Origin of the sequence: Rubritepida flocculans DSM 14296, from assembly GCF_000425365.1 — a bacterium.
GTDB classification, from domain to species: Bacteria; Pseudomonadota; Alphaproteobacteria; order Acetobacterales; family Acetobacteraceae; genus Roseococcus; species Roseococcus flocculans.
In genome coordinates, this window is the sequence record NZ_AUDH01000021.1 from 1 (window position 1) to 53,623 (window position 53,623).

Annotated in this window: 48 protein-coding genes and 1 tRNA gene; 26 read left to right on the top strand and 23 right to left on the bottom strand. The window is 74.7% G+C overall.

Going from position 1 to position 53,623, the window contains the following annotated elements; genetic code table 11:
• Positions 1-441 precede the first annotated feature (441 nt).
• Positions 442-2,226, bottom strand: coding sequence for a gamma-glutamyltransferase family protein (locus tag H596_RS0114190; protein WP_027285444.1), 1,785 nt, complete (start codon positions 2,224-2,226; stop codon positions 442-444).
• Positions 2,227-2,513: 287 nt separating this feature from the next.
• Here H596_RS0114190 and rpsB point away from each other — a divergent pair, with 287 nt between their 5' ends.
• From rpsB to gloA, 15 genes are all read left to right on the top strand, one after another.
• On the top strand, positions 2,514-3,293 hold the full coding sequence (rpsB, locus tag H596_RS0114195) for a 30S ribosomal protein S2 (RefSeq protein ID WP_037301557.1): 780 nt from the start codon (positions 2,514-2,516) through the stop codon (positions 3,291-3,293).
• 41 nt (positions 3,294-3,334) lie between these two features.
• Positions 3,335-4,243: a translation elongation factor Ts gene (gene tsf, locus H596_RS0114200; RefSeq protein ID WP_027285446.1), complete on the top strand. Its 909-nt coding sequence runs from the start codon at positions 3,335-3,337 to the stop codon at positions 4,241-4,243.
• Between the two features lie 109 nt (positions 4,244-4,352).
• Complete coding sequence (pyrH, locus tag H596_RS0114205) at positions 4,353-5,078, top strand: UMP kinase (RefSeq protein ID WP_027285447.1); 726 nt, start codon at positions 4,353-4,355, stop codon at positions 5,076-5,078.
• Between the two features lie 18 nt (positions 5,079-5,096).
• Entirely contained in the window at positions 5,097-5,672 is a 576-nt protein-coding gene (gene frr / locus H596_RS0114210; RefSeq protein ID WP_027285448.1) for a ribosome recycling factor, read from the top strand.
• On the top strand, positions 5,672-6,412 hold the full coding sequence (gene uppS / locus H596_RS0114215) for a polyprenyl diphosphate synthase (RefSeq protein ID WP_027285449.1): 741 nt from the start codon (positions 5,672-5,674) through the stop codon (positions 6,410-6,412). The genes frr and uppS overlap by 1 nt, the downstream gene beginning before the upstream one ends.
• Positions 6,413-6,430: 18 nt before the next feature.
• Positions 6,431-7,264, top strand: coding sequence for a phosphatidate cytidylyltransferase (locus H596_RS0114220; RefSeq protein WP_027285450.1), 834 nt, complete (start codon positions 6,431-6,433; stop codon positions 7,262-7,264).
• 2 nt (positions 7,265-7,266) lie between these two features.
• On the top strand, positions 7,267-8,454 hold the full coding sequence (gene dxr, locus H596_RS0114225) for a 1-deoxy-D-xylulose-5-phosphate reductoisomerase (protein WP_245584017.1): 1,188 nt from the start codon (positions 7,267-7,269) through the stop codon (positions 8,452-8,454).
• A gap of 10 nt (positions 8,455-8,464) precedes the next feature.
• Positions 8,465-9,580, top strand: a complete 1,116-nt coding sequence (gene rseP, locus H596_RS0114230; protein WP_027285452.1) for an RIP metalloprotease RseP — start codon at positions 8,465-8,467, stop codon at positions 9,578-9,580.
• 109 nt (positions 9,581-9,689) lie between these two features.
• Positions 9,690-12,017, top strand: coding sequence for an outer membrane protein assembly factor BamA (gene bamA, locus H596_RS0114235; protein ID WP_027285453.1), 2,328 nt, complete (start codon positions 9,690-9,692; stop codon positions 12,015-12,017).
• A gap of 23 nt (positions 12,018-12,040) precedes the next feature.
• A complete protein-coding gene (locus tag H596_RS0114240; protein WP_027285454.1) occupies positions 12,041-12,787 on the top strand; it encodes an OmpH family outer membrane protein in 747 nt (248 codons plus the stop codon).
• A 20-nt stretch (positions 12,788-12,807) separates the two neighbouring features.
• Positions 12,808-13,857, top strand: a complete 1,050-nt coding sequence (gene lpxD / locus H596_RS0114245) for a UDP-3-O-(3-hydroxymyristoyl)glucosamine N-acyltransferase (protein WP_027285455.1) — start codon at positions 12,808-12,810, stop codon at positions 13,855-13,857.
• Positions 13,858-13,861: 4 nt separating this feature from the next.
• Positions 13,862-14,332 (top strand): 3-hydroxyacyl-ACP dehydratase FabZ, encoded by a 471-nt coding sequence (gene fabZ, locus H596_RS0114250; RefSeq protein WP_027285456.1) that lies wholly within the window; start codon positions 13,862-13,864, stop codon positions 14,330-14,332.
• Positions 14,329-15,183, top strand: coding sequence for an acyl-ACP--UDP-N-acetylglucosamine O-acyltransferase (gene lpxA / locus H596_RS21715; RefSeq protein ID WP_156910134.1), 855 nt, complete (start codon positions 14,329-14,331; stop codon positions 15,181-15,183). Before fabZ ends, lpxA begins: the two co-directional genes overlap by 4 nt.
• Before the next feature lie 22 nt (positions 15,184-15,205).
• Positions 15,206-16,039, top strand: a complete 834-nt coding sequence (locus H596_RS0114260; RefSeq protein WP_027285457.1) for an LpxI family protein — start codon at positions 15,206-15,208, stop codon at positions 16,037-16,039.
• Entirely contained in the window at positions 16,036-16,431 is a 396-nt protein-coding gene (gene gloA, locus H596_RS0114265) for a lactoylglutathione lyase (protein WP_027285458.1), read from the top strand. The genes H596_RS0114260 and gloA overlap by 4 nt, the downstream gene beginning before the upstream one ends.
• A gap of 55 nt (positions 16,432-16,486) precedes the next feature.
• Here gloA and H596_RS21720 read toward each other — a convergent pair whose 3' ends face one another.
• The 5 genes from H596_RS21720 to H596_RS0114290 form a co-directional block, all read right to left on the bottom strand.
• A complete protein-coding gene (locus H596_RS21720; protein ID WP_051213083.1) occupies positions 16,487-18,772 on the bottom strand; it encodes a cache domain-containing protein in 2,286 nt (761 codons plus the stop codon).
• A 245-nt stretch (positions 18,773-19,017) separates the two neighbouring features.
• On the bottom strand, positions 19,018-22,365 hold the full coding sequence (locus H596_RS0114275; protein WP_027285459.1) for an autotransporter outer membrane beta-barrel domain-containing protein: 3,348 nt from the start codon (positions 22,363-22,365) through the stop codon (positions 19,018-19,020).
• A gap of 205 nt (positions 22,366-22,570) precedes the next feature.
• On the bottom strand, positions 22,571-23,326 hold the full coding sequence (locus H596_RS0114280; RefSeq protein WP_027285460.1) for a WecB/TagA/CpsF family glycosyltransferase: 756 nt from the start codon (positions 23,324-23,326) through the stop codon (positions 22,571-22,573).
• 10 nt (positions 23,327-23,336) lie between these two features.
• Positions 23,337-24,059, bottom strand: coding sequence for a polysaccharide biosynthesis/export family protein (locus tag H596_RS0114285; RefSeq protein ID WP_051213086.1), 723 nt, complete (start codon positions 24,057-24,059; stop codon positions 23,337-23,339).
• Positions 24,056-25,963, bottom strand: a complete 1,908-nt coding sequence (locus H596_RS0114290) for a hypothetical protein (RefSeq protein ID WP_027285462.1) — start codon at positions 25,961-25,963, stop codon at positions 24,056-24,058. Before H596_RS0114290 ends, H596_RS0114285 begins: the two co-directional genes overlap by 4 nt.
• Positions 25,964-26,170: 207 nt before the next feature.
• On the opposite strand from H596_RS0114290, the gene H596_RS21725 reads away from it, so the two are divergent.
• Complete coding sequence (locus tag H596_RS21725) at positions 26,171-27,673, top strand: exopolysaccharide biosynthesis polyprenyl glycosylphosphotransferase (RefSeq protein ID WP_051213089.1); 1,503 nt, start codon at positions 26,171-26,173, stop codon at positions 27,671-27,673.
• Positions 27,674-27,701: 28 nt separating this feature from the next.
• Here H596_RS21725 and H596_RS0114300 read toward each other — a convergent pair.
• Positions 27,702-27,778: transfer RNA gene (locus H596_RS0114300), tRNA-Pro, on the bottom strand.
• 94 nt (positions 27,779-27,872) lie between these two features.
• Here H596_RS0114300 and H596_RS23020 point away from each other — a divergent pair.
• Positions 27,873-28,319, top strand: coding sequence for a cytochrome c (locus H596_RS23020; RefSeq protein WP_051213092.1), 447 nt, complete (start codon positions 27,873-27,875; stop codon positions 28,317-28,319).
• 12 nt (positions 28,320-28,331) lie between these two features.
• On the opposite strand, the gene H596_RS23025 is transcribed toward H596_RS23020, so the two are convergent.
• Genes H596_RS23025 through H596_RS0114335 form a run of 5 tightly spaced genes read right to left on the bottom strand, consistent with a single transcriptional unit; the run spans position 28,332 to position 32,238 of the window.
• A complete protein-coding gene (locus H596_RS23025; protein WP_051213094.1) occupies positions 28,332-29,063 on the bottom strand; it encodes an FkbM family methyltransferase in 732 nt (243 codons plus the stop codon).
• Positions 29,063-29,932, bottom strand: coding sequence for a PhzF family phenazine biosynthesis protein (locus tag H596_RS0114320; RefSeq protein WP_027285463.1), 870 nt, complete (start codon positions 29,930-29,932; stop codon positions 29,063-29,065). The genes H596_RS23025 and H596_RS0114320 overlap by 1 nt, the downstream gene beginning before the upstream one ends.
• On the bottom strand, positions 29,922-30,581 hold the full coding sequence (thiE, locus tag H596_RS0114325) for a thiamine phosphate synthase (RefSeq protein ID WP_027285464.1): 660 nt from the start codon (positions 30,579-30,581) through the stop codon (positions 29,922-29,924). The genes H596_RS0114320 and thiE overlap by 11 nt, the downstream gene beginning before the upstream one ends.
• A gap of 33 nt (positions 30,582-30,614) precedes the next feature.
• Positions 30,615-30,737: a hypothetical protein gene (locus H596_RS24880; RefSeq protein ID WP_281168386.1), complete on the bottom strand. Its 123-nt coding sequence runs from the start codon at positions 30,735-30,737 to the stop codon at positions 30,615-30,617.
• Between the two features lie 4 nt (positions 30,738-30,741).
• The gene (locus H596_RS0114335) at positions 30,742-32,238 is read right to left on the bottom strand and encodes a metal-dependent hydrolase family protein (protein ID WP_084602811.1); all 1,497 of its coding nucleotides are present in this window, start codon (positions 32,236-32,238) and stop codon (positions 30,742-30,744) included.
• A gap of 218 nt (positions 32,239-32,456) precedes the next feature.
• On the opposite strand from H596_RS0114335, the gene H596_RS0114340 reads away from it, so the two are divergent.
• Positions 32,457-33,476, top strand: a complete 1,020-nt coding sequence (locus H596_RS0114340) for a tripartite tricarboxylate transporter substrate binding protein (protein WP_051213097.1) — start codon at positions 32,457-32,459, stop codon at positions 33,474-33,476.
• 35 nt (positions 33,477-33,511) lie between these two features.
• Here H596_RS0114340 and H596_RS0114345 read toward each other — a convergent pair whose 3' ends face one another.
• The 3 genes from H596_RS0114345 to H596_RS0114355 form a co-directional block, all read right to left on the bottom strand.
• Positions 33,512-35,137 carry an acyl-CoA synthetase gene (locus H596_RS0114345; RefSeq protein ID WP_027285467.1) on the bottom strand — a complete coding sequence of 542 codons (1,626 nt, stop codon included), beginning with the start codon at positions 35,135-35,137 and terminating at the stop codon, positions 33,512-33,514.
• 121 nt (positions 35,138-35,258) lie between these two features.
• Positions 35,259-36,029, bottom strand: a complete 771-nt coding sequence (locus H596_RS0114350; RefSeq protein ID WP_027285468.1) for an enoyl-CoA hydratase — start codon at positions 36,027-36,029, stop codon at positions 35,259-35,261.
• Positions 36,026-37,912 (bottom strand): AMP-binding protein, encoded by a 1,887-nt coding sequence (locus tag H596_RS0114355; protein ID WP_027285469.1) that lies wholly within the window; start codon positions 37,910-37,912, stop codon positions 36,026-36,028. Before H596_RS0114355 ends, H596_RS0114350 begins: the two co-directional genes overlap by 4 nt.
• Positions 37,913-37,997: 85 nt before the next feature.
• Here H596_RS0114355 and H596_RS0114360 point away from each other — a divergent pair, with 85 nt between their 5' ends.
• From H596_RS0114360 to H596_RS0114370, 3 genes are read left to right on the top strand one after another with little or no spacing between them, the layout of a single operon-like run.
• Complete coding sequence (locus tag H596_RS0114360) at positions 37,998-38,873, top strand: DMT family transporter (RefSeq protein ID WP_245584018.1); 876 nt, start codon at positions 37,998-38,000, stop codon at positions 38,871-38,873.
• Entirely contained in the window at positions 38,870-40,261 is a 1,392-nt protein-coding gene (locus H596_RS21745; protein ID WP_037301561.1) for an L-lactate permease, read from the top strand. The genes H596_RS0114360 and H596_RS21745 overlap by 4 nt, the downstream gene beginning before the upstream one ends.
• Positions 40,262-40,265: 4 nt before the next feature.
• A complete protein-coding gene (locus H596_RS0114370) occupies positions 40,266-40,901 on the top strand; it encodes a DNA-3-methyladenine glycosylase family protein (protein ID WP_027285471.1) in 636 nt (211 codons plus the stop codon).
• A gap of 11 nt (positions 40,902-40,912) precedes the next feature.
• Here H596_RS0114370 and H596_RS0114375 read toward each other — a convergent pair whose 3' ends face one another.
• From H596_RS0114375 to H596_RS0114390, 4 genes are all read right to left on the bottom strand, one after another.
• Positions 40,913-41,593 (bottom strand): 3-oxoacid CoA-transferase subunit A, encoded by a 681-nt coding sequence (locus tag H596_RS0114375; RefSeq protein ID WP_027285472.1) that lies wholly within the window; start codon positions 41,591-41,593, stop codon positions 40,913-40,915.
• A gap of 75 nt (positions 41,594-41,668) precedes the next feature.
• The gene (gene der / locus H596_RS0114380) at positions 41,669-43,051 is read right to left on the bottom strand and encodes a ribosome biogenesis GTPase Der (RefSeq protein ID WP_027285473.1); all 1,383 of its coding nucleotides are present in this window, start codon (positions 43,049-43,051) and stop codon (positions 41,669-41,671) included.
• A gap of 6 nt (positions 43,052-43,057) precedes the next feature.
• A complete protein-coding gene (locus H596_RS0114385) occupies positions 43,058-44,413 on the bottom strand; it encodes an outer membrane protein assembly factor BamB family protein (protein WP_037301564.1) in 1,356 nt (451 codons plus the stop codon).
• Positions 44,413-45,063, bottom strand: coding sequence for a tetratricopeptide repeat protein (locus tag H596_RS0114390; protein WP_027285475.1), 651 nt, complete (start codon positions 45,061-45,063; stop codon positions 44,413-44,415). The genes H596_RS0114385 and H596_RS0114390 overlap by 1 nt, the downstream gene beginning before the upstream one ends.
• A 79-nt stretch (positions 45,064-45,142) precedes the next feature.
• On the opposite strand from H596_RS0114390, the gene H596_RS21750 reads away from it, so the two are divergent.
• Complete coding sequence (locus H596_RS21750; protein ID WP_051213101.1) at positions 45,143-45,514, top strand: hypothetical protein; 372 nt, start codon at positions 45,143-45,145, stop codon at positions 45,512-45,514.
• Positions 45,515-45,521: 7 nt separating this feature from the next.
• Here H596_RS21750 and H596_RS0114400 read toward each other — a convergent pair whose 3' ends face one another.
• Positions 45,522-46,838, bottom strand: a complete 1,317-nt coding sequence (locus H596_RS0114400) for a dihydroorotase (protein WP_027285476.1) — start codon at positions 46,836-46,838, stop codon at positions 45,522-45,524.
• Between the two features lie 346 nt (positions 46,839-47,184).
• On the opposite strand from H596_RS0114400, the gene H596_RS24885 reads away from it, so the two are divergent.
• Positions 47,185-48,411 carry an O-antigen ligase family protein gene (locus H596_RS24885; protein ID WP_027285477.1) on the top strand — a complete coding sequence of 409 codons (1,227 nt, stop codon included), beginning with the start codon at positions 47,185-47,187 and terminating at the stop codon, positions 48,409-48,411.
• On the opposite strand, the gene H596_RS0114410 is transcribed toward H596_RS24885, so the two are convergent.
• Genes H596_RS0114410 through H596_RS0114420 form a run of 3 tightly spaced genes read right to left on the bottom strand, consistent with a single transcriptional unit; the run spans position 48,392 to position 51,119 of the window.
• Complete coding sequence (locus H596_RS0114410) at positions 48,392-49,048, bottom strand: 2OG-Fe(II) oxygenase (protein WP_211225284.1); 657 nt, start codon at positions 49,046-49,048, stop codon at positions 48,392-48,394. The two genes, H596_RS24885 and H596_RS0114410, sit on opposite strands and share 20 nt — an antisense overlap.
• A gap of 29 nt (positions 49,049-49,077) precedes the next feature.
• Positions 49,078-50,190, bottom strand: coding sequence for a glycosyltransferase family 4 protein (locus H596_RS21755; RefSeq protein WP_051213104.1), 1,113 nt, complete (start codon positions 50,188-50,190; stop codon positions 49,078-49,080).
• Positions 50,187-51,119 (bottom strand): glycosyltransferase family 9 protein, encoded by a 933-nt coding sequence (locus H596_RS0114420; RefSeq protein ID WP_027285479.1) that lies wholly within the window; start codon positions 51,117-51,119, stop codon positions 50,187-50,189. Before H596_RS0114420 ends, H596_RS21755 begins: the two co-directional genes overlap by 4 nt.
• Positions 51,120-51,178: 59 nt before the next feature.
• On the opposite strand from H596_RS0114420, the gene ygfZ reads away from it, so the two are divergent.
• The 3 genes from ygfZ to H596_RS0114435 all read left to right on the top strand — a co-directional run bounded on the left by ygfZ (position 51,179) and on the right by H596_RS0114435 (position 53,265).
• A complete protein-coding gene (gene ygfZ, locus H596_RS0114425) occupies positions 51,179-51,991 on the top strand; it encodes a CAF17-like 4Fe-4S cluster assembly/insertion protein YgfZ (protein ID WP_027285480.1) in 813 nt (270 codons plus the stop codon).
• Positions 51,992-52,067: 76 nt separating this feature from the next.
• Positions 52,068-52,820 carry a hypothetical protein gene (locus tag H596_RS0114430; RefSeq protein WP_027285481.1) on the top strand — a complete coding sequence of 251 codons (753 nt, stop codon included), beginning with the start codon at positions 52,068-52,070 and terminating at the stop codon, positions 52,818-52,820.
• A 154-nt stretch (positions 52,821-52,974) separates the two neighbouring features.
• Positions 52,975-53,265, top strand: a complete 291-nt coding sequence (locus H596_RS0114435; RefSeq protein WP_027285482.1) for a hypothetical protein — start codon at positions 52,975-52,977, stop codon at positions 53,263-53,265.
• Positions 53,266-53,623: the final 358 nt, after the last annotated feature.

The window sequence follows — 53,623 nt, forward strand, 5'->3', positions numbered from 1 at the left end:
GCCTGCCGCCAAGCGGGCTGGCTGAGACCACGAAGGGCTCGAAAAAGGACCACTCCTCGTCCGTCAGCAGTCCGCGGATCAACGCTGATCTCCATCCCAGAGATCAGCTTCGAATCACACTCCACCGCGTCGAGGGAATCCCCCCTCAGGTCAGTTTGTCCACGTGGCCTAGACAGCGCGCTCCCAGGCGTCGCCGCCCTTGGCGCAAGCGAGGGTGCTCGGGGCCTTCCGGGTCCAACTGATACGCGGGCTCTGGCGCACCATGACCATGCCGACCTCGCCACCAGCCAAATCACAGTGCCACAGTTTCATCCACGGCGGGTCGGGATCGCCGGTGGGTAACTGATACGCCCGGCGTCACCGACGGCCGTATCATGCGGCGCTCGGTCCGACCGCCGCCCCAATCCGCAGAAGCACCCGCCGGCACGAGGCCTGCCGGCCTCAGCGCCCCACCGCGTAGCCCTGCATGCCGCGCGGGTTGGCGCCGGCGAAGATCTGCCCGTCCGGCTCGCGGCGCGCGCCGGTCAGCCGGCCCTCGCTCCACTCGCCGCCCATCTCCGCGCGGTGGCCGCGCGCCATGAGATCGGCCAGCACGGCCGGCGCGTAGCGGCCCTCCAGCACCAGCTTCCCCGGCTGCGCCCCGCGCGGCCAGAAGGAGGAGATCCAGTGCTCGGAGTGGAAGGCGGGCAGGTCGATGGCCTGCTGGATGTTGAAGCCGTGCGCCAGCATCCGCGCGAGCATGATGGCCTGCCACTGGTCCTGCTGCTCGCCGCCCGGGGTGCCATAGGCCATCCAGGCCTCGCCGCCGCGCAGCACGAGCGAGGGCGAGAGGGTGGTGCGCGGCCGCTTGCCGGGCTTGAGCCCGTTGGGCAGCGTCTCGTCCAGCCAGAACATCTGGCAGCGCGTGCCGAGGCAGAAGCCGAGCTCGGGGATGGCGGGCGAGGATTGCAGCCAGCCCGCGCTGGGCGTGGCGCTGACCATGTTCCCCCATCGGTCGATCACGTCCACATGGCAGGTGTCGCCCCCCGAGGCGCCGAGGCGCGAGACGGTGGGCTCGCCCGTGCCGGCGGCGGCCGCCATCTCCTGCGCGCGGCGGATGGCGGCCGCGTAGTCCACCCCGCGCACGGGCCGGCCCTCTGGGGCGCCGGGGCGGAACTCCAGGGAAGCCTCCGCGCCGATCAGCCCCCGGCGTTCGGCGAGATAGGCGTCGGAGAGAAGGGTCGCCAGCGGCACATCCGTGAAGTCCGGGTCGCCCAGCCAGGCCTCGCGGTCGGCGTAGCTGAGCTTCATCGCCTCGGTGACGACATGGACGAACTCCGCGCCCAACGGGTCCATGGCGGCGAGGTCGAAGCCCTCGATGAGGCCGAGCGTCATCAGCAGCGTCGGGCCCTGGCTCCAGGCCCCGCATTTGAGGACGGTGCAGCCCATGAAGTCCCGCGCCACGGGCGCCTCCACGCCCGCGCGCCAGCCGGCCATGTCATGGGCGGTGAGCACGGCGGCGTGGCGGCGGCCGGAGGTGTCCATCTGCGGGGTGCGGCCGAAGCGCTCGATGGCCTCGGCGACGAAGCCGCCATACCAGGCGGCGCGGGCGGCCTCGATCTCCTGCTCGCGCGACCGGCCAGGCGCCTCGGCCTCGCGGATCAGCCGGGCATAGGTCTCGGCCAGCACCGGGTTGCGCCAGAGCCGGCCGGGCTGCGGCCCGCCGTCGCGCAGCCAGAGCGCGGCGGAACTCGTCCATTCCTGCTCGAAGAGGGGGCGGACGGTGGCCAGCGTCTGCACCACGCGCGGCACCATGTGCGCGCCGCGCGCGGCGTAGCCGATGGCGTAGTCCAGCACGTCGCGCAGCCGCCAGGTGCCGTGCTCGAGCAGCATGCGCGCCCAGGCGTCGAAGGCGCCGGGGATGGGGGCGGCGAGGAAGCCCGTGCCCGGCATCATGTCGAGGCCGAGGCCCTTCACATGCGCGACCGTCAGCCCCGCGGGCGCCGGCCCCTGGCCGCAGATCACCTGCTGCGTGTTCGTCGCGGCGCTGTGCAGCAGGATGGGGCAGTCGCCGCCCGGCCCGTTGAGGTGGGGCTCGACGATCTGCAGGGTGAAGCCGGCGGCGGCGGCGGCGTCGAAGGCGTTGCCGCCGCGCTCCAGCACGCTCATGCCCACCTGCGAGGCGATCCAGTGGGTGGAGGCGACGGCGCCGAAGGTGGCGGCGATCTCGGGGCGGGTGGTGAACATGGGCGCGTCCTCGTTTCGCCTCCGTTCAAGGCCGGGGGCGGCGGCGCGTCAACCATGCCGCCCCGGCGCATGCAGGGCGGGCATGACCTCCTGGCGCGGCGCGGAGGGCGGCGAGGCTTGCGCGGCGCGGGGTTTTGCGCCACACCGCGCCCGCCCGCGGGGAGCATCCGCGCGGGCAATCCACACGCGGCGCGCCCTTCCCCCATGTGGCGAGGGTCCGGTCCCGGAGCGATCCGGGGTTCGCGCCGCGGAGGCCCAACCGGACGGAACAGGAAGGACGATCGCAGATGGCGATGCCTGAAGTCTCTCTGCGCCAGCTTCTCGAGGCGGGCGTGCATTTCGGCCACCACACGCGGCGCTGGAACCCGCGCATGGCCCCCTACATCTTCGGCGTGCGCAACCAGGTCCACATCCTGGACCTGCAGCAGACGGTGCCGATGCTCGAGCGCGCCCTGCGCGCGGTGCGCGAAACGGTGGCCGCCGGCGGGCGCGTGCTGTTCGTCGGCACGAAGAAGAGCGCGGCCGACTACGTGGCCGAGGCCGCGACGCGCTGCGGCCAGTATTACGTCAACCACCGCTGGCTGGGCGGCATGCTCACCAACTGGAAGACGATCACGGGCTCCATCAAGCGCCTGAAGGAGATGGACGCGCGCCTCTCCGGCGACGTGCAGGGCCTGACCAAGAAGGAAATCCTCATGCTGACGCGCGAGAAGGAGAAGCTCGAACGCGCGCTCGGCGGCATCCGCGAGATGGGCGGCCTGCCCGACATGCTCTTCGTCATCGACGTGGTGAAGGAGAAGCTCGCCATCCAGGAGGCGAACACGCTGGGCATCCCGGTGGTGGCCGTGGTGGACAGCAACGCCGACCCCTCGGGCGTCACCTACCCGATCCCCGGCAACGACGACGCGATCCGCGCGATCAACCTCTACTGCGACCTGGTGGCGGCCGCCGTCTTCGACGGCATCTCGGCCGAGCTGCAGGCCTCGGGCGCGGACATCGGCGAGCTCGCCGCGCCGCCGGCCGAGGAGGCGCTGCCCGTCGAGGATCTCCCGGCCGCCCAGGCCTGAACGAAACCTCTCCGAACTCTGGCACGCTGAGGAGCACGGCCATGGCCGAGATCACCGCCGCGATGGTGCGCGAGCTGCGCGACAGGACGGGCGCGGGCATGATGGACTGCAAGAAGGCGCTGACCGAGAGCGGCGGCGACATGGAGGCGGCCGTGGACTGGCTGCGGAAGAAGGGGCTTTCCGCCGCCGCCAAGAAGTCCGGCCGCGTGGCCGCCGAGGGGCTGATCGGCGTCGCCTCCGGCCCCGGGGTGGCCGCCATGGTCGAGGTGAACGCCGAGACGGACTTCGTGGCGCGCAACGAGGCCTTCCAGAGCTTCGTCTCGGAGGTGGCGGGGCTGGCTCTCTCGGTGGGCGAGGACATCGAGGCGCTCAAGGCCGCGACCTTCCCGGGCACTATGCACTCCACCCAGGAGGAGCTGACGCGCCTGATCGCCACCATCGGCGAGAACATGACGATCCGCCGCGCCAAGGTGTTCCGCGTCGAGAACGGCACCGTCGCCACCTATGTCCACAACGCGGTGAAGCCGGGCCTCGGCAAGATCGGCGTGCTAGTGGCGCTGGAGGGCGAGGGCGAGGCGCAGGTGGTCGAGACGCTCGGCCGGCAGATCGGCATGCATGTGGCCGCCACCAACCCGCAGGCGCTCGACATCGCCTCCGTCGAGCCCTCGGCGCTGGAGCGCGAGCGCGCGGTGCTGACCGAGCAGGCCCAGGCCTCGGGCAAGCCCCCCGCGGTGATCGAGAAGATGGTCGAGGGCCGCATCCGGAAGTTCTACGAGGAGGTGGTGCTGCTCGAGCAGGTCTGGGTGCATGACGGCGAGAGCCGGGTGAAGGCGGTGGTGGAGAAGGCGGGGCTGAAGTGCACCGGCTTCGCCCGCTTCCAGCTCGGCGAGGGCATCGAGAAGCAGGTGACGGACTTCGCCGCCGAGGTCGCCGCCCAGGCCGGCGTCTGAGCCCCGGACCGGAACCGCATGGCGGGGCGGTGCGCTGGACGCGCGCCGCCCCGCTGTTACAGTCGCCCCCGGCAGCACCAGCCCCCCACGCCAGCCCCCGGAACGCCCGATGACGGATACGCCCCGCTACAAGCGCGTGCTGCTGAAGCTCTCGGGCGAGGCGCTGATGGGCGAGCGCAGCTACGGCCTCGACACCGCCACGCTCAAGGCCATCGCGCAGGACATCAAGGCGGTGGTGGAGCTGGGCGTGCAGGTGGCGCTCGTCATCGGCGGCGGCAACATCTTCCGGGGCATGGCGGGGGCGGCGGCGGGGATGGACCGCGCCCAGGCCGACTACATGGGCATGCTGGCCACGGTGATGAACGCGCTCGGCGTGCAGTCGGCGCTGGAGCAGATCGGCGTGCACACGCGGGTGCAGAGCGCCATCCCCATGGCCTCGATCTGCGAGCCCTACATCCGCCGCCGCGCCATCCGCCACATGGAGAAGGGCCGGGTGGTGATCTTCGCCGCCGGCACGGGCAACCCCTTCTTCACCACCGACACGGCCGCCGCGCTGCGCGCGGCCGAGATGGGGTGCGACGCGCTGCTCAAGGGCACCCAGGTGGACGGGGTCTATGACAGCGACCCGCGCAAGAACCCCGATGCGCAGCGCTACACCACCCTGTCCTACCTCGAGATGCTCTCGCGCGACCTCGCGGTGATGGACGCCGCCGCGATCTCGGTGGCGCGGGAGAACCGCCTGCCCATCATCGTCTTCAACATCCACGAACCCGGTGCCTTCACCGAGGTGATGCAGGGCCACGGCCGCTTCACCACGGTGACCGACACCCCCTGACCGCCGAGGGAGCACGCCATGGCCGCCGCGCCGCCCGACCTCAAGACGCTGAAGGCCGATCTGACGCGCCGCATGGACGGCGCGCTGGAGACGCTGAAAAAGGAGTTCTCCGGCCTGCGCACGGGGCGCGCCGCGCCCTCGCTGCTGGAGCCGATCCGGGTGGAGGCCTATGGCGGCCACCAGCCCCTCTCGCAGCTCGGCACCGTCTCGGTGGTGGGGCCCGCCATGCTCTCCGTCCAGGTCTGGGACCGCTCGGTGGTGAAGGCGGTGGAGGTGGCGATCCGCGATTCGGGCCTCGGCCTGAACCCGCAGGCCGAGGGCCAGGTGATCCGCGTCAGCCTGCCGCCGCTGACCGAGCAGCGCCGCAACGAGCTGGCCAAGCAGGCCGCCAGGTATGCCGAGGCCGCGAAGGTGGCGGTGCGCGGGGTGCGCCGCGACGGCATGGAGCAGATCGCCGCCTGGAAGAAGAAGTCCGAGATCAGCGAGGACGACGCCAAGCGCTGGTCCGACGAGGTGCAGAAGCTGACCGACGAGCACGTGAAAAAGGTGGACCAGGCGCTGGCCGAGAAGGAAAAGGACATCAAGACCGTCTGATGCCCGCCGCCCCCGCCCTTGCCGCCGCCGCACCGCCCGCGGCCCCGCGCCATGTCGCCATCATCATGGACGGCAACCGGCGCTGGGCCGAGGCGCGCGGCCTGCCCGTGGCGCTCGGCCACCGCGCGGGGGCGGAGGCGGCGCGCCGCGCCATCGAGGGGGCGATCCGCGGGGGGGTGGCCTGGCTCACGCTCTTCGCCTTCTCCTCCGAGAATTGGTCCCGCCCCGCCCAGGAGGTGCAGGAGCTGACCGCCCTGCTGCGCCACTATCTGGGCTCGGAGGTGGCGCAGCTCGACAAGGAGGGGGTGCGGCTGCGCGTCATTGGCGAACGCGAGCGCTTCGGCGAGGAGACGCGCCGGCTGATCGAGGCGGCGGAGGCGCGCACCGCGGCCAATGTGCGGCTGAACCTGACGGTGGCGCTCTCCTACGGCGCGCGGGCGGAAATCCTGGCCGCGGCCCGGCGCATCGCCGCCGCCGCCGCCCGCGGCGAGCTGGACCCCGCGGCGCTGGACGAACGCGGCTTCGCCCAGCACCTGTTCACCGCCGGCATGCCGGACCCCGATCTGATCATCCGCACCTCGGGCGAGCAGCGCATCTCGAACTTCCTGCTCTGGCAGGCGGCTTATGCGGAGTTCGCCTTCCTGCCCGTGCTCTGGCCCGATTTCGACGCCGGGCATTTCGCCGCCGCGCTGGCCGACTACGCGGCGCGCGAGCGGCGCTTCGGCGCGCGGCCGGGCTGATGGCGGGGCGCTGAGCGGGTGGGCGCGCCGGCCGCAGGCCGCTGGGGCGACCTGCGCACGCGGGCGCTGACCGCCTTCGTGCTGGGGCCCGCCGCGCTGGCCTGCATGTGGCTCGGCGGCTGGTGGTGGGCGGGGCTGATGGGGCTCGGCGTGGCGGGGCTGGCCTGGGAGTGGGTGCGGCTTCTCGGCGGCTCCACCCGCTCCCTGCCCGGGGCGCTGCTGCCGCCGCTGGTGCTGGCCGCGCTTCTGCTCTCCGCCCTCAGCCTGGCGCTGCCCGGGCTGCTGCTGCTGGCGGGCGGGGCGGTGCTGGCCCATGCCGCGGCGCGCCGCGCCGGGGGGCGGGTGCCGCCCGGCTGGCTCGCCTTCGGCGTGGCCTATGTGGGAGTGGCCGGGGTGGCGCTGATCGCGCTGCGGCAGGACGATCAGGCAGGGCGGGAGAATGTGATCTTCCTCTTCCTCCTGGTCTGGGCCAGCGACATTTCCGCCTATCTGGCGGGCCGGCGCTTCGGGGGGGCGAAGCTCTGGCCCGCCGTCTCGCCCAACAAGACCTGGGCGGGGGCGCTGGGCGGGCTCGCGGGGGCGCTGGGCGTGGGCGGGCTGGCCGCGCTGGCCTTCTCGGAGGGGCTCGATCCCGGGCGGCTCGTGCTCATCTGCCTCGCGCTCGGCCTCGCCGCGCAGGGGGGGGATCTCTTGGAAAGCTGGATCAAGCGACGATTTGGAGTAAAGGACTCGTCGGGTCTGATCCCCGGCCATGGCGGACTGTTCGACCGGCTGGACAGCGTGCTGGCCGCGGCGCCGCTCGCGGCGCTGCTGGGCGCGATGCTCGGCCCCGGGGTGCAGTTGTGGAGGTAGAGGTGGCTCAGGCGCCGGTGCGCAGCATCACGGTTCTCGGCAGCACCGGCTCGATCGGGCGCAGCACCCTGGCCCTTCTGGAGGCCGCCCCGCCCGGGCGCTTCCGCGTGGAGGCGCTGGTCGCCGGCAAGGATGTGGCGGCGCTGGCCGCCCAGGCCCGGGCGCATCACGCGCGGCTCGCCGTGGTGGCCGATCCCGCGGCCGGCCCGGCCCTGGCCGAGGCGCTGGCCGGCACGGGCATCGAGACGGCCGCGGGCCCCGAGGCGGTGATCGCCGCCGCCGAACGCCCCGCGGACTGGACCATGGCCGCCATCGTCGGCGCGGTGGGGCTGCGCAGCACCCTCGCCGCGCTGCGGCGCGGCGGCACCCTCGCCCTCGCCAACAAGGAGAGCCTGGTCTGCGCCGGGCCGCTGGTGCTGGAGGCGGCCCGGGCCTCCGGCGCCACGCTGCTGCCGGTGGATTCCGAGCACAACGCCATCTTCCAGGCGCTGATGAGCCGCGGGGAGGAGGGCTACGCGGCGGTGGAGAAGATCATCCTGACCGCCTCGGGCGGCCCCTTCCGGGACTGGACCCTGGCGCAGATGGCGAAGGCCACGCCGGAGCAGGCGGTGCGCCACCCGGTCTGGTCCATGGGCGCCAAGATCAGCGTGGACAGCGCCACCATGTTCAACAAGGGGCTGGAGGTGATCGAGGCCGCCCGCCTCTTCGCGCTGCCGCCGGAGCGGATCGAGGTGCTGGTGCACCCGCAATCGGCCGTGCACGGCCTCGTGCAATACGCCGATGGCTCGCTGATTGCGCAGCTCGGCACGCCCGACATGCGCACGCCCATCGCCCATTGCCTGGCCTGGCCGGAGCGGATGCCCGTCTCGGTCGGCCGGCTGGATCTAGCGAGCCTCGGCCGGCTCGACTTCGCCGCGCCCGACCCCGCGCGCTTTCCCGCCCTGCGCCTGGTGCGCGAGGCGCTGGCCGCCGAGGGCGGCGCGCCCTGCGTGCTGAACGCGGCGAACGAGGTGGCGGTGGCGCTCTTCCTCGCGCGCCGCCTGGGCTTCCTCGACATCGCGGCGGTGGTGGAGGAGACGCTCGCCACGCTCGGCGACGAGCCGGTGGGCGATCTCGCCTCCGTGCTCGATCTCGACGCCCGGGCCCGGCGCCACGCCGAGGGCTTCGCCGCGCGCCGGGCGGCGGCCTGAGGTTCCCCCCATGCTCGAATTCCTCCCCGATGCGGTGCGCACCGTCCTCGCCTTCCTCGTGGTGCTGGGGGTGCTGATCTTCTTCCACGAGCTGGGCCACTACCTCGCCGCGCGCTGGCGCGGCGTGCATGTGGACGTGTTCTCGATCGGCTTCGGCCGGGCCATCGCGCGCTGGACGGACCGGCAGGGCACGGAATGGCGCATCGCCTGGATCCCGCTCGGCGGCTATGTGAAGCTGCACGGGCAGATCCCGCTGGGCGACACGCCGGAGCCCGAGACGGAGAACCTCCGCCCCGGCCGGACCTTCCACGACAAGCCGGTGGGCGACCGCGCGATCATCGTCGCGGCCGGGCCCATCGCCAATTTCGTGCTGGCGGCGGTCCTTTTCGCCGGGCTCTACGCCACCCATGGCGTGCCGCGGGGCATGACGACGCTCACCGCCGTCGCGCCCGGCTCCGCGGCCGAGCAGGCGGGGCTGCGGCCCGGCGATTCGCTGCTGGCGCTGGATGGCCAGCGCGTGACGCGCTTCGACCAGGTGCAGCGCCACATCCAGCCCCGCGCCGGCCAGCCGGTGGCGGTGCGCCTCGAGCGCGAGGGGCGGGAACTCACGCTGATCGTGGTGCCCGGGGTGCGGCCCGGCAGCGAGGGCCAGCCGGTGGGGGTGCTCGGCGTGCAGGGCGGCCAGGGGCGCTTCGAGCGGCTGGACCCCTTGCGCGCCAGCGTGGCGGGCGTCGTCCAGGTCTGGGAGATGAGCGCGGCGACGCTGGTCGGGCTGTGGGAGATGATCACCGGCCAGCGCAGCGCGCGCGACCTGGGCGGGCCCATCCGCATCGCCGAGGTCTCGGGCGAGGCGGCGGGTCTCGGCCTCGTGCCGCTGGTGAACCTGATGGCGCTGCTCTCCATCAGCCTCGCGCTGCTGAACCTCTTTCCGATCCCGCTGCTCGACGGGGGGCATCTTCTTTTCTACGCGGCGGAGGCGCTGCGCGGCCGGCCGCTGCCGCCGCGCGCCATGGAGGCGGGATTCCGCATCGGCTTCGCCCTGCTGGTCTGCCTCTTCGTCTTCGCCACCTGGAACGACATCGCCCATGGTGGTATCGGCCGCTGGGTGAGCGGCCTGCTGGGCTGAGCCCGCGCCCCGCCGCGCCCGGCCCCGCGCCGGGGCGGACCGGGGTGGCGGCGGCGGCCCGGCCCGTCTATGTTCCGCCGCCGCGCCGTCGTCGAGGGAAGCCCGCGCCTTGAACACCACGCTCCGCGTTCTTCTGCTGGCCAGCGCCTGCGCCGTGGCGCTGCTGCCGCCCTCCGCGGGCTCCCAGCCGGCCGAGCGCGCCGCCCCGCGCGCCGCCGAGGCGGGCGGGCCGATCAGCGCCGTGGTGGTGCGCGGCAACCAGCGCATCGAGGCGGACACGATCCGCAGCTACATGCTGCTCCAGCCCGGCGACCTCTACGACGCCGACCGGGCGGACCGCAGCCTGCGCACCCTCTTCGCCACCGGCCTGTTCCGCGACGTGCGCATCGCCCGCGACGGCACGCGCCTCGTCGTCGAGGTGCAGGAGGCGCCGATCGTCAACCGCGTCGCCTTCGAGGGGAATCGCCGCGTCTCCGACGACGTGCTGGCCGGCGAGGTGCAGCTCCGCGCCCGTTCGGTGCTGACGCCGCAGCTCGTGCAGCTCGACCGGCAGCGCATCCTCGACCTCTACGCCCGGCGCGGGCGCTTCGGCGCGCGCGTCGAGCCCAAGATCATCGAGCTCGACCAGAACCGCGTGGACCTCGTCTTCGAGATCGTGGAGGGCGACACGGCGCTGGTCGCGCGCATCAACTTCGTCGGCAACCAGGCCTTCTCGGACGCGCGGCTGCGCGACGTGATCTCGACGCGCGAGCAGGCCTTCTACCGCTTCCTCTCAAGCTCCGACACCTTCGACCCCGACCGCCTCGCCTTCGACCGCGAGCTGCTGCGCCGCTACTACCTGCGCAACGGCTACCCCGACGTTCAGATCCAGGGCGCGACGGCCGAGCTCGCGCCCGACCGCTCGGGCTTCTTCATCACCTTCCAGATCGAGGAAGGGCCGCGCTACAGCTTCGGCACGGTGGAGATCACCTCCGCCTTCCCCAACCTCGACACCGCGAGCCTGCGGCGCTTCCTGGAGGTGAACCCCGGCTCCTGGTACGACGGCGACGCGGTGGAGCGCACCGCCCAGGCGCTCTCGGACGCGGCGAATCTGCGCGGCTTCCCCTTCGTGGACGTGCAGCCGCAGATCGTGCGCGACACGGAGAACCGCAAGGTCAACATCACCTTCGCCATCAACGAGGCGCCGCGCGTCTTCGTCGAGCGCATCGACATCGAGGGCAACACCCGCACCCAGGACCGGGTGATCCGCCGCGAGTTCCGCCTCGCCGAGGGCGACGCCTTCAACGCCGCGCAGGTGCGCCGCTCGCGCGAGCGCATCCGCAACCTCGGCTTCTTCTCGGACGTGCAGATCACCAACGCGCCCGGCTCCGCGCCCGACCGCACGGTGCTGACCACCCGGGTGAACGAGCGCGCCACGGGCGAGGTGAGCATCGGCGGCGGCTACTCCACCGACGCGGGCTTCCTGGCCGATTTCGGCATCCGCGAGCGCAACCTCTCGGGCACCGGCATCGACGCGCGCATCGCCGCCACGGTGGCGCAGCGCCGCAGCCAGGTGGACCTCTCGGTGACCGAGCCGGCCTTCATGGACCGCAACCTCGCCGTCGGCGCCGATCTCTTCTACGTGCAGCGCAACCTGCTGCTGATCTCGGGCTTCAACGAGCGGCGCGCGGGCTTCTCGGTGCGCATGGGCTACGAGTTCAACGAGCGGCTGCGCCAGTCCTGGGCCTACAGCCTCGTCAACCGCGAGGTGTACAACATCCAGCCCGGCACCTCGCGCTTCGTGACGGAGCAGGCGGGCACCACGCTGCTCAGCCAGATCAGCCAGACCCTCGTCTATGATACGCGCGACAACCCGATCGAGGCGCGGCGCGGCTATGTGCTGCGCCTGGGCACCGACCTCGCGGGGCTGGGCGGCGATGTGGCCTATCTGCGCACCCGCGCGGACGCCGCGCTGTTCCTGCCGCTGGAGCGCGCCTTCGGCCACCAGGACTATGTGCTGACCATCTCCGGCAGCTTCGGCTACCTCTCCAACTTCGACAGCAGCCGGCGCGACCGTATCGTGGACCGCTTCTTCCTGGGCGGCGAGAACCTGCGCGGCTTCGCCATCGGCGGCGCCGGCCCGCGCGACCTCGCCACACGCGACGCGCTGGGCGGCCGGCTGATGTGGACGCAGAGCACCGAGCTGCGCTTCCCCCTGCCCGGGCTGCCGGACGAGATCGGCCTGCTGGGCCGCGCCTTCGTGGATGTGGGCTCGCTCTCGCGCACCGTGGCGGGCGCCGGCATCGGCGACACAGCGACGCCGCGCGTCGGCGCGGGCGTCGGCGTCTCCTGGCGCAGCCCCTTCGGCCTCATCAACATCGACATCGCCCATGCGGTGGCGAAGCAGAGCTACGACGAGACCCAGGTGGTGCGCTTCGGCTTCGGCACCCGCTTCTGATCGCAAGGACAGGCACACCCGACATGACATCGCTCCGGCTTCCGCTCGCCCTTCTCCTGGGCCTCCTGCCCGGCATGGCGGCCGCCCAGCAGAACCAGGAGTGGTTCGTGCCGGGGCAGCAGCGCCCGCCCCAGGCCCAGCCGCAGCGCCCGCCGCAGCAGCCGCAGCAGGGCCAGCGCCCGGCGCAGCAGCCCCAGCAGGCGCAGCGCCCCGCCGGGCAGCAGCCGCCGGCCGCCGTCATCGGCGTGGTGGACATCCAGGAGGTGCAGCGCCTCTCCACCGCCGTGAACCAGCTCCGCGAGGAGATCGAGCGGCGGCGCAGCCGGCTGAACGAGGATCTCCAGCGCGAGCAGAACGCCTGGCGCGAGGCGCAGCAGAGCCTCGCCAACCAGCGCGCGCAGCTCACCGCCGACCAGATCCGCCAGCGCGAGCGCGAGCTGCAGGACCGCATCACCGCCTCGCAGACCATCTTCCGCAACCGCAGCCAGGCGATCGAGCAGGCGGCGCAGCAGGCGCTGGTGCAGATCGAGGAGTCGCTCGCCAACATCGTCCGCAGCGTGGCGCAGGCGCGCAACATCAACCTGGTTCTGCCGCGCCCGCTCGTGATCATGAACGCGCCGGAGTTCGACCTGACCGAGGAGGTGGCGCAGCAGTTCAACCGCACCATGCGCCAGGTGAACATCCCGGCGGAATCGGACGGCAGCGCCGCGCCCGCCGCCGCCGCCGCGCCCCGCGCCGCCGCCCCGGCGCAGCAGCCGCGCCGGAACTGAGGCCGGGCGCCCGGGCCCGCATGGCGGCCGATCCGCGCTTCTTCCCCCAGGCGGGGCCGCACAGCCTCGCGGCCCTGCTCGCCGCCACCGGCGCCGAGGCCGACCCCGCCGCCGCACGGGAGCGGCTGTTCGAGGGCATCGCCGCGCTCGCCGAGGCGGGGCCGACCCAGCTCTCCTTCTGCGACGGGCCGCGCCATGCCGAGGCGCTGGCGGCGACACGGGCCGGGGCGGTGCTGGTGCCGCCCGCGCTGCGGGAGCGGGTGCCGGAGGGCTGCCTCGCCCTGCTCACCCGCACGCCGGGCTTGGCTTTCGCCCGGGCCGCCGCGCTCTTCCACCCGCCGCCGGCGCCGCGGCCCGGCATCCACCCCAGCGCCGTGATCGGCGAGGGGGCGGAGATCGGCGAGGGCTGCGAGATCGGCCCCTATGCGGTGGTGGGGGCCCGGGCGCGGCTCGGGCCGGGCTGCGTGCTGGGCCCGCACGCGGTGGTGGGCGAGGCGGTGGTGCTCGGCCCCGGCTGCCGCATCCATGCCCATGCCTCGATCAGCCACGCCATCTGCGGGGCCGGGGTGGTGCTGCACCCGGGCGCCCGTGTGGGGCAGGAGGGGTTCGGCTTCCTGCCCGCCCCCGATGGCAGCTTCGTCACCATGCCGCAGCTCGGCCTGGTGCGGCTGGGGGACAGGGTGGAGATCGGCGCCAATGCCTGCGTGGACCGCGGCAGCCAGGGCGATACGGTGCTGGGGCCCGGCACGCGCTTGGACAATCTCGTGCAGGTGGGCCACAACGTGCAGGCGGGCCGAGGCTGCGTGCTGGTGGCGCAGAGCGGCGTCTCCGGCTCCACGCGGCTCGGGGATTTCGTGACCATCGCGGCCCAGGCGGGCTTGACCGGGCATCTGAGGGTGGGCGATCGCGCGCGCATCGGCGCGCAGGCGGGCGTGATGCGGGACGTGCCCGCGGGCATGGACATGCTGGGCAGCCCCGCCCTGCCCGTGAAGGAAGCCATGCGCGGCTTCACGCTCCTGCGGCGGCTGGTCGAGCGGTCGCGCGCCGCGCCGGGAAAGGGGGACGAATAGCGAGATGGACCAGGCCAGCACGCCGCCCGAGACGATCGGCGCCTACGGCATCATGCAGGTGATGGAGGCGATCCCGCACCGCTACCCCTTCCTGCTGGTGGACCGGGTGGTGGAGATCCGCCCCGACCACTCGGCGGTGGGGATCAAGAACGTCACCATCAACGAGAGCTTCTTCCAGGGCCATTTTCCGGCCGAGCCGGTGATGCCCGGCGTGCTGCTGATCGAGGCCATGGCGCAGACGGCGGCCGTGCTGGTCGTCGCCACGCTGGGCGAGGCCTTCAAGGGCAAGCTCGTCTATTTCATGTCGGTGGAGGGGGCGAAGTTCCGCCGCCCCGTGGTGCCGGGAGACCAGGTGCGGATTCATGTCAGCAAGGCGCAGCGGCGCATGAATGTCTGGAAGTTCACCGCCGAGGCGAAGGTGGAGGGCGCGGTGGTCGCCGAGGCCACCTACGCCGCCATGATCCGGGACCGGTGAGCGGCGTGGACAGCATCGCCCCCTCCGCCCTCGTCCACGCCTCCAGCGTCATCGCCCCGGGCGCCGTGATCGGCCCGGGCTGCGTGATCGGCCCCTTCTGCACCATCGGCCCCGAGGCGGTGCTGGAGGAGGGGGTGGAGCTCCTCTCCCATGTCGTGATCGAGGGGCGCGCGCGCATCGGCGCGGGCGCGAAGCTCTCCGCCTTCGCCTCGGTGGGGCTGCCGCCGCAGGATCTCAAGTACAAGGGCGAGCCGACGGGGGTGGAGATCGGCCCGCGCACCCAGCTCCGCGAGCATGTGACCGTCCATCGCGGCAGCGTGGGCGGGGATGGCGTAACGCGGGTGGGGGCCGACTGCCTGCTCATGGCCTGCAGCCATGTCGGCCATGACTGCCAGGTGGGGGACCGCGTGATCCTCGCCAACAACGTCATGCTGGGCGGGCATGTGCGGCTGGGCGAGCAGTGTTTCCTCGGCGGCGGGGCTGCCATCCACCAGACGGTGCGCATCGGCCGCCACGCCATGGTGGGCGGTCTCGCCGGCGTGACCAACGACGTGCCGCCCTTCGCCAATGTCTTCGGCCTGCCGGCGCGGCTGGTGGGCCTCAACGTGGTGGGGCTGCGCCGGCGCGGCTTCTCGCGCGAGAACCTGCACGCGCTGCGCGCCGCCTACCGCCTGCTCTTCCGCGAGGCCGGCGTCTTCGCCGAGCGGCTGGAGGCGGCGGCCCAGCGCTTCGCCGGCGATGCGCTGGTGGAGGAGGTGATCGCCTTCCTGCGCGCCGGCGACAGGCGGCGCGAACTCATCCGCCCCGGCCGCATGGCCGCCGAGGCCAACGGGGAGGAGGAGGAGGGCTGATGCGCCGGAGCCCGGGGCGGGCGTGAAGCTCGGCGTGCTGGCCGGCGGCGGGCCCTTCCCGCGCCGGCTCGCCGATGCCTGGCGCGCCCGCGGCGGCGAGACCTTCGTGGTCTGCCTGCGCGATTTCGCGGACCCCGCGCTGTTCGAGGGCCATCCCTGCATGGTCGAGCGCGCGGGGGCGGCAGGCGCCATCCTCGCGCGGCTGCGCGCGGAGGGGGTGACGCATCTCGTCCTCGCGGGCCGGGCGAAGCGCCCCTCCTTCGCCACGCTCTGGCCCGATGCCTGGACGGCGCGGCAGATCGCGCGCCTCGGCCGCGCCGTCCTCGGCGGCGACGACGCGCTGCTGCGCGCCATCGCCGAGGTGCTGCGCGAGGAGGGCTTCACCCTGCTCGCCCCGCAGGAGGTGCTGGGCGATGCGCTGGCCGAGGAGGGGCTGCTCGCCGGCCCCGCGCCGGACGAGACGGCGGAGGCCGACATCGCCCGCGGCATGGCGGTGCTGGCCGCCCTCTCGCCCGTGGATGTGGGCCAGGCGGTGGTGGTGCAGCAGGGGCTGGTGCTCGGGATCGAGGCCATCGAGGGCACGGACGCGCTGCTCGCCCGCGCCGGCGCGCACCGGCGCGAGGGGCCGGGCGGGGTGCTGGTCAAGCTGCCCAAGCTCGGGCAGGACATGCGGCTCGATCCGCCGGTGATCGGACCGACGACCGTGGAGGGCGCGGCGGCGGCGGGGCTGCGCGGCCTGTGCATCGCCGCGGGCGGCACCGCCATCGCCGACCGCGCCGCCACCCTCGCCCGGGCCGGGACGCTCGGCCTGTTCATCGTCGCGCGCCGCTGGGGCGCCCAAGGAGAGACGCCATGACCGAAAGCTTCCGCTACCTGCACACCATGCTGCGCGTGGGCGATCTCGATCGCTCCATCGCCTTCTACACCACCCATCTCGGCATGAAGGAGCTGCGCCGGCGCGACGTGCCGGAGGGGAAATACACCCTCGCCTTCCTCGGCTATGGCGACGAGGCGGCGCACACGGTGCTGGAGCTGACCTACAACTACGGCGTCTCCAGCTACGAGATGGGGACGGCCTTCGGCCACCTCGCCATCGGCGTGCCCGACATCTACGGGCTGTGCGAGCGGCTGCGCGCGGCGGGGGTGAAGATCACGCGCGAGCCGGGGCCGGTGAAGTTCGGCACCACGCTCATCGCCTTCATCGAGGATCCGGACGGCTACAAGATCGAGCTGATCGAGCGGCGCTGAGGCGGCCGGCGGGACCGCCGGCCTTGTGGGAACCATACCGGCGGCCGCCCGTGTCTCAGGCCGCCGCCCGCACCGTCGCCAGGGCCAGCACGCGGCGCATGGCCGCGGCCGTCGCCGCGTCGGCGTTGAGTGCGATGCCCGCACGGCCCTCCTGCACATGGGCCACGCGCCCGCTCAGCCTCTCGCCGCCCAGCGCCAGCGTCACCGCATCGCCGGGGGCGAAGGGGAAGGGGCCGGAGAGGGCGAGCCCCACCCCCGCCTCCGACAGGTCGCACGTGGTGAGCGCGAGCGGCGGGCCCGCGCGCCCCTGGACCTCGACGGGCAGGGCGGCGGCCTGGCGCTCGAAGCGCCGCGCGTCCCCGTCGCGGCGCAGCGCGGCGAAGAACTCCTCCACCTCGCGGTCGATGGCCTGGGCGTCCTGGGCCAGCGCCTCCGCCGCCGCCTGCACCTCCGCGGCCGCGCCGCCGGCCTGCCGCGCCTCGCGCGAGAGGCTGCCCGCGCGTTCGGTGACGCGGCGCATGTGATCGGCCACCCGGGCGATCACGCCGGTGATCTCCTGCGTGGCGATGCGCTGCTGCTCCACCGTCTCGCTGATGCCCCCGGCCACCGCGTCGAGGGATTGCACCACGCCCACCATCTCGCGCAGCGCGGCCACGGCGGATTCGGTGGCCTCGCGCACCGCGCCGATGCGCTGGGCGATCTCGGCCGTGCCCTGGCCGGTCTGCTGGGCGAGCTGCTTCACCTCCTGCGCCACCACGGCGAAGCCCTTGCCGGCCTCCCCCGCGCGCGCCGCCTCGATGGTGGCGTTGAGCGCGAGGAGGTTGGTCTGCTCCGCGATGCCCTCGATCATGCGGACGACCGAGCCGATCTGGCCGGTGCTCTCCACCAGCCCGGCCACGAGCCGGTCCACCGCCTCGGCCTTCTGCACGGCGCCGCGCACCGCCTCGGCCGCGCCCTCGGCCTGGCGGCCCACCTCGCGGGCGGCGACGGCGAGCTCCTCGGTCGCGGCCGCCGCCGCGCCCAGCTCCTGCGTGGCCTCGTCCGAGGCGCGGTGGGTGCCGGCAGAGTCGCCCTGCACCGCCTCGGCCACATGGCGCATGCCCGCGGCCGAGCCCTGCATGGCCTGGGAGGCCTCCTTCAGTCGGCGCAGCACCCCGCCCACGGAGCCGCTGAACTCGCCGATCGCGGCCATCATGGCCTTCTGGCGGTTCGCGCCCCGCGCCCGTTCGGCCTCGAGCTGCGCCTCCTGCGCCTGCTTCTCGGCCAGCGCGAGGCGGAAACCGTCGAGCGCGCGGGCCAGCACGCCGATCTCGTCGCGCCGGTCGCAGCCGGGCACGGCGCGATCGAAGGCGCCGCCCGCGATGGCGCCCGTCGTCTCGGCCAGCGCCGCGATGGGCCGCGCGATGCGCCGCGCCAGCAGCAGCGCCGCCACCGCGGCCAGTCCGATCAGGCCGATCAGCGCCCCGAGGAGCCACAGCCGCGCCCCGCGCTGCAGCGCCACGATCTCCTGCGCGTCCTTCGCCAGCACCAGCACCGCGGCCGGCGCGCCCGAATAGTTGGGCAGCGGCATGGCGAGGAGCAGGTGCGGCCGCCCCCGCCAGTCCATGATGCGCCCCTCCCGCCCCGCGGCGAGATCCTCGCGCAGCGCGGGGGGCAGGCTCTCCTCCGTCGTCGCCAGCCGGGCGAGCTGGCCATCCGCGCCCGGCGCATGCAGGGCCGCCTCCACCGCCAGCCGCTCGCGCAGCGCCTGCATGAAGGGCTGGCCGAGCGCGAGGCCGAACTCGACCGTGCCGAGATGCCGCCCCTCCTGCACCACGGGCTGCACCCCGCGGAAGCCGAGGCCGGCCACGCCGCCCTCCAGCCCGCGAATCGGCCGCCGCTCGCGGTTCGCGCTGACCACGGTGCTGCGGAAGCCGGAGAGGTCGTCGCCGAAGCGGGCGGGCTGGTGCACGCGCAGGAAGGAGGTCGCGGGGGCGTGGTGGAACTGGAACTGGTCCACCGCCACGCCCTCGCGGCGCAGGGCCTGGAGCATCGGCGCGGTCGCCGCCAGCAGCCGGGCGCGGTCCTGGCGGGCGAAGGCCTCCACCACCTCCGGCGCGGCGGCCACCGCGGCGGCCAGGGCGGCGGCGCGGGCGCTCTGCCCCTCCACCATCTCGGTCACGGCCTGGCGCAGCGCCTCGCTCTCGCGGCGCAGGGTTTCGGCCACCAGCCGGCGCTGGACGAGTTCCGCCGCCAGCGCGGCGGCGAGGCCCGCGAGCACCACCAGCCCGATCAGGGCGGCGGAGAGGGTGCGGCTGAGCGAGGCCTTGGGGGTGCGGGCGCTTCCGATTTTTCGTGACATGTCCTGGACAGCCTTTTCGACATCACCGGCGAGGGTGCCGCCCAGAACTGCCGTCACAATCCTTGCGGAAGGGTGTAAGGCGCTGATTTCAATATATCATCTGGCCTTGGATCGGGCTCGTACCAGCGGCCGCCGGTATGCCTGCGTTTCGGCGCGCAGCCGCCACGCCGGGGCCCCAACGCGGCGTGCCGCGCTGGGTGGCGCCAACCCGCCGCGCGAGCCGGGCGGCGGGCCCGCCGCCCCTGTCAGAAGCTGTAGCGCAGCCGGGCGGTGCCGCTCGCGTTGCGGGTGTTGCCCGAAATCTCGCTGTCGAGCCGCGCGGTGAAAGTGAGGCGCGAGGTGAGCGGCGCCTCCACGCTCGCCGAGAGCAGCGCCGCATTCGCCTCGGGCCGCGCGCCGCGCACGGTGAAGCCGGCATCGGGCAACCCGCTCAGCCCCACGCCCAGCGCGGCGTCGCGCTGCAGGTAATGGGCCCAGGCCAGGCGCGCGCCGGCGCGCAGGCTGCGCCCGCCCAGCTCGAAGCTGCCCTGCACCTGTGCGCCGAGCTCGCTGCGCAGCATGCCCTGCCCCTGCCCCGGCACGGTCACGCCGCCCGTGGTGTCGCGCTCGGCGCCGCCGCGGATCTGCGCGTGCTGCCACTGGATCGCCGCGACGGGCTGCACGCGCGCGCCACCCAGTGCCACGCCGTCATGCACCGCCTGGGCCCGCAGCGAATAGACCTGGCCATCGAGGCCGTTGCGCGCACGCTCCGCCACCACAGGGGTCACGGTGCGGCGCGTCGAGGCATCCATGAAGGTGACGCCGGCCGCGCCCGCGAGGGTCACGCTGCCCAGCCGCGTCTGGCCATGCACGCCGATCTGCCCGAAGCTCGCCCGCGCCGAGCCCATGCCGCCGCCGAGCCGCGCCTCCGCCTCGCCCGCGGCGAGGGCCACGCCCGCGGAACCGAGCCCGCTGACGCCGCGATCCAGCCCGAGCACGAAGCCCGATGCGCGCGTCGTGCGCGCGGCCGAGCCGTCGCTGCCGCTGCCGGCCACCCTCTCCTGCCCGCCGGTCGCGCTGCCCCAGACATGCAGCCCGGCCGGGAACGCGCGCGGGGCGAGCATGGCGCCCAGGAACTGGCCGCCCGCGGCGAAGCCCATGGCGGGCACCGCCGTCGCCACCTCGCCGGAGAGCTGGTTCACCGCCGCGCCGATGCGCTCGGCGGGCTGGTTGTAGACGTTGAAGAAGCGCGACATGTCGGCGCCCGCCCGGTTGCCCGCATCCAGCGCGGCCGCGACCGAGCGCTGGTTGAAGGTGACGAGGCGCACGGGGGCGGGCGTGGCGGCGGCGGGCTGCGGCGCCTGGGGCTCGACCGGCGTCTCCGGCGTCACCAGCAGCGCCGGCTCGAGGAAGAGCCGCACCTCGGTGGCGGAGGTGGTGACGCGCGGGGTGACGCCCGCGCCGAAGGCGCCCTGGGTGGAGACCTGCGCGAAGCTGCCCGCGACGCTGCCCGCCTGCAGGATCACATAGGGCGTGTTGAAGCTGTAGCTGCCGCCCAGCGCCACGAGCTGCAGCGTGCCGCCGAGCGTGGCGAGGCCCGAGACGAGGATGCGGTCGCTGCTCGCGCCCTGGACCTCGATCACGGTCGTCGCACCCGGGTTCAGCGTGAGGCTGGCGAGGCTGATGGTGCCGATGGAGTTGCCGGGCGAGAGCCGCCCGTTCACCGTCACGCCGCCCAGCGTGCCGCTTCCGCCGAGCGTCGCGCCCGCATCCACGGTGACGGAGGCGCTGGCGGGAAGCTGCCCGTTGATCACCAGCCTGCCGCCCCGCACCACCGCGCCGGAGGTGCCGGTGAGGCTGCCGGTGATGGTCAGCACGCCGGCGTTCACGATGGTCTGGCCGGTGTAGGTCAGCACGCCGCTCAGGATGAGGTTGCCCGTGCCGTTCTGCTCCAGGTTGCCGCTGCCCTGGATGGCGTTGGAGAAGGTCACGGTGTCGGAGCGGTTGAAGGCGAGCGTGCCGTTGTTGGTGATGGTCCCGCTGCCCAGGCTGCCCGTGGCGCCGCCATCGCCCACCTGCAGCCGGCCCGCGAGGATCGTGGTGCCGCCCGTGTGGGCGTTGCCGCCCGTGAGGATCAGCGTGCCGCTGCCCGCCTGAACCAGCGTGCCCGGGCCCGAGATGCTGCCGCCGAAGGTCAGGCTGTCGGAGCGGTCGAAGCGCAGCGTGCCCGCGTTCGCCACGGCCCCGGCCAGGCTGCCCGTGGTGCCGCCATTGCCGATCTGCAGCGTCCGCCCGGCCTCGATGCTGGTGCCGCCCGTGTGGGTCAGCGCCCCCGTCAGGATGAGCGTGCCCGCGCCCGCCTGCACGAGCAGCCCCGAACCCGCCATGTTGCCGCCGAAGGTCAGGCTGTCGGAACGGTCGAAGCGCAGCGTCGCGTTGTTCATGACGGCGCCGCCGCCCAGCGTGCCCGTCGTGCCGCCATTGCCGATCTGCAGGATGCCGGCGTTGATGGTGGTGCCGCCGCCATAGCTGTTGGCGCCCGTCAGGATCAGCGTGCCGGCGCCCAGCTTCATGAGGCCGTTGCCGCCCGTGATGCTGCTCGAGAGGATCGAGCCGCCGCTGTCGGGCGTGATCCTCAGCGTGGCGCCCCCCGACATGACGAGGCTGCCCTGGATCACGGAGGTCGCGCCCAGGGTCAGGTTGTTCACGCCGCCGGTGAAGCGCACCGCGTGGCGCGTGGTGCCGTCCGCGGCGAGGCCGCCCGTGATGGTGCCCGCGTTCGTGATGGACAGCCCGCTGCCGCTGATGCCCGCGCCGCCCGCGCCGCTCGTGCCCAGCCCCGCCTGGCCGCCGGTGACGACCGCGCCCTGGTTGATGGTGAGGCTCGCGCCCATGCCGGCCGAGATGCCATCGCCCCCCGCGCCGCCCGCGCCGCGCGTGCCATTGTCCCGCAGCCCGCCATCCCCGCCGTCCCCGCCGGTGACGGCCGAGCCGACGGAGAGGCTCGGCGCGAAGCCGGTCAGCGCGAGCCCGTGGCCGCCCGCCCCGCCGCCCGCCGCGCGCGTGCCCAGGCTGTCGCCGCCGCGGCCGCCGGCGCCGCCGGTCAGCGCATGGGTCAGGAGGCCCTGGTTGCCGTCGCCGGTGACGACGGCGCCCCAGCCGCCCGCGCCGCCGCCACCACCGGAGTTCGACCCCCCATCGCCACCCGCGCCGCCGGCGCCGCCGGTCCTGGCCGAAAAGGGCAGCGCCGCGCCGACGGCGCCATGGGCGCCGCCACCGCCGCCGCCACCGCCGTTGCCGCCCGTCCCCGACTGGCCCGCCGCGCCCGCCGCGCCCGGGGTGGCGCCCCCGGCGCCGCCGGCCACGCCGCCGAAAGAGGTGCCGCCCGCGCCGCCGGTCACCCCCGCGCCGCCGCCGCCGCTGCCGAAGGAGGCCGTGCCGTCCCCGCCCGCCGTCGTGGCGTTCGAGGCGCCGCCCGCGCCGAAGCCGGCGTTGGCCGTCCCGCCCTGCGGGTGTGCCGGCGCGGCGCCCAGAACGATGAAGGCGACGAGCGCCGTGCTGGCGAGCAGCGCGCTGCGGCCCGCCGGGTGGAAGGGGAGATGCCGGAGGGCCATGGGCGTCCTGTCCAGAGTTGAGGCCCCCAGCTTCCGCGACGAAGCTTTCCACTTCGCGAAGGATCCCGCTTCCGCCGCGCGGCCGCCCCCCGTGCCGTCATGCCAGCGGCCGCCTGTATGCTCGTGTCTCGGCGCGCAGCCGCCACGCCGGCCCGGCGTGCGCGACGCGTCCGGCGCGGCCGCCGGCCGCCTCAGGCCGCCCGTCTCAGCCGCGCCCGCGCCGCCATTCCCGCCAGGCGATGGCCAGCACCGGCGAGGACTCCACCGCATAGCGCCGCCACAGCCGCCGCGGCTCGCTCAGCAGGCGGTAGAGCCATTCGAGGCCGGCGCGCTGCATCCAGCCCGGCGCGCGCGCCACCTCGCCCACCAGGAAGCGCAGCGCGGAGCCGACGGCGAGCCCCGTGCCCGTCAGCCCCTCCGTGGCGGCCAGGCGCTGGAGGAAACGCTCGGACTGCGGCGCGCCGGTGACGACGAAGACGAAGCGCGCGGGCGCCGCGCGCAGGAAGGCGATGGCCGCCTCCACCGCCTCGGGCTTCTCCATCCAGCCCATCGGCGGCGCGTGCAGCCGGAGCGCGTTAAGGCCGAAGCGCGCGCGCAGCGCCTCGGCCAGCGCCGCATCGCCGCCCACCACGGCGATCGGGTCATCGGGCGCGATGTACCGCTCGAAGAGCAGCCGCGTCACGTCGCTGCCGGTGGCGACGGGAAAACCCTCGCCGGTGGCGAGCCGCGACAGCCGGGCGAGGATCCGGCTGTCGTTCAGCCGCAGCCAGGCCGCCTCATAGGCCGCGCGCAGCGGATGGCCGGGCCGGTCGAGCAGGACGAGGTGCTGCGCGTTGGCCGTGACCACATAGGCGAAGGGCGCCCCGGCGGGGCGGGCGGCGATCAGCGCCGCCGCCTGCCCGGCGTCGAGCAGCGCGAGCGGGATGACGCCCAGCATCGCGCGCTCGGGCGGGCGCTCCATCGCAAGGCCCTCAGAAGGGCACGCCGCTGCTGCGCTGCACCGAATAGACGAAGGTGCGCGCGAAGGGCAGGGTGCGGTTCACGTACTGGTCCACCCAGTTCGCCACCTCCGCGATGCGCGAGCGCGGGACGAAGACGATGTCGCCGCCATAGAGCGGCAGGTCGGCGTCGGCCCGGGCGGCCTGCACGAAGCCCTGCAGGTCCACCGTGCGCAGCATGGGGCGGTTGTCGGGGTCGCGGCGGATCAGCACCACCTGGTTCATGCGCGCCTGGGGGGTGAAGCCGCCGGCCAGCATCACCGCTTCCAGCACGCCGCGCCGGCCCAGCAGCGGATAGACGCCGGCGCGCTGCACCTCGCCGCCCACGATGACCTGGTTCGCCGCCGTCTCGTCGAAGCCGACATTCACCTCGGGGTCGCGCAGGATGCGGCGCGAGGCCTCCGCGATGGCGCGCTCGGCCTCGCCGACCGAAAGCCCCGCCACCCGCACCACCCCCGCCGCGCGCAGCGAGACGGTGCCATCGGGGCCGACCAGCGCCACCTCGTTCATCTCGGGCGTGAGGCGGAAGCGCACGTTCAGCCGGTCCCCGGGCGCGAAGCGGTAGGCGGGGGGCGTGTCCTGCCAGGAGGTGAAGCCCTCCGGGCGCTCCTCGCGGATGAACAGCTCCTGCCCCGTGCAGGCGGGCAGCAGCGGCAGCAGGCAGAGCGCCGCGCGGCGCGCGAGGCGCCCGCTCACGCCTCGCCCCCCGCCCAGAGGAAGCCGAAGAAACGCCCGCCCGCGCCCTGCACCGCCGCGATCAGCGCCCCCGCCTCCTCCCGCCCGGTCATCCCCTCGCGCACCACCAGGATATTGCCGTCCACCAGCAGGGCGAGGCGGCGGCGGGCGTAGTGCTCCACCTCCCCGCCCCCGATGACGATGCCGAGGTCGAAGGCCATCCGCAACCGCTCGGCGAGGTTCATCACGCCGGTCTCCAGCGCGCCGGGCCTGACCAGCGCGGCCTCGCGCGGCTGATAGGTGACCCAGAGCCGCTGAACCCCCGTGGCATGGGCGTAGATGCCCTCGGCCGAGGGGATGGGCGGGCGCGCCGGGTCGCCGAGCTCGGCGAGGTGGCGGCGGCCATCGCCCTCCAGGTCGATCAGCACCACCGAGCGGCCATGTGTGCGCGCCGCCTCCACCGCCAGCGCCCGCGCCAGCCGCTCCCGCCCGTCCTCGCCTATGCCGAGGAACTGCACCAGCGGCGCGCGGTCATGCGCGGCCTGGTCGAGAAGCTGGACGGCGAGGCTCGCCACCGCCGGGGGCGCGCCGGCCCAGGACCCCGCCGGCACGCGGCCGAGGCAGGGCAGCCCCAGCGCCGCCGCGGCCTCCTCCGGATGCAGCCAGACGCGGCGGCGGCGGTGCAGCACGGCCCCTGCCCCGCCCGCTGCCAGCAGCCCAGCGCCGAGGCCGAGCCCGGTCCAGAGCGGCCAGGGATGCTCCCTGCCCGGGCGCAGCGCGGGGGGAAGGGCGAGGCCGACCTGCGCAGCGGCCGGGGCGGCGGCCTCCTCGGCGGCGGCGAGCCGGGCGAGCAGCGCCTCGCGCCGGCGCTCCTCCTCGCGCAGCGGGCGTTCCTCGGCCATCAGGGCGGCGAGCCGCGCCTCCGCCGCGCCGCGCTGGCGCAGCAGCTCCGCCTCCTGCCGGCTCAGCGCCTCGAGCTCGAGCCGCGCGGCGAGGGCGCGCTCGGTCAGGCTGTCGAGGGCGGGGTTGCGCGTCTCGCGCTGCGTCTCGACGGGGCTGCCCAGCGCGGCGCGCAAGGCGGCGCGGGCGGCGGCGATGCGCTGGTCCATCTCGGCCAGCATGGGCGCGCCGGGCTGGTAGTGGGCGCGCATGCGCTCGCGCTCCTGCAGCAGGCGCTGCAGGGCGGCGCGCGGCTCCTCGCTGGCGGGGGCGTTGCTGCGCTCCACGGAGGCGAGGACGCGGCCCGGCACGCCGGCCAGCGCGGCCTCGGCCGCGGCCAGCCGCCCCGCCGCCCCCTCGCGCGCCGCCGTCGCCTCGGCGTGGCGCTCGGCCAGCGCCTGGCGCCGCTCGGCCAGGGCGGCGATCTCGCGCGCGAGGTCGGGCGCGGCGAGACGGGCCAGGGTGGCCTCGCGCCGCGCCTCGATCGCGGCGAGCTCGGCGCGCCAGCGTGGCACATCCCCGCCCTCGGCCAGCCGAGCGCGGGCGAGCAGCCAGGCCCGCGCCACCGCCTCGAGCAGCGCGACGGCCTGGCCGGCCTCGGCCGCGGCGAGGGAGAGGCGGATCAGCGCGCCTTCGGCCAGGATTTCGGCCCGCAGCCCTTCGGCCAGACGGGCGGCGGAAATCCCCGGCGCGGGGTGCGCAGCGAGCGCGGCCTCGGCCACGGCGAGGCTGGTCAGCAGCGCGGCCTCGGCCGCCGCACCCTCGCGCGCGGGGCCGGAGAGGCGCAGCAGCAGCTCCGCCCGGTGCAGCGGGGGCTGGCTGAGGGAGGCGAGCCCCGCGGCCAGGGGCGGCAGCAGCAGGCAGGCGAGCAGCAGCCCCTTGCGCCGCGCGAGGCTGGCCCGCAGGCCGCGCAGCCCCGACCAGCGCCGGGCCGCCCCGGGGGGCGCCGGCGGGAGCAGGGCGGCGGGCGGGGGCGCGATCGCCAAGGGCTCACTCCCGGTTGCGCGCGGGCCGGCCGCGCCCTTCCTGTGTAGCGGAGGCCCCGGGCAGCGGAAACCGCGCCGCGCCCCCAAGATCGGGCTTGTCGCCCCGCCGCGCATGCCCAATCATCGCCCGAGCGCGCAGTCGAGCGCCCGGAGGATGCTGGCGGCAGAAGGCTGCGCCGCCGCTTCCCCGCCCTCCAGGGAAGGCGCATGGAGCCCTCGGTCGGTTCAAGCAGCGAAGCCCGCCCGGCGGCCCCCACCCAGCCCCCCCCGCGCGCCGGCGCCCCCTCGCCCGTTCCCTCCTATCTGCAGATCGCCGCGCTGGCCGACATCCTGGCGCTGGCCGCCGCCGGCTTCTTCTGGCGCCTGACGGAGCCGACGCGGGCGGTGTTCACGCCGCTCGAGGCCTCGCTCATGGCGCTCGCCCTGGTGGCCTTCGGCGCGGTGGCGCTGCGCCAGTTCTCGCCGATCCGCCTTGCCCAGATTCTCCACACGCCCTGGACGACGTCCGAGGCGCTGCTGGTGCCCGCCCTGGTCGGCGGGGCGGCGACGCTGCTCGCCTTCCTCGCCCTGGGCGAGGCCGCGGCCGGGGCGGTGCTGCTCTGGCCGGCGCTCGCGGCGGCGCTGCTGCTGCCCACCCGCATCCTGGTCTCGGCCGTGGCGCGGCAGGGCGTGCAGGCGGGCTGGCTGCGCCGGCGCATCGCCGTGATCGGGGCGGGCGAGGTGTCGGACGGCTTGATCCGCCGCCTCACCGCGCCCGGGAACAAGGAGCGCCCCGACATCATCGGCATCTTCGACGACCGCGACGCCACGCGCCGGCCCGAGGCGGTGGCGGGCGTGGCCGTGGTCGGCACGGTGCGCGACCTCACCGAGCGCGCGGCCGAGGAGCGGATCGACATCATCGTCATCGCGCTGCCCATTCGCCGCGCGCTGGACATCCTGCGCTCCATCCAGCAGGTGCAGTGGCTCTCCTCCGACGTGCTGGTGCTGCTCGGGGGCGAGAACGAGGCCCCGCAGGGCGCGCCGGTCTCGCTGATCGCCGGCCAGCCGGCGCTGCGGCTGGTGCGCCAGCCCATCCCCGCCGGCGGCATGCTGGCGAAGACGGCGATGGACTACGCGCTGGCGGCGGTGGCGGGGCTGCTGCTGCTGCCGGTGCTGGCGCTGGCCGCCCTCGCCATCCGCCTCGACAGCCCCGGGCCCGTGCTGTTCACCCAGACGCGGGTGGGCCGCTTCGGCCGGCCGTTCCGCATCTTCAAGCTGCGCACCCTGACATGGGATCCGACCGATGACGGGCGCGTGGGCGTGAAGGGGACGGACCGGCGCATCACCCGGGTGGGGCGTTTCCTGCGCGCCACCTGCATCGACGAGATGCCCCAGGTGTTCAACGTGCTGCGCGGCGAGATGAGCTTCGTCGGCCCCCGCCCGCATGTGCCGCGCATGGAGGTGCGGGGCGTGCCCATCGAGGAGGCCCTGCCGGGCTATGGCGCGCGCCACCGCCTCAAGCCGGGCATCACGGGCTGGGCGCAGGTGAACGGGCTCTCGGGCACCATCGAGGAGATGGGCATGGCGCGCGAGGTGCTGGCGCATGACCTCGCCTATGTCGCGGAATGGTCGCTCTGGCTCGATCTGCGGATCATCGCCCGCACCGCCGCCATCCTCATGCTGGGGCGGGACGCCTTCGAGGCGCGGCGCCACGAATGGCGCAGCGTGTGATCCGTGTGGGGAAGGAGGGCGGCCGCGCTGGTCGGAGTGAGAGGATTCGAACCTCCGGCCCCTGCGTCCCGAACACAGTGCTCTACCAGGCTGAGCTACACTCCGGCGCGGCGGGCGTCCTGATACCGTCACGAGGCTTGGTCGGCAAGCCAGGGTATGGGATAGGCTGCATGCCGGCAGTTCAAGGGAGATGCCCGGAATGAAGCTTCTTCTCGCGGGGCTTGGCCTCTTCGCCATGATCGGCGCCGCCGCCGCCCAGGCGGACCTCGCCCGCATCGTCACCGAACGGCGCGAGGGGCTGCGCGCCGTGGGCCAGCACATGGAGGCGCTGCAGGCCATCGCCCGCTCGGGCGGGGATCCGCGCCCGGCGGTGGAGCGCATCGAGGCGGTGCAGCGCTTCTTCGTGAATTTCGGCCAGCGCTTCCCTGCCGGCACCCAGCAGGGCGCGCCGGGCATCGAGACGCGCGCCCTGCCCGCCATCTGGACGGATCGCGCGGGCTTCGACCGGGCGGAGGCGGCGCTCGCCCCGCGGCTCGCCGCGCTGCGCGAGGCGGCGGCCGGCGGCAACGCCCAGGCCTTCGGCCAGGCGCTGCAGGCGGCGGGCGCGGCCTGCGGGGATTGCCACCGCCCCTACCGGGCGCGCTGATCCGGGCGGCGCTCAGCCGGCGGGAAAGCCGGCCGCGGCGAGGCGGGCGAGCATCGCCGCCTCCGCCTCGCGCGGCAGAAAGAAGAAAGTGAACACATAGGGGTCCGAGGCGGCGAACACGCTCGGATCCGGGCTCGCCGCCTGCATCGTCGCGGCGTCGAAGGCGGCGAAGGGCTGCAGCCGCCCACCGAGCCAGAACCAGCCCGCATAGCCGAGCGCGGCGAGCTGCGCCGGCACCCGGCGCGTGCTGCCGGGCCGGTGCCGTTCCTCGATCTCCACCGAGAGCACCGGCCGGCAGCGGGCGAGGGTGGCGGCCGCGCCGGCGATCGCCTCCTCCTCCGCCCCCTCCACGTCGAGCTTGATGGCGGTGACGTCCTGAAGCGCCAGCGAATCGAGGGCGATGACGCGCACGCGATGCGCCTGCCGCCCGAGCCCGGCATGGCCCGCATAGTCCTTGGCAAGGGAGGCCCATTGCTCGGCCGGCACGCCCTCCAGCACGGGCAGGGTCAGCACCGCCTCGCCCTCCGCCGCACCCAGCGCCTCCTCGCGCAGCGTCACATGCGGCGGCGGCGCGGCGCCGAAGGAGGCGCGCAGCCGCGCCATCGCCGCGGGCAGCGGCTCGAAGGCGATGACGCGCGAGCCCGGCAGCGCCGCGAAAGGGTGGGTCAGCAGCCCGTCATGCGCGCCGATGTCGAGCAGCGTGCCCGGCCGGTGCAGGGCGCGGTGGAAGTCGAGCTCCTCCATCACAGGCGCAGCACGCCCGAGGCCACGGGCACCACGCCCCCGCCCACCCGGGCGCGGATCGCGCCCGCCCCATCGCGCTCGGCCGAGAGCTGCATCAGGCTGGGCCGGCCCATCTCCACCCCCTGTTCGAGCTCGAGCGAGAGCCGCGCCCCCCCGTGGAGCTGCAGCAGCAGCCCCGCCAGCGCGCAGGCCGCGCTGCCGGTCGCCGGATCCTCCGGGATGCCGTCCATGGGCGAGAACATCCGCGCCCGGCGGCGGCCCACCCCCAACGGCGCGTGCAGCAGCACCCCGGTGGGGCGGCGGAACAGGCGGCGGAAGGCGGCCGGATCGGGCGCGGCCTCGGCGAGCAGCGCGGCGTCCTGCAGCTCGGCCAGCGCGAAATCGAGGCCGCAGCCCGCGAGCAGGGGCCGGTGCGCGCCGAGGTGCAGCGCCCCCTCGGGCAGGCCGCAGCAGGCGGCGATGGCGGCCGGATCGAGCCCCGCCCCCGCGGCGAAGGGCCCGGGCGCCTCGATCTCGGCGGCCACCACCGTCCCGCCCGCGTTGCGCGAGAGCCGGGCGGCCACGATGCCCGCCGGCTGCTCGAGGCGCAGAACCTCCGCCTGGGTGGCCTTGCGGCGCGCGAGGATCACCGCCGCCCCCACATTGGGGTGGCCGGCGAAGGGCAGCTCCTGCACCGGGGTGAAGATGCGGATGCGCGCATCCGCCACGCCCGAGTTCAGCACGAACACCGTCTCGGAGAGGTTGAACTCCCGCGCGATGGCCTGCATCCGCGCGGCGTCCAGGTGATCCGCCCCGTGCACGACGGCGAGCGGGTTGCCGCCGAAGCGGCGGGTGGTGAAGACGTCGGTCGTGTCGAACTCAAGCTCCATCGCGCGCGCCCCCCTCGGCGGCGATGGCGGCGGCGATGGCGGCGTTCATCGCCGCGACCCCCGCGCCCGGCCCCTCGGGATGGTTCCACACCGCGCCCACCACGGCCAGGAAATCCGCCCCCGCGCGCACCAGCGGCGCGCAGTTCTCGGCCGTGATGCCACCGATGGCGACGCAGGGGATCTCCATCAGCCCGCTCCACCATTCCAGGATGTCGGGCGTGGCTCGGTGCTGCGCCTCCTTGGTCGTGGTGGGGAAGAAGGCGCCGAAGGCCACGTAATCGGCCCCCGCCTCGCCCGCCAGCATGGCGAGGTGCCGGCTCGCATGGCAGGTGATGCCGAGGATGCGGCCCTCGAGCAGCCGGCGCGCCGCCGCGTGGTCGCCATCGCCCTGGCCGAGATGCGCGCCATCGCAGCCGAGCCGCGCGGCCAGCGCCGCGTCGTCGTTCAGCAGGAAGGCCACGTCATGGGCCTGGGCGATGGGCATGAGGCGCTCGGCCCAGCGCGCCACCTCGGCCTCGGGCGCGTCCTTGAGGCGGAGCTGCAGGCAGGCCACGTCGCCCGCGCCGAGGGCGGCCTTCAGCCGCTCCTCGAAGCCGGGTTCGAGCCGGGGGGGCGTGATGAGGTAGAGGCGGCAGCGGTCGGGGCTCATGGCCGCAAGCTCAGCGCGGATCGCGGGATTCGGCTATTCGAGCCAGGGGCCGAAGGCCTGGCGCAGCGCCCCGAGCGCGCGGGGATCGAGGGGCGGGCCCTCGCCGCGGCGCGCGGCGAGCAGCCCGGCCAGCCAGGAAAGGCGCGGGCCGGCCATGGCGCTACAGCCCGTCCTTGTGGATGCGCCCGCCCTTGAGGATCAGCTTGAGGTTGCGCGCGGGGTCCATGAGGAAATCAAGGCTACGCGCAGGCTCGCCCTCGGCGATCAGGATGTCGGCCATCGCGCCGGGCGCGATCACCCCGATGGGCCCGGGATAGGGGTTGCGCGCGCCCGAGAGCGCGCAGAGCGCCCCGTTTCGGCCGGTGGCGATGGCGAGCAGCTCCAGCGGGTCGAAGAAGCGGGTGAGCTTGGCGAGCTGCCGGCCGTGGTTGGCCACGCTCTCGGGCGAGAACAGGATGTCCGTGCCCCAGGCCATGTTCACGCGGAAACGCTGCGCGAACTCGAAGGCGCGCAGCGTGCCCTCCGCCACCTCGCGCTGCTTGGCCGCGCTCGCCGGGTCGGATTTCGGGTTCGCGTCCTCGTCGGCGAGGAAGGGCTGGAGGCTCCACCACACCCCCTCGCCCGCCATCATCCGCGCCGTCTCCTCGTCGCAGAGCTGGCCGTGCTCGATGGAGCGCACCCCGGCGCGCAGCGCGCGGCGGATGCCGGCGGGGGTGTAGACATGGGACATGACATAGGTGCCCCAGTCGGCGGCGGCCTCCACCGCCGCGCGCTGCTCGCTCTCGCGGAACTGCAGCGTGTCGATCGGGTCATAGGCGGAGGAGACGCCGCCGCCGCCGGTGATCTTGATCTGGCTCGCGCCCAGCAGGAGCTGCTCGCGCACGCGGCGCAGCACCTCGGCCTCGCCATCGGCGATGGCGCCGATGCCGCCGAGCTCCGCCTGGCTGAGCGGCGCGTTCGCGGCGCGCGGCACCTCCTGGCGCAGGCGGAAATCCCCATGGCCCGAGGTCTGGGAGATCATCGCCCCCGAGGGGTAGATGCGCGGCCCCGGGATCAGGCCGAGATCGATGGCGCGCTTGAGCGCGAAGGCCGGCCCGCCCGCGTCGCGGATCGTGGTGAAGCCGCGCAGCAGGGTGCGCTCGGCCTCGCGCGCCGCGACGATGTGCACGAAGGCGAGTTCGGCCGTCATGGCCGCGAGCTGCGGGATGGCGCAGAGCATGCTGTGCCAGTGCGCGTCGATCAGCCCCGGCATGGCGAGGCGCCCGCCGCAGTCGCGCACCAGGGCGCCCTCCACCGCCTCGCCCGCGCCGGGCAGGGCGATGATGCGCTCGCCCTCGATGAGGATGTTCACCCCCTCGCGCAGGCGGCGCGTCACCCCGTCGAACAGGCGCAGGTTGGCGAGCAGCAGCCGCGGCGCGGAGGCGGCGGGCTGGGCGGAGGCGGGCTGGGCGGAGGCGGGCTGGGCGGAGGCGGGCGCGAAGGCCGCGACCGCCGCCGCCATGCCGCCGCCCAGCAGCATGCGGCGCGTGAGATCCTCGGAGAGGCGGGCGCAGAGCGCATGGGCCTCGGGGCTGGCGCAGCCGCAGGGCGCGGGGGTGGCCGCGCCGTCGCAGACCAGCGCGCCCCGCGCCGGAGTGATCCGCCCTCGCCATGCCATCGCCGCCCGCCTCCGCCGTTGCGCGGAGGTTAGAGCGGATCGGGCGGGGGCGGAATCGGAGACTGATACGGGCGGGCGCTTTCGCACGGGTCGGAGACAGCGGCCGCTGGCATGAGGCGGGCGTCGCAGGCCGCTTCCCGGCCCTGAAAGCTTTGTTAAGGACTCGCCGGCGATACGCGGCGGCGGTTCGCATGCCCACACGGAACGGAAGCGCCCTCATGACCGCAGCCCGCACGCCGTCACCCGCCCTCGCGCCCGGCCGGCGCGCGCTTCTGCTCGGCCTCGGGGCCGGGCTCGCCGCCCCCTGCCTCGCGCGCGGCGCCGCGGCCCAGGGCGGCTGGCGCCCCGCCCGCCCGGTGCGGATCATCGTGCCCTACACGCCGGGCGGCATCACCGACATCGCAGCCCGGCTGCTGGCGGCGAACCTGCAGGAATCCCTCGGCCAGTCCTTCGTCGTGGAGAACCGCGCGGGCGGCGGCACCATCGTGGGCACCGAGGCGGTGGCCCGCGCGCCGGGCGATGGGCACACGCTGCTGCTCACCGGCGCGCCTTTCGCCACCAACGTCACCCTCGCCCCGCGCCTGCCCTATGATCCGGTGCGGGATTTCGCGCCCGTCACGCTCGTCGTCTCCAACCCGCTGGTGCTGGTGGTGCATCCGGGGGTGGAGGCGCGCACGCTGGCCGAGTTCCTGGCGCTCGCGCGCGCCAGGCCCGGCGCGATGCAGCTCGGCTCCGGCGGCAACGGCACCCTGCCGCACATGGCGACCGAACTCCTCTCGCGCGAGGCGCGGGCGGAGATCACCCATGTGCCCTATCGCGGCGGCTCGGCGGCGGTGGCGGATGTGGTGGCGGGCACCATCCCGGGCATGTTCGACAACCCCTCCTCCGCCATCCCGCAGATCCGCGCGGGGCGCTTCCGGGCGCTGGCCGTCTCGGGCGCGGCGCGCAGCCCCGCCCTGCCCGATGTGCCGACCATCGCCGAGGCCGCGAATCTCCCGGGCTTCGAGGTGGTGAACTGGTTCGGCCTCTTCGCGCCCGGCACCACGCCGCCGGAGCTCGTTCAGGCCATCCACGCCGCCTTCGCGGGCGAGCTGCGCAGCGAGCGCGTGCGCGAGCGCTTCGCCGCCGATGGCGTGACGACGGGCGGCAACACGCCGCAGGAGTTCACGGCCTTCGTGCGCGCCGAGACGGTTAAGTGGGGGCAGATCATCCGCGAGCGGAACATCCGCGGGGATTGATGCGGCGGCCGGCTGTACGAGGGTTCGCCGGCTGATCACCCCGTCGCGCGCACCGCCGCGCGCAGCATGTGCTTCTGGATCTTGCCCGTGCTGGTCTTGGGCAGCTCCTGGAACACCACGCGCTTGGGCGCCTTGAACCCGGCCAGCAGCGTGCGGCAATGCGCGATGAGATCCGCCTCCGTCGCGCTCTCGCCGGGCTTCAATTCGACGAAGGCGCAGGGCACCTCGCCCCATTTCTCGTCGGGCTGCGCCACCACCGCCGCCACCGCCACCGCCGGGTGCTTGTAGAGCGCGTCCTCCACCTCGATGGAGGAGATGTTCTCGCCGCCGGAGATGATGATGTCCTTCGAGCGGTCGCGAAGCTGGATGTAGCCGTCGGGGTATTTCACCGCGAGGTCGCCGGAGTGGAACCAGCCGCCGGCGAAGGCCTTCTCCGTCGCCTCCGGATCCTTCAGGTAGCCCTTCATCACGACATTGCCGCGGAACATCACCTCGCCCATCGCCACGCCATCGGCGGGGATGGGCGTCATGGTCGCGGGGTCCATCACCTCGAGCCCCTCGAGCGGCAGGTAGCGCACGCCCTGGCGCGCCATCAGCCTCGCCTGCTCGGGCGCGGGCAGCGAATCCCACTCGGCGTGCCACTCGTTGGTGACGGCCGGGCCATAGACCTCGGTGAGGCCATAGACATGCAGCACCGAGAAGCCCGCATGGCGCATGGCGGCCAGCACCGCCTCGGGCGGCGGCGCGCCGGCGACGACGAAGGTCACGGGGCCGGGCAGGTGGCGCTGCTCCTTCTCCGGCGTCTGCAGCAGCGTGCTCATCACGATGGGCGCGCCGCACATGTGCGTGACGCGCTCGCCCGCGATCAGCGACCACATGGCCGGCCCGCGCACCGCGCGCAGGCACACATGCGTGCCCGCCATGGCGGTGATGGTCCAGGGGAAGCACCAGCCGTTGCAGTGGAACATCGGCAGCGTCCAGAGATAGCGCGGATGCCGCCCCATCCCGGCCGAGATCACATTGCCCGTGGCGAGCAGATACGCCCCCCGGTGGTGATACACCACGCCCTTGGGCTTGCCGGTGGTGCCGCTGGTGTAGTTGAGCGCGATCGCGTCCCATTCCTCCGCCGGCAGGGGCCAGGCGAAGCCCGGGTCGCCCTGCTGGAGGAAGGCCTCGTAGTCCTGCCCGCCCAGCGTTTCGTGGGAGGGCGCCTCGCGGTCGTTCACCTCGATGATGGCGGGCTTCGCGCGGCATTGCGCGAGCGCGGCGCGCACCACCGGCGCCCATTCGCGGTCCAGGATCAGCGCCTGCGCCTCGCCATGGTCGAGGATGTAGGCGATGGTCGCGGCGTCGAGGCGCGTGTTGATGGTGTTCAGCACGCAGCCCGCCATGGGCACGCCGAAATGGCACTCCACCATCTCGGGGATGTTGGGCAGCAGCACCGCCACCGTGTCGCCGCGGCCGAGGCCGAGCTTCGTCAGCGCGTGCGCCAGCCGCACGCAGCGGTCGCGCAGCGCGCGGTAGCCATAGCGGATCGCGCCATAGGCCACCGCCGGGTGGTCGGGAAACACCTGCGCCGTCCGCTCGAGGAAGAGCAGCGGCGTCAGCGGCTGGTGGTTCGCCGGCTGGCGGGGAAGGGCGTCGAAGTCCTGGGCGCTCATGGTCTGTGGTCCGATCGCTGCTGTCGTCTTGCGACAGCAGCGTGAATCGGCCCGCCAACAACGAAGCTGGCGGTGCGCGGCGCGGCTGTCGGGTTTGTGGCGCTGGCTGGATGTCGCACCGTCAGCGGTCCTGCCAGTGGGGGTGGCGCTTCTCGAGGAAGGCGCCGATGCCCTCGGCGGCGTCGGCGGCCATCAGGTTCTCCGTCATCACGCGGCTCGCCTCGTCATAGGCCTCGGCCAGCGGCAGCGCGCACTGGGCGTTGAAGCCGCGCTTGCCCATGCGCACCGCGACCTGGCTGCGGCCGGCGATCTGCGCGGCGAGGGAGAGCGCCTCGGCCCGCGCGTCGGCCGCGATCCGGTTGACGAGGCCGAGCGCCTTCGCCTCCTCGGCCCCCACCCAGCGCCCCGTCAGCAGCATCTCCATCGCCGCCTTGCGCGGCAGGTTGCGCGCGAGCGCCACGGCCGGGGTCGAGCAGAACAGCCCGATGTCGACCCCCGGCGTGCAGAAGCGCGCGGTGGGGGCGGCCACGGCGAGGTCGCAGGAGGCGACGAGCTGGCAGCCGGCCGCGGTGGCGACCCCCTCGACGGCGGCGATCACCGGGACCGGGTGCTCCACCACCTGGCGCATCACCTGGCTGCACAGCGCCATGGTGCGCGCGAAGAAGGCGCGCCCGCCATCCGGCTCGGCCCGCGCGGCGGTGAGCTCGCGCAGGTCATGCCCGGCCGAGAAGGCCGGCCCCTCGGCGGCGAGCACGACGCAGCGCGCGCTCTCGGCCTCCGCCAGCGCGTCGCGCAGCGCCTCCAGCATCGCGAGGGAGAGCGCGTTGCGCTGGGCGGGTCGGTCGAGGACGATCAGCGCCACCCCGTCGTTGCGGCGTTCGCTCCGGATCATGCGTGGGCCCTCCCGAGCACGGCGGCGATCTCCTCGAGGATCGCGGGGTCATCGATGGTGGGCGGGACGCTGTAGGCCTGCCCGTCGGCGATCTTCCGGATGGTCGCGCGCAGGATCTTGCCCGAGCGCGTCTTGGGCAGGCGCGGCACGACCCGCGCGTCCTTGAAGGCGGCGACGGGCCCGATGCGCTCGCGCACCAGGGCGACGAGCTCGCGCGCCACCTCCGCCTCCTCGCGGTTCACGCCGGCCTTGAGCACGACGAGGCCGACGGGCACCTGGCCCTTCAGCGCGTCCGCGGCGCCCACCACCGCGCATTCCGCCACGTCGCGGTGGCTGGCCAGCACCTCCTCCATCGCGCCGGTGGAGAGGCGATGGCCCGCGACGTTGATGATGTCGTCCGTGCGGCCCATCACCCAGACGAAGCCCTCCTCGTCGATCATCCCGGCGTCCGAGGTGTCGTAATGGCCGGGGAAGGTGGAGAGATAGGCCTCGCGGTAGCGCGCATCGGCGTTCCACAGCGTGGGCGCGCAGCCGGGCGGGAGCGGCAGCTTCACCACCAGCGCGCCCTCCCGCCCGCGCGGAAGCTCCTGGCCCGCGGCGTCCAGCACGCGCACCTCGAAGCCGGGCGTGGGCTTGCCGCCCGCGCCGGGGCGCGGCGGGAAGAGGCCGAACTCGCGGAAGCCCGCGGTGATGGGCCAGCCCGTCTCGGTCTGCCACCAGTGATCCACCACGGGCTTGCCGAGCTTCTCCGCCGCCCATTCGGCGGTGGGCGGGTCGCAGCGCTCGCCCGCGAGGTAGAGCGCCTCGAGCTTCGAGAGGTCGTGGCGCGCGAGGTGCCTGCCTTCCGGGTCCTCCTTCTTGATGGCGCGGATGGCGGTGGGCGCGGTGAAGAGCAGCTTCACGCCATGCTCCGCGCACACCCGCCAGAAGGCGCCGGGATCGGGCGTGCCGACAGGCTTGCCCTCGTAGAGGATCGAGGTGCAGCCCGCGAGCAGCGGCGCATAGACGATGTAGGAATGCCCCACCACCCAGCCCACGTCGGAGGCCGCCCAGAACGCTTCGCCCGCCGCCATGCCGTAGATCATGGACATGGAGCGATGCAGCGCCACCGCATGCCCGCCATTGTCGCGCAGGATGCCCTTGGGCTTTCCCGTCGTGCCGCTGGTGTAGAGGATGTAGAGCGGATCGGTGGCCGCCACCTCCACGCAGGGGTGCGGCGCGCCGGCGGCCTCGACCTCGGCGTAGTCCAGGTCGCGGCCGGGGATCATCTCGCAGCGCGCCTGCTCGCGCTGCAGGATCAGGCAGAAATCCGGCTTGTGCGCGGCCATGCCGATGGCCGCATCCAGCAGCGGCTTGTAGGCGACGATGCGCCCGGGCTCGAGCCCGCAGCTCGCGCTGATGATCGCCTTGGGCGTGGCGTCCTCGATGCGCGCGGCGAGCTCGGCGGCCGCGAAGCCGCCGAAGACGACGGAGTGGATCGCCCCCAGCCGCGCGCAGGCCAGCATGGCGATCACCGCCTCGGGCACCATGGGCATGTAGATGATCACGCGCTCGCCCCGGCCGATGCCGCGCGCGGCCAGCGCGCCCGCGAGCCGCGCCACGCGCCCCTGCAGCGCGGCGTAGCTGATGCGCTCCTTCCGGCCCGTCATCGGGCTGTCGTAGATCAGGGCCGCCTGCGCGCCCCGGCCCGCGGCCACATGGCGGTCCAGCGCGTTGTGGCAGGTGTTCAGCCTGCCGTCGGGAAACCAGCGGCCGTAGAGGCCGAGCGAGGGGTCGAAGGCGCGGGAGGGGGGGCAGGCCCAGTCGATCCCCCGGGCGGCCTCGAGCCACCAGCCCTCCGGATCGTTCCGCCAGGCCGCATAGGCCTCCTCGTAGCGGGACATGACGCGCCCTCCTTCCCTGCCTCTTTGCCGGAAAACTGCGCCCGCGGGCGTTGCTTCGCAAGCGTCGCGGCCGCACCATGGGCGCATGTTCCGGCGCTTCGCGTCCCTGCCCGGCAATCTGCGGGGCGCCATCCTGATGTCGCTCGGCGCCGTGCTCTTCGCCGTGGAGGCGCTGTTCATCCGCTGGATGAGCGAGCGCGGCATCCCCACCACCACCCAGCTCCTCGCCCGCTCCCTGGGACAGCTCGTCTGGGTTCTGCCCCTGATCGCGGCGGGCGGGCTTGCCGTCTTCCGCACGCGGCGGGCGGGGCTGCACCTGCTGCGCGGGCTCTCCTCGGCCGCCACCTGGGGGCTCTACTTCCTCTCCTTCGCCTTTCTCGACCTCGCCACCGCCACGGTGCTCAGCTTCACCAACGTGATGTTCACGACCATGCTGGCGGGGCCGGTGCTGGGCGAGCGGGTGGGGGCGGCGCGCTGGGCAGGCACGCTGATCGGGCTCGCGGGGGTGGCGGTGATGCTGCGGCCGGGGACGGAGGTGCCGGTGCTCGGCGCGCTGGTCGCCCTCGGCGCGGCGCTGGCCTGGTGCGGCATCACCCTCACCTCGCGCATGCTCTCGCGCACCGAGCGCACGGAGACGGTGCTGGCCTGGGTGGGCCTCGTCACCTCGCTCTGCGTGCTGCCCTTCGCGCTCTGGGGCTGGCGGCCCATCGGCGCGGGGGATGCGCTGATCCTGCTCGTCTTCGGCCTGCTCACGCCGGGCATCATCTGGTTCGTCACCGAGGCGCTGCGCGCGGGCGAGGCGAGCGCGGTGGCGCCCTTCCAGTATCTGCGCCTCGTCGTGATCATGGGCTTCGGCTGGCTGCTCTTCGCCGAAATCCCGGATCTCTGGGCGCTGGCGGGGGCGGCGATCATCCTGACGGGGGCGGTGATCGTCACCATCGCCGAGGCAAGGCGGCGATGACGCTCGCGCTGCAGGCCGCGCCGCTTCTCGTGCTCCTCGCGCTACTGGCGAGCGGGCGGGCGGGGCCCGTCGCCGCCTGCGGCGTGGCGCTCGCCCTCGCCCTGCCCGCCATCGCGGCCAGCCTGCCCGCGGGCGCGAGCCTGGCCGGCTTCCTGCCGGGGGCGAGCCTCTCGGCCGCCTGGCTCGCGCTGCAGCCCATGGCCATCGTGGCGGGCGGGCTCGCCTTCCACGCGGCGGTGGAGCGGCGCGGCGCCGCCGAGGCGCGCCCGCCCAGCCCGGCGCGCGTCTTCGCCGTGAGCCTGCCTCTCGGCTGCTTCCTGGAGAGCGTCACGGGCTTCGCGGTGGGCGCCGTCTTCGCGCTGGCCGCGCTGCGGGCCATGAAGATCGGCGGCGCGGTGGCGGTGGCGCTCGCGGCGCAGGCGCTGGTGCTGGTGCCCTGGGGGGGGCTCGGGCCCGGCACGCTGCTGGGCGCGACGCTGGCGGGCGTCTCGCCCCATGCGGCCGCGGCGCTGGCGGCCTGGGCCAGCGCGGCCTGGCTGCTGCTGCTCGCCCCCGTGCTGTGGTGGCTGCAGGCGCGCGCGGGGCTGGCGGTGCCGCCGCGCGAGAAGGCCGTGCAGGCGCTGATGCTGCTGGTGCTCGGCCTGCTGCTCATCGCGCTGCACGCCCTCGTGCCCTTCGAGCTGGTGGGCGTGCTGGCGAGCGGCGGCGTCGCGCTCTGGGCGCTCTGGCGCGCGGACCCGCCGCGCGAGGCGCGCGCCGCGCTGCGCGCCGCCCTGCCCTATCTGCTCCTCACCGCCGCGCTGCTCGCCGCGCGCGCCGTGCCGAACCCGCCCGCCTGGCGGCCCTTTCCCGAGCTGCCGGCCTTCCCGCTCACCCATGTCGCGGTCGTGCTCTGGGTGGTGGCGCTCGGCCTGCTGCTCGCCGGCGGCGAGGCGCGGGCGCGTCTCGCCTCGGCCATGGCGCGGGCGCGCAAGCCGATGGCGGTGCTGTTCCTCTATGTGCTGCTCGGCCGCTGGCTGGCCGAGGGCGGCGTGGCGCGGGCGCTGGCCGAGGCGATGGTGCAGGGCAAGGGCGAGGTCGCGCTGTTCGCCATGGCGCCCATGGGCTTCCTCGCGGGCTTCGTCACCGGCTCCAATGTCGGGGCGAATGCGGCGCTGATGCCGGTGCAGGCCGCGCTCGGCCAGGTGCTGGGGCTGCCGCCGCTGCTCGCGCCCGCCATGCACAATTTCGCCGGGGCGGCGGGGGCGGGGATGAGCGTGGGCGTCACCGCCATGCTCTGCGCCCTGCTGGCCGACGGAACGCGCCCCGCACAGGTGTGGCGGCTGCTCTGGCCCTCCATGCTGCTCGTCGTGCTGGTGGGCACGGCGGCGCTCTGGCTCATGAGGTGAGGCGATGACCGACTGGAGCGCGGCCGAACGCAAGCTCTCCCGCGCGCCGCGCCTGCGCGGGCTGGTGCGCCGCATCGGGCCCTGCACCCTCGCCCCGCGGCCGCGCGAGCCCTATGAGGCGCTGGTGCGCGCCATCGCGCATCAGCAGGTGCATGGCCGCGCGGCGGAGGCGATGCTTTCGCGCCTCATCGCGCTGCATCCCGAAGGCGGCTTTCCGCCGCCGCGCCTGCTCGCCGCGCTGCCCGAGGAGGCGCTGCGCGGCTGCGGCTTCTCCGCCGCCAAATGCGCCGCCATCCGCGACATCGCCGAGGCCAGCGCGGCGGGCCGCGTGCCGAGCCTCGCCGAGGCCGCCGCCATGGCCGATGAGGCGCTGGTCGAGCGCCTGCTGCCGCTGCGCGGCGTGGGCCGATGGACGGTGGAGATGCTGCTGATCTTCACGCTCGGCCGGCCCGACGTGCTGCCGGTGGACGATTTCGGCGTGCGCGAGGGCTGGCGCCTGCTCACCGGCGCCGAGGCGCAGCCCCGCCCGCGCGAGCTCGCCGCGATCGGCGCGGCCTGGCGGCCCTGGCGCAGCGTGGCCGCCTGGTATCTCTGGCGCGCCGCCGATGAGGCGAAGAAGGTGAAGGTGACGGCGGTGTAGCCGCGGCCACGTCACGCCCAGGGCGGCCCGCGATCCACCCGCACCACGCGGTTCACGTAGATCCCCGGCGTCACCACCCGCTCGGGGTCGATCTCGCCCAGTTCGCGGATGTGCTGCACCTGGGCGATGGTGAGGTCGGCGGCCATGGCCATCACCGGATTGAAGTTCCGCCCGGACTGGTTGTAGGTCAGGTTGCCCCAGCGATCCGCCTCCCACGCCTCGATGAGCGCCACATCGGCCTTGAGCGCGTGCTCCATCACGTATTTGCGGCCGCCGAACTCGCGCTCCTCCTTGCCCTTGGCCAGCAGCGTGCCCACGCTGGTCGCGGTGTAGAAGGCGGGGATGCCCGCGCCCGCGGCGCGCATGCGCTCGGCCAGCGTGCCCTGGGGGACGATCTCGAGCTCGATCTTCCCCTCGCGGTAGAGCTCCTCGAACACCACGCTGCCCGCGCTGCGCGGGAAGGAGCAGATGATCTTCCGCACGCGGCCGAGCTCCATAAGCCGCGCGAGCCCCACGCGCCCCGTCCCGGCATTGTTGGCCACGCAGGTCAGATCCTTCGCCCCCTGCTCGATCAGCGCCTCGATGAGCGCATCGGGCTGCCCCACGCTGCCGAAGCCGCCGATGAGCACGGTCGAGCCATCCTTCACGCCGGCCAGCGCCTCGGCCAGCGAGGCGACGATCTTGTTGATCACGCTTTCCTCCCGGAAGGTCCTGCGGGCGCGGGCGAGTGTGAAACGGCGGGGGCGAATCTCCAAGGGGGCGGCCGCCTACTCCTCCTTCTCCGCATAGGGGTTCTCCGTGCCGCGGAGCTGCAGGCGGATGGGCACGCCCGGCATGTCGAACTCGGCGCGGAATCCGTTGAGCAGGTAGCGCCGGTACTCGAACGGCAGCAGCTCCGCACGCGTGCCGAAGATCACCAGCGTGGGCGGGCGCGCCTTGGGCATGGTGACGTAGCGCAGCTTGAGCCGGCGGCCATCCACCAGCGGCGGCGCGTGGCGCGCCAGCGCCTGCTCGAACCAGCGGTTCAGCGCGCCGGTGCCGATGCGGCGGTTCCAGCGCTCATGGGCGCGGCGCACCGCGGGCATCAGCTTCTCGACGCCCGCGCCGGTGGCGGCGGACATGGTCACCACCTCCACGCCCTTGAGCTGCGCGAGCGAGCTCTCCAGCGCATCGCCGACGCGCGCGCGGGCGGCCGCGCGGTCCTCCACCGCGTCCCATTTGTTGAGCGCGATGACGAGGGCGCGGCCCTCGCGCTCCGCCAGCCGCGCGATGCGCAGATCCTGCTCCTCGAGGCCGAGAGTGGCGTCCAGCACCAGCACCACCACCTCGGCCTCGCGCAGCGCGGCGATGGAGGCGGCCACGCTCATCTCCTCGAGCCGGTCGGCGATGCGCGCGCGCTTGCGCATGCCCGCCGTGTCCACCACCCGCACCGGGCCCTCCGCGTCGCGGAAATGCGAGGCGATGGCGTCGCGCGTCAGGCCCGGCTCGGGGCCAGTGATCATGCGCTCCTCGCCGATCAGCGTGTTCAGCAGCGTGGACTTGCCGGCATTGGGCCGGCCGAGGATGGCGATGCGCAGCGGCTTCTCCGCGCCCTCGGCGTCCTCTTCCTTCGCCTCGTCGGGCGGGGCGGGGAGGTGCTCGGCGATGGCCTCCATCAGCGTCGCGACGCCCTCGCCATGCTCGGCCGAGACGGCGATGGGATCGCCCAGGCCAAGCTCATAGGCCTCCATGGCGTTGGCCGCGCCGGCGCGCCCCTCGGCCTTGTTGGCGACCAGGATCACCGGCCGGCGCGCGCGGCGCAGCCAGTTGGCGAAGGCGCGGTCGGCCGCGGTGAGGCCGCTGCGCGCGTCCACCACGAAGAGGGCGACATCCGCCCTCTCGAGCGCCACCTCGCTGGAGGCGCGCATGCGGCCGAAGAGCGTGTCGGGCGCGGCCTCCTCGAGCCCGGCCGTGTCCACCAGCAGCACCTCGCGCCCGGCGATGCGGGCCGGGGCTTCCTTCCGGTCGCGCGTCACGCCCGGCACATCGTCCACGATGGCGATGCGCCGGCCCACCAGGCGGTTGAACAGCGAGGATTTGCCGACATTGGGCCGGCCCAGTATGGCCACCACCGGCAGGCCGGACGCGGCGGGCGCGTCGCGCTCGCCCATGCGGGGTCAGCCCACGCCGCGCAGGCAGACCACGCTGCCGCTGTCGGTCAGCACATAGGCGCTGCTGTTGGCGATGGCGGGCTGGATGGTCGCGCCGGCGGGCAGGCGCAGCCGCGAGAGGATTTCGCCCGAGGCCGCGGCGATCTCCAGCATCTGCCCATGGCTGCCCGTGACCAGCACCCGCCCGCCCGCGACGAGGGGCGGCCCCCAGGCGATGGGGTTGCGCCGGCGCTCCTCGTTCTGGAAGCGCGGAAGCTGGGTGATCCAGCGCACCCGGCCATCCTCGCGGCCGAGGCAGACCATCTCGGCGTCGCGCGAGAGGGCGAAGAGCCATTCCCCCGCCACGGCGGGGGTGACGGTGCCGCCGATGTCGCGTTCCCACACCCGGCGGCCGGAGCGGAAGTCGAGGCAGGTGGCCGCACCGCCCATGCCGATGGCGAAGACGCGCCCGCGGTCGATCACCGGCAGGGCGGTGATGGCGCTGATGTCCGCGATGGAGGCGGCCGCGGCGCGCGAGGCGCCCAGGCTCTCGTTCCACACCACGCGCCCGTCGGGCACGCGCAGCGCCACGATCTCGCCCGAGGCGAAGCCGGCCACCGCCACCTCGCCCTCCACCGCCGGGCTCGGCTGGCCCACGATGAGCGCCAGCACCGGCGTGGCGCGGAACACCCATTGGCGGCTGCCGTCCTCGGTCGAGAAGGCGAGGAGCTGGTTCTCGACGGTGGGGGCCAGGATGCGCCCGCCCGCCACGGCGATGCCGCCGCGCGCCGGGGCGGGCATGGGCGCGCGCCACTTGATCGCCCCGGTCGCGGCGTCGAGCGCCATCACCTCCGCGAGCCCGGTGACCGCATAGAGCGTGTCGCCCGAGAGGGCGATGGCCCCGCCCATGGCGCCGTCGCGGTCGCGGCGCGGGCGCGTGTCGGTCTGCCAGCGCCGGCCGCCGCGCGCGGCGTCGAGCGCGGTGATCCAGCCGAAGGCGTCCATCGCATAGACCGTCTCCGGCCCGGCGATGGGCGCGGCCGTGAGGCGCTGGCGATAGCCGGTGCCCGAGCCGATGGAGGTCCGCCACACCTCGCCCAGCGGGCGCGGCAGGGCGAGATGGCCCGGCGCGTGGTTGGCCGGGCCGCCGGCGAAGGGCCATTCCGTGTTCACCACCGGCGCGGGCAGGCTGAAGGGCCGCGCGGCGGCCACCTCATCGGCCTCGAGCGCGCGGGTGGCGGCGAGGATCGCCCGGCGCTCGCCCGGCAGCGGCGTCTTGCTGGTGCCGAGCACCCGGTCGGTCAGGTCGGTCACCGTCTCGCAGCCGGCGAGCAGCCCGGCGGCGCCCAGCAGCGCGGCGCGGCGGGAGAGGGGGTGGCGCATCAGCTTCCCAATCCTTGCAGCAGGCGGGTGGCGCGCTCGCGCACCCCCTGGGGTGTCGCCGCATCGGCGAGAAGGGCGTCGAACTGGCGGCGCGCCTCGGCCGCGTCGTCGCGCTTCAGCGCGGCGAGCGCCAGCACCTCGCGCGCCGAGGCGCGCCAGGGCGCACCCGGGGCGGCGAGCGGGGCGAGGCGCGCGGCGATCCGGGCCGGATCGCCCGAATCCAGCGCGTGCAGGCCCCACAGAAGCGTGGCGAGGTCGCGGTAGAGCGCCTCCACCCCGGAATCCGCCGCCAGCGCCTCCCAGGCGGCCAGGGCGGCCTCGGTCTGGCCCGTCTCGGCCAGCAGCGCGGCGGCGCGCAGCCGCGCGAGGGTGCGGTAGCCCGAGGGCGCCTCGCGCGCGATGGCGGCGAAACGCTCGGCGGCGGCCGAGAGATCGGCCCCCTCGGCGGCGGCGGACTGCGCGGCGGAGAGGAAGGCCTCGGCCGCGGCGGCGGCCTGGCGGCCCTCCCACCAGCGCCAGCCCTGCCAGCCGCCCACCCCGGCGAGCAGCAGCAGCGCCCCGGCCAGGGCGAGGCCGCCGAAACGCTGGGCGAGGCGCTTCGCGCGCTCGGCGCGGAGATCCTCCTCCACTTCGTCCATCAGGTCCGGCACGGGCGGCGCTCTTCCATGATGGGCGGGGGTATAGCCGGGGCTTCGCGATGCGTTAAGGCAGGCCGGGGCTGGATGGGGCATGCGCCTCGCCCTGCTGGCCTTCGCGCCCCTGCTCGCCGCCTGCGACGGCCCGACCCTGGTCGGGGTGGGGGCGGCCAATGTGCTCACCCTCACCCTGGTCGGCCGCACCGTGCCCGACATGGTGGTGAGCGGCGTCTCGGGGCGGGACTGCTCGCTGGTCCGGCTCGACCGCGGGCAGAGCTATTGCGCGCCGGCCGAACCCCCGCCCGGCCCGCCGCCCTTCTGCACCCGCAGCCTGGGCCATGTGGATTGCTGGGTGACGCGCCCGCCCGCCATCCCCGCCCAGCGCGGCGTGGTGGACGCGCCGAGCCAGCTCAGCCCCGCCCAGGAGGCGAACCGCACCGCGCACTGGCCGCTGGGGAATCTCTAGGCCGCCCTCAGCGGAAGGCGATGGGCCGGCCGATGGGCGCGCCCAGCACCTCGCCCTCGCGCATCACCACATGGCCGCGGATGATGGCGCCCACCGGCCAGCCCTGGCAGCGATGGCCGGCGAAGGGCGTCCAGCCGCAGGGGCTCGCGATCCAGTCCTCGGTGATCTCGCGGCTCGCGGCCATGTCCACCAGGGTGAAGTCGGCGTCGTAGCCCATGGCGATGCGGCCCTTGTTCACCGCGCCATAGACGCGCGCTGGCCCGGCCGACATCAGATCGGCGAGGCGCAGCAGGCTCAGCCGGCCCTGGCTCACATGGTCGAGCATCAGCGGCACGAGCGTCTGCACCCCGGTGAGCCCCGCCGCGGTCTCGGGCCAGGGGCGCTCCTTGGCGGCGCGACTGTGCGGGGCGTGGTCGCTGCCCACCACGTCCACCGTGCCGTTGCGCACCGCCTCCCAGGCGGCCTCCAGGTGGCGGCGGTCGCGGATCGGGGGGTTCATCACCGCATAGCCGCCCAGCCGCTCATAGGCCTCGTCGGTCTGGGTGAGGTGGTTGAGCAGCACCTCGACGGTGCAGATGTCCCGGTAATCGGCGAGATAGGCCAGCTCCTCGGCGGTGCTCACATGCAGGATGTGCGCGGGGCGGCCCGTCTTGCGCGCCAGCGCCATCAGCCGCTTCGTGCCCAGCAGGGCGCACTCCACGTCGCGCCAGAGCATGTGGTTGCGGTGGGGCTGGCCGGAGCGGAACTGCCCCTTGCGGGCCTGCAGGCGATACTCGTCCTCCGAATGATAGCAGACGCGCCGGCGGCCGGAGCGCATCACCGCCTCGAGGCTCGCATCGTCCTCCACCAGCAGATCCCCGGTGGAGGAGCCGGCGAAGACCTTGATGGCGCAGACATTGGGCTCGGCCTCCAGCGCGCCGAGCTCGGCGATGTTGCGCTTGGTGGCGCCCACATAGAGGCCCATGTCGCACCAAGCCCGGCCCTCGATATGGGCGCGCTTCCAGGCGAGCTGCGCGGAATCGGTGATGGCGGGGCTGGTGTTGGGCATGTCGAACACCGCGGTCAGCCCGCCCAGCACGGCGGCCCTGGTGCCGGTGGCGATGGTCTCCACCGCCGGGTCTCCGGGCTCGCGCAGATGGACATGGGCGTCCATCAGCCCAGGCAGCACGTGCAGACGGGCGCAGTCCAGCTCCTGCTCCGCCTCGGCGCGGCGCAGATCGCCGAGCGCGGCGATGCGCCCTTCGCGCACGCCGATGTCCAGCGGCTCGATCGCCCAGGGCAGCACCACCTGGCCGCCGCGCAGGATCAGGTCGTAACGGGCCATCTCCGCCTCCTTCGCTCGCGCCCAGTCTGGCACCGCGGCGCGAGGCTGGACAGGCGGGCGGATCGGGGCGAAGCGCTCTGGGCTGGTGCCTTCCTGCCCGGGCCGAGCCGGTTTCGGTGGGCGGGGAGGCGGTGGCCGCCACCCTGCGCCGCTTGCGCAAAGGCGCGCCGCCCGAGGCGGCGTCGGCGGTCGCGCCGCCCCTTCGCCGCACGAGGACGCCAGGCGCGGGGCGTCGGCCGGCCCGGTCGGAGGAAGGGCCGGGTGGCATGACTCGGGCTGTGCCGCGCGGCCGCGGCCTGAGCCTGGGGCGGTTCCGCCCCGGCCCATCCTGCGCTAGCCCCGGGGCGTGCTCACCCCCCGCCCCGCCCTGCCGCTGCTCGTCGCCCTCGCCATCCTGCCCCTGGGCGCGGTGCTGCAGTTCCGCGCCATCGCGCCCGGCGCGACGGTCGCGCTGCTGCTCACGGTGCTGGCCGCGCGGCTGGCGAAGGGAAGCTGGCCCTGGCCGCGCGGGGCGCTGCCTGTCGCCGCGCTGGGGCTCGTCGCCTGGCTCACCCTCTCCGCCCTCTGGGCGCCCGAGCCCTGGCGCGTTCTCGACCTCGGGCTGCGGCTCGCGGCCTTCATGCTGCTGGGGGCCATGGCGGCCCGGGCGTTGTCGGAGCTGCCGCCCGAACGCCTCGCGCCCCTGCCCTGGGTGCTGGCGGGGGGCCTCGCCGCGGGGGCTCTCGCCGCCCTGGCCGACCAGGCCTCGGGCCATGCGTTGCGCGCCGCCGCGCGCGGATGGACAGAGATTCCCTGGCGGATCGTCTTCGGGCTGAAGCCCGCCGTCTCGGTGCTGGCGGTGCTGCTGCCGCTCGCGGTCTTCGCCCCTGCCCTGCCGCGGCTGCTGCGGGCGGGGCTCGCCGCGCTCGGCCTCGCCGCGGCCTTCGCGCTGCCGGCGGAGTCCGCACGCCTCGCCATGGTCGCCGGGCTTCTGCTTGGCCTCGCGGCCCGGGCGGCCGGCTCCTGGGTGGCGCGCGCGCTGGGCGGGGCGCTGGCGCTGGGCGTGCTGGCGGCGCCGTGGCTGATGGCGGGCGCGCTGGCGCTGCTGCCCTCGCTGGAGCGCCTGCCGCCCTCCGCCGCCCATCGCGTGCTGACCTGGGATTTCGTGCTGGAGCGCATCGCCGAGAAACCCCTGCTGGGCTGGGGCGCGGAGGCGAGCCGCGTGATCCCCGGCGGGCGCGACGGCTTCGACGAGGCCCGCCTCTCCCGCTTCGGCCTGACCAGCGAGAGCAGCCGCGCCTGGTTCGCCCGGCCCGAGGCGCAGGCGCTGCCGCTGCACCCGCACAACATGGCCCTGCAGCTCTGGCTCGATCTCGGCCTGCCCGGGGCGCTGCTGGGGGCGGCGCTGGCCTGGCTGCTCGGGGTGGCGGCGGCGCGCGCGAGGCCGCCCGCCGCCGCCACCGGCGCCCTCGCGGCGGCGATCATGGTCGGGCTGCTGAGCTACGGCGCCTGGCAGGAGTGGTGGATCGGGCTCATGCTGCTGCTCGTGGCCGCCCTCGCCGCGGGCAGCCGCATCACTTCTGGAAAGGGTTGAGCCGCTTCAGCCAGAGCTGCAGCCTGCCCCGGTTCTCCTTGCGGTCCAGCGCCTCCTGCGAGATCAGGAAGGTGGTCTGGATCACGAAGCGCTCTCCCGCGAAGGGCGGGTGGCCGTGCCAGGAGTTCTCGGTGCGCTTGAAGGCGAAGAAATGCCCCGAGAGCGGCGGCACCTCGGTCACGTAGTCGTCCATGTCGCGCTCGTTGCGCAGCACGCGGATGCAGCCGGCGCTGCTGCGGTCCCACTCCGCGTTCAGGTAGAGCAGCGCGGTGCAGATCTTGGACCTGCTGTCGTTGTGGATCGGCCCGTCCGAGAGCTGGGAGAGGCGGCGCACCGTGATCATGCGCGGCTTGTCGGTCAGGTCGAGGCCGAGCTTCTCCGACAGGATTTCGGCCAGCTCCGCGCTCTCCAGGTCGCGCAGGATGGCGTCATAGGCCCCCCGGCGCGGCAGCTTGGAGGAGGGCAGGTAGCCCGATTGCTGGATGTCCGGGTAATCGGCGCGGATGGCGGCCGCCTGCGCCTCCGTCACGCAGCCGGAGGCGACGATGTGCGGATAGGGGTCGCTGCGCGGCGGGGCGGCGCGCAGCGCGTCGAAGTTGAACAGGCGTGCGCCGGGCTGGGGCTGGAAGCCGTCCATGGATCGCCTCCTTCGGAACCGCGCCCCGCCTACTCCCGCGGGGCGGGCGGCGCAAGCAAGGCCTCGTAGCGCGGCAGCAGATGCTCCCACAGGAAGCGCGCGCGCACCCGCGCGGCGGCGGCCTCGCCCATGGCGCGGCGGCGGGCGGGGTCGTCGAGCAGGGCCGCGAGGCCTTGGGCCACCGCCGCGGCGTCCGCCCCGTCGCAGAGCAGGCCGGTCACGCCATGCTCCACCGCATCCTCCGCCCCCCCTTCGCGGCCGGCGAGGGAGGGGCAGCCATGCCAGGCCGCCTCCAGATAGACGATGCCGAAGCCCTCCACCGAGGCGCCCTCGCGCCGGGCGGGCATGGCGAAGAGATCGGCCTCGGCCAGCAGCGCGGCCTTCTCCTCCTCGTCCACGCGGCCCAGGAAATGCACCCGCCCCTCCACCCCGGCGGCGCGGAGGTGCTTCTCGAGGCGCGGCCGGTCCTCGCCCTCGCCCGCGATGGCATAGGCGAGGCCGGGATGGCGCGCGGCGAGGCCAGGCAGCGCCGCGATCACCCGGTCGATGCCCTTGCGGTCCTCGAGGCGCGAGACGGTGGCGATCAGCGGCCCGGGCCCGACCCGCGCGCGCAGCCGCGCCCGCGCCTCGGCCGAGGGGGCGGGCTGGGGCGCGATGGGCGGCGGGATGATCTCCACCCGCGCCCCGGGTGCCAGATGGGGCGCGATCTGCGCCGCGGTGTGGCGGGAGTTCGCCACCACCACCGTCGCCTTGGCCAGCGCCCGGCGGATGCGGAAGGCCCGGCGCGGCGAGGGGCGGGGCGGGAACTCCATGCCATGCGCCAGCACGATCACCGGCGCGCGGGTGGCGGGCAGGATCAGCGCGCTCTTCCAGGAATCGCAGATCACGCCGCGCAGCGCGGGGTCGCCGAGCAGGGGGCGCATGGCCCAGGCCTTCATCCAGGAGCGGAAGGGCCAGAGCGCGGCGAAGCGGTGCAGCCCGGCATAGGGGTGGCCCGAAAGCTCGACGAGGCCGCGCCCGCGGATGCGGTGGGCGAAGACATGCACCGGCTCGCGCGCCGCCAGCCGCTCCGCGAGGCCGCCCATCAGCACGGGAATCCCCCCCGTGTCGGGCGGGAAGTTGTGGGTGGCGACGAGGATCACGCCGGGTCGGTCGCCGGTTCGGGCGCGGGGGCGAGCAGCGCCTCCGCCGCCTGCACCACCTGCGCGACCGAAAGGCGGTGCATCGGCGTGGCACCCGGCGGCCCCTTGGCCAGCACCGCCCGCGCGCGCGGGCCGACCGGGGCGTATTCGCTCGCGAGCGTCGGGCCGAACAGGCCGAGGGTGGGCGCACCGCAGGCCGCGGCCAGGTGCATCAGCCCCGAATCATTGCCCACATAGAGCGCGGCGCGGCTCAGCACCGCCGCCACCTGCGGCAGCGCGGCGAGCCGGCCCACGAGATCCACAGCCCCGGGCAGGGCGGCGAGCAGGGGGGCGGCCATCTCGCGCTCCTGCGCGCCCGGCCCGCCCAGCACCGCCACCGCCGCCCCCGCCAGCACCCCGCCCGGGGCGGTCAGCGCCTGGGCGAGCTGGACGAAGCGCTCGGCGGGCCAGATCTTGCCGCGCCCGCTCGCCGTGGGCCCGAGGACGAGCAGCGGCCCCCCGGGCAGAAGCGGGGCCACCGCCGCCGCATCCTCCGGCGCGAACCAGGCCACGGGGCGCGGCGCGGGGGTCACGCCCAGCGTCTCGGCGATGTGCAGGATGCGGTGGCCCGGCCGCCGCCCGCCGCGCTTGATCGCCCGCCGCCGCGCCGGCACCGTCCAGGCGAAGGCCGAGCCGCGCAGATCCACCACCAGGTCCCAGCGCCGGAAGGCGGTGGCGAGCCAGAGATCCCGCCAATGCCGGGCGAGGCCGCGCTTGACCATCACGATGGTCCGCTCCCGGTTCGGCATCCGCGCGAAGAGCCCCTCGGCCAGGGGCCCGCAGGCGATGGTGATCCGCGCCTCGGGATGGGTGCGGAGCAGGTGGTCGAGCAGCCCGGTGGAGAGCACGGCGTCGCCGAGCCGGGTGGAGGTGACGAACAGGATGCGCACGGCCGCCGCCTAGCACGGCCGGGCTTGAGGCGGGAACGCCCGGCCCCGATATCCGCCCCATGCCAGTCGCCTTTCTTCCGGGCCGCGCCCTGCTCACCGTCTCGGGCGAGGACCGCGTCGCCTTGCTCCAGGGGCTCGTCTCCAACGACGTCACCCGCGCCGCCGAGGGGGTGTGGGCCGCGCTGCTCACGCCCCAGGGCAAGTGGCGGGCCGACTTCTTCCTCCATGAGCGCGAGGGCGCGCTCTGGCTCGACGTCGAGGCCGGCCAGGCGGAGATGATCCGCGCGGCCCTCGCGCGCTTCCGCCTGCGCTCCAGGGTCGCGATCGAGGCCGCCCCGGGGCGCGTCTGGGCCGGCTGGGGCGGGGCGCCCATGCCGCCGCAGGCTTTCCGCGACCCCCGCCACCCGCTGGCCGGCTGGCGCGGCGCGGCCCCCGAGGGCGCCGAGGCCGACGCCGAGGAGGCCGACTATGACGCCCATCGCCTGGCCCTCGGCCTGCCCGATGGCTCGCGCGACATGGAGGCCGAGAGCTCGGTGCTGCTCGAGGCCGGCTTCGACGAGCTGAACGGCGTCTCCTGGACCAAGGGCTGCTACATGGGCCAGGAGCTGACGGCGCGCACCAAGTATCGCGGCCTCGTCAAGCGCCGCCTCGTGCCCGTGCGGGTGGAGGGGCCGCTGCCGCCGCGCGGCGCGCCCATCACCGGCCCGGACGGCGCGGAGTGCGGCCAGATGCGCTCGGGCCGCGGCGCGCGGGGCCTTGCTCTGCTGCGACTCGAGGCGCTGCGGGCGGGGGCGCCGCTCTCCTGCGGCGAGGCGCGGCTGACCCCCGATATCCCCGCCTGGATGCGCCTGCCCGAGCCGAGCCATGCCTGAGCCGGAGACCGCCACCACCCCGGCCTGCCGGCGGGGCGTAAGGGCTCCTTAAGCGCCCCGGGGCGAGAAGGGGGGCGTGGAACCCGTCAGCGCCTCCGGCGGCGTCACCGCCGCCCGCCCCCGCCAGAGCGCCGCCGCGGGCCGCTTCGACCTCGCCCTTGCCCGGGCGAGCGAGCCGCGGCCCCAGCCCGCCCGCCCGCTGTCGGGCATCGGCCCCGCGCCGCGCGCCTGGGAGGCCGCGCAGAACCCCGAATTCCGCCAGCGCATCGCCGAGGCGGAGCGCAGCGCCGAGCACGCGCGCCACGGCTACGGGCAGCGCAACCCGAGCTCCGGCGCGCTGGGGCGCTACCAGTTCCTGCCGAGCACCTTGTTCGACATCGGCTGGAAGACGGCCGATGGCCGCTGGAGCTCGATCGCCCAGCGCCATGGCGTGAACAGCGAGGCCGATTTCCTCGCCAACCCCGAGGCGCAGGAGGCGGCGATGAGCGCCTTCCTGCGCCGCGTGGAGGTGCAGATCGAGCGCAACGGCGCGCTGGCGCGCCAGGGCCAGCGCCTGCGCGGGCTGAACGGGGAGGAGATCGCGCTCACCGAATCGGGGCTGGTGGCGGCCGCGCATCGGCGCGGGGCGGGCACCCTCGCCCGGTATCTCGCGCACCGCGCCAACACGCCCGATGCGCCGCTCAGCGCGCGCGAGCGCGCCGCCTTCCAGCAGGTGGAGCGCCGGCTGCTCGACTTCCAGCAGGTGGCCTATGCCTCGATGCGCGGCACGCCCGCCCCCGGGCCGGCGCGGGCGCTCGCCCAGGCGGGCGGAACGGCGGCGGGGGGCTGATAGGGCCGGCCTTCTTGCCGGACCTCCCGCACATGCCGGCTTGCCGCGCCCCAAGGCGGCTGGCCGCGTCGGCGCGCGGCTAGGCGGCGGCCTGCCGCCCCGGCGCCAGCCCGTGCTTGCGGGGCCTCGGGGGCCTCAGCGTAAGATCGCGCGCATGAAGGCCTTCATCGCCCTGCCCAGCCTGTTCCTGCTCGCCCTGCCGCTCTTCGGCGCCCCTCCGGCCGGAGCCCAGGCGCCGACGCCGGCCATGACGCCGGCCGAGGCCTATCAGCGCGGCTGCGCCGAATGCCACCGGCGCGAGAGCTCCGTCCTGCGGGCCATCCCCGCCCGCCCGGAGGCCGAGCGCCGCGCCTGGATCGAGCGTTTCATGGCCCAGCACCCCTGCGCCTGCGACGAGGCGCGGCCGCTGATCGTGGACTACCTGCTGGAGCGGACGCGGCGCTGAACACCACCAAACCCGCGAACCGCGCCGGAGGCCGGCGAGGCGGCGGCGTGCCGCGACACGGCGCCGCGCCGCCCTCCCTCGGGTCAAGGACCGCGGTCGCTGCTGCGCGGAGGGCCAGCTCTTCCTTGCGTCGCGCGCCGACAAGCCTCTCGCCTTCCCAGGCATGCAAGACAGGGAGGCGGCAGGATGCGCCGTCGCTCGCTCCCGAAACCCGGCTTGGTCGTCAGCGCGGCGGCGGCCCTGCTGATACGCGGGCTCTGGCGCACCATGACCATGCCGACCTCGCCACCAGCCAAATCACAGTGCCACAGTTTCATCCACGGCGGGTCGGGATCGCCGGTGGGTAACTGATACGGGC

What these genes read in the sequence shown, in the direction of transcription:
- rpsB (WP_037301557.1), top strand. Translation starts at nt 2,514, where the DNA reads ATGGCGATGCCTGAAGTCTCTCTGCGCCAGCTTCTCGAGGCGGGCGTG.
- H596_RS0114400 (WP_027285476.1), bottom strand. Translation starts at nt 46,838, where the DNA reads ATGGCCCGTTACGACCTGATCCTGCGCGGCGGCCAGGTGGTGCTGCCC.
- H596_RS0114320 (WP_027285463.1), bottom strand. Translation starts at nt 29,932, where the DNA reads ATGGAGCTTGAGTTCGACACGACCGACGTCTTCACCACCCGCCGCTTC.
- der (WP_027285473.1), bottom strand. Translation starts at nt 43,051, where the DNA reads ATGGGCGAGCGCGACGCGCCCGCCGCGTCCGGCCTGCCGGTGGTGGCC.
- H596_RS0114335 (WP_084602811.1), bottom strand. Translation starts at nt 32,238, where the DNA reads ATGGCATGGCGAGGGCGGATCACTCCGGCGCGGGGCGCGCTGGTCTGC.
- H596_RS0114435 (WP_027285482.1), top strand. Translation starts at nt 52,975, where the DNA reads ATGAAGGCCTTCATCGCCCTGCCCAGCCTGTTCCTGCTCGCCCTGCCG.
- H596_RS23020 (WP_051213092.1), top strand. Translation starts at nt 27,873, where the DNA reads ATGAAGCTTCTTCTCGCGGGGCTTGGCCTCTTCGCCATGATCGGCGCC.
- thiE (WP_027285464.1), bottom strand. Translation starts at nt 30,581, where the DNA reads ATGAGCCCCGACCGCTGCCGCCTCTACCTCATCACGCCCCCCCGGCTC.
- fabZ (WP_027285456.1), top strand. Translation starts at nt 13,862, where the DNA reads ATGGACCAGGCCAGCACGCCGCCCGAGACGATCGGCGCCTACGGCATC.
- H596_RS0114275 (WP_027285459.1), bottom strand. Translation starts at nt 22,365, where the DNA reads ATGGCCCTCCGGCATCTCCCCTTCCACCCGGCGGGCCGCAGCGCGCTG.
- gloA (WP_027285458.1), top strand. Translation starts at nt 16,036, where the DNA reads ATGACCGAAAGCTTCCGCTACCTGCACACCATGCTGCGCGTGGGCGAT.
- H596_RS0114360 (WP_245584018.1), top strand. Translation starts at nt 37,998, where the DNA reads ATGTTCCGGCGCTTCGCGTCCCTGCCCGGCAATCTGCGGGGCGCCATC.
- H596_RS0114410 (WP_211225284.1), bottom strand. Translation starts at nt 49,048, where the DNA reads ATGGACGGCTTCCAGCCCCAGCCCGGCGCACGCCTGTTCAACTTCGAC.
- H596_RS0114280 (WP_027285460.1), bottom strand. Translation starts at nt 23,326, where the DNA reads ATGGAGCGCCCGCCCGAGCGCGCGATGCTGGGCGTCATCCCGCTCGCG.
- pyrH (WP_027285447.1), top strand. Translation starts at nt 4,353, where the DNA reads ATGACGGATACGCCCCGCTACAAGCGCGTGCTGCTGAAGCTCTCGGGC.
- H596_RS21725 (WP_051213089.1), top strand. Translation starts at nt 26,171, where the DNA reads ATGGAGCCCTCGGTCGGTTCAAGCAGCGAAGCCCGCCCGGCGGCCCCC.
- H596_RS21750 (WP_051213101.1), top strand. Translation starts at nt 45,143, where the DNA reads ATGCGCCTCGCCCTGCTGGCCTTCGCGCCCCTGCTCGCCGCCTGCGAC.
- H596_RS0114350 (WP_027285468.1), bottom strand. Translation starts at nt 36,029, where the DNA reads ATGATCCGGAGCGAACGCCGCAACGACGGGGTGGCGCTGATCGTCCTC.
- lpxD (WP_027285455.1), top strand. Translation starts at nt 12,808, where the DNA reads ATGGCGGCCGATCCGCGCTTCTTCCCCCAGGCGGGGCCGCACAGCCTC.
- H596_RS21720 (WP_051213083.1), bottom strand. Translation starts at nt 18,772, where the DNA reads ATGTCACGAAAAATCGGAAGCGCCCGCACCCCCAAGGCCTCGCTCAGC.
- H596_RS23025 (WP_051213094.1), bottom strand. Translation starts at nt 29,063, where the DNA reads ATGGAGGAGCTCGACTTCCACCGCGCCCTGCACCGGCCGGGCACGCTG.
- H596_RS0114340 (WP_051213097.1), top strand. Translation starts at nt 32,457, where the DNA reads ATGACCGCAGCCCGCACGCCGTCACCCGCCCTCGCGCCCGGCCGGCGC.
- uppS (WP_027285449.1), top strand. Translation starts at nt 5,672, where the DNA reads ATGCCCGCCGCCCCCGCCCTTGCCGCCGCCGCACCGCCCGCGGCCCCG.
- H596_RS24880 (WP_281168386.1), bottom strand. Translation starts at nt 30,737, where the DNA reads ATGGCCGGCCCGCGCCTTTCCTGGCTGGCCGGGCTGCTCGCCGCGCGC.
- H596_RS0114240 (WP_027285454.1), top strand. Translation starts at nt 12,041, where the DNA reads ATGACATCGCTCCGGCTTCCGCTCGCCCTTCTCCTGGGCCTCCTGCCC.
- H596_RS21745 (WP_037301561.1), top strand. Translation starts at nt 38,870, where the DNA reads ATGACGCTCGCGCTGCAGGCCGCGCCGCTTCTCGTGCTCCTCGCGCTA.
- tsf (WP_027285446.1), top strand. Translation starts at nt 3,335, where the DNA reads ATGGCCGAGATCACCGCCGCGATGGTGCGCGAGCTGCGCGACAGGACG.
- ygfZ (WP_027285480.1), top strand. Translation starts at nt 51,179, where the DNA reads ATGCCAGTCGCCTTTCTTCCGGGCCGCGCCCTGCTCACCGTCTCGGGC.
- H596_RS0114345 (WP_027285467.1), bottom strand. Translation starts at nt 35,137, where the DNA reads ATGAGCGCCCAGGACTTCGACGCCCTTCCCCGCCAGCCGGCGAACCAC.
- H596_RS0114355 (WP_027285469.1), bottom strand. Translation starts at nt 37,912, where the DNA reads ATGTCCCGCTACGAGGAGGCCTATGCGGCCTGGCGGAACGATCCGGAG.
- rseP (WP_027285452.1), top strand. Translation starts at nt 8,465, where the DNA reads ATGCTCGAATTCCTCCCCGATGCGGTGCGCACCGTCCTCGCCTTCCTC.
- frr (WP_027285448.1), top strand. Translation starts at nt 5,097, where the DNA reads ATGGCCGCCGCGCCGCCCGACCTCAAGACGCTGAAGGCCGATCTGACG.
- H596_RS0114370 (WP_027285471.1), top strand. Translation starts at nt 40,266, where the DNA reads ATGACCGACTGGAGCGCGGCCGAACGCAAGCTCTCCCGCGCGCCGCGC.
- H596_RS0114385 (WP_037301564.1), bottom strand. Translation starts at nt 44,413, where the DNA reads ATGCGCCACCCCCTCTCCCGCCGCGCCGCGCTGCTGGGCGCCGCCGGG.
- H596_RS0114190 (WP_027285444.1), bottom strand. Translation starts at nt 2,226, where the DNA reads ATGTTCACCACCCGCCCCGAGATCGCCGCCACCTTCGGCGCCGTCGCC.